This is a genomic window from uncultured Chitinophaga sp. (assembly GCF_937898475.1).
GTDB lineage: Bacteria > Bacteroidota > Bacteroidia > Chitinophagales > Chitinophagaceae > Chitinophaga.
This window is the reverse complement of the sequence record NZ_CALEJS010000015.1, coordinates 230,685-288,355: the sequence shown is the minus strand read 5'-3', so window position 1 is coordinate 288,355 and position 57,671 is coordinate 230,685. Positions and strand designations below refer to the sequence as shown.

Below are 57,671 nucleotides of genomic sequence, written 5' to 3'. Positions count from 1 at the left end.
CCGGCGCACACAAAGTGACGCTGGAAGCCTGGAACGAAGATATCCGCGAAACAAAGACCATCACCATACAACTGGACAGCGCCGTACAGGTATCCTTCGATGCTGAGATCCAGGTAAATGATTTTTCACCGGTACAGGTGAAGTTTATTAACCATACCCAAGGCGCCAGCAGCTATCAATGGACCTTCGAAGGCGGCGATCCCGCCACGGCGGATGTACAAACTCCGCCCATCATCACCTTCACCACACCCGGTGATCACCAGGTTACCCTGCAGGTAAGCAATGGCGGCGAAAGCTTCACTACCACCAAAACCATCACGGTGAAACCGGCGCTGCAAACAGACTTCGAGCTGACGCCCGGTGCTTTTGATGATGATTACGAAGCACCGCTCACCGCTATCCTGAAAGGAAAAAGCATCAGCTATCTTACCCAGCAGTGGCAAACATCCGGCGGCACACTGCTCAGTGATACGGCATCAGACAATACCCTGTTCTTCAATGACCCCGGCACCTATACCGTTACGCTGACCAACGGCAATGGCAAAGACACCCGTACCGTTACCAAAACCATTACGGTAAAGCCTAACTCCCGCCTGCGCTCTATCACAGATGTAAAACTGGGCATCAGCACTGCTCATGGAGAGATAGGCTGCTTTTATTCCACCCGCCTGCGAAAGGTGTTCCGCAGGAATGATGATCTGTCTGCCGAAGGGAAAGAAATCGATCTTGTATTCTTCGGGTTGAACAGAAACTTCACTTATAACAAATTCGTATCGCCTGATTCTGCTGCCAGCTACACTTTCGGCGCTATACCAGGTGCAACTGTTACACGCTTTATCAACAAACAGGAACAGTGTAACTGCAGCCTGCAGTTCACCGCAGCAGACTTTGACAACATGACCAACGATGCGCCCCTGCAAAGCCTGCAGTTCCCCGCCAACGCCACCGGCGGTATACAATTCGATTATAACCTGCTGCCGCGTATTGTGCTGTTCCAGACACAGGACGGACGCAAAGGCGCTGTGAAGATAAAGGACTACGTGCTGGAAGGCAGCACCGCGTACATTTTGGCAGACATTAAAGTTCAGAAGTATGAGTAAACCCCGTATCCTGTACCTGTGTGCTGCATTGCTGCTACCAGCGCTCTCCAGGGCGCAGCAGGTAGACCTCGGCCACCTGGGCGACCTGTTTGGTAAAGGCAAAGCCATTAAAGTGAATGGCGGTATCAATGCCAATACCGTTTTTAACAGCGGCGGCGGATATGGCCGTCAGCCCTTTACCTGGTTCATTAACGGCAGCCTCAATGCCAACCTGTTTGGCCAGCTGAACCTCCCGTTTTCTTTTAACCTGACCAACGCGGGAGCGGGCTACTCTTATCCCAATATGCCCAACCGCCTTAGCCTGCACCCTACCTATAAAGGTGTTACGGCGCATATTGGCGATGTGGCCATGTCTTTTTCTCCCTATACCCTGAACGGACATCAGTTCACCGGTGTGGGACTTGACATTGCCCCGGAAAAGGACTGGAGCATCAGCGTGATGTACGGCAGGCTGCTGCGTGCAGTAGATTACGACAGCACCAACCGCAGTATATTACCCTCTTACCGCCGTATGGGCTATGGCGCCAAACTGGGCCTCACAAAAGAAACTTATGCTTTAGGCGTCAGCTTCCTGCGCGCAAAAGATCATAAAGATCCGATGCTGTATATACCAGACACCCTGCGCGTGTTCCCTAAAGAGAACCTGGCAGTGAGCATTACCGGTATGGTAAGGCCCTTCAAAGGACTGGAGCTGACAGCAGAATATGCCAACAGCGCCATGAAGCTGGACAGGCGCGATAACAACCACGCCTACAAATCTACCGGTGGTAATGTACTGGAAAGTATCTTTATGTACGAGGCCAGGAACACTTCCTTTTTCAAGGCCATCAGGGCGGGAATGAATTACGCTTTCTATAAAAGCACCATCGGTATTGGCTATGAGCGTATTGACCCGGGCTATCAAACGCTGGGCGCTTACTATATGAACAATGACCTGGAAAACATTACGGTGAACTTCTCACAACCTTTCCTGAAAGACAAGGCCAATATAGCCGCCAGCGTTGGTTACCAGCGCGATGATCTGAACCACACCAAAGCGGGCGCCACTTCACGCATGGTAAGCTCAGTGAACGCCAACTATATGCCGGATGAGAAGTGGAACGTCAACTTCACCTACTCCAATTTCCAGACCTATACCAACATAAAGCCGCAGTTTGATTATATTAACCAGACAGGTCCCTATGACAATATGGACACGCTTAATTTCAAGCAGGTATCACAAAGTGCGGGCCTCAACGTGAATCATGTAATCAGGAGCGACAAAAAGAAAAGCCATAACATGAACCTGAACCTGAATGTGCAGGATGCCGCCGATATCCAGAATGGTGTGCTTTGGAAAGGAAATGGTTCCCGGTTTTACAATGGCAATGCCGCCTATACGTTGTTGCTGATACCACAGCAGATCAGCTTTACCAGCGCTTTCAACCTGAGCTACAACTCTATTGGCCGAAATGATTTCATGACCCTGGGACCTACTATCGGTATCAACTCAAAACTGTTCAATAAAAAGGCGACGGCGGGTTTCACCACTTCCTACAATACCAGCAGCGCCGACGGGCAGCAACAGGGAAAAGTGCTGAACCTCCGCACGAATGCGGCTTATATTTTTATGAAGAAACACAACCTGAATATGAATGCCGTACACCAGACCCGGTGGACACCCAAGGGTAAGACCAGCAACTTAACGGCAACGCTGGGGTATAACTATAGCTTTTAAACGCCCTGTTCAAAGCCCTCATCCACCAGCCACGGACCATTATCCGCGGCCTGGGTGGCCAGCTCGTCACAACGGTTGTTGTAAGGGTTGCTGGCATGGCCTTTTACCCATACCATCTTTACCCGCTGCCTTTTATAGGCAGGGATAAAACGCATCCAGAGGTCTTTGTTCTTTTTATCTTTAAAGCCGATCTTCACCCAGTTCCACAACCATCCCTTTTCAATACTGTTCACCAGGTATTCGCTATCGGTAAAGATGGTCACATCCAGTCCGTCTTTTTTCAAAGCCTCCAGACCGGTGATCACGCCCATCAGCTCCATACGGTTGTTGGTGGTGCGGCGATAACCCTGTGAAAGCTCCTTACGCAGCTTGCCCCACATTAATATGACCCCGTAACCTCCCGGTCCGGGATTTCCCCTCGATGCTCCGTCTGTATAAATGGTGATTTCCGACATACGTAATTGAAAAAGTGGCAATAATAATTAATAATTAAGAATTAAAAATTAATAATTAAGAATAGCACGGCTGGTGGCCTGATCGGTACCTGTCTAATTGCAGGAAAATGTTACAACACCTGCCTTTCATCTGGGCACTTGTCCGCTGATTCTTATTATTAACTCTTAATTATTAATTGCCCCTAGACTTGTATGACGCCTGTAGAAAAAGCGTCCCGGAGGGGCGCGTGATTGGCGGCGGCGATGCCTTCTGAGATAATCTTTCGGGTGTCTGCGGGATCAATGATGTCATCCACCCACAGGCGGGCGGCAGCGTAGTAAGGAGTGGTCTGGATGTTATAGCGATCGGTGATAGTGGCCAGCAGTTTGTTTTCTTCTTCGGGGGTGATCTCCTGCCCTTTTGCCTTAAGGGAGGCTACCTGTATCTGCAGCAGGGTTTTGGCGGCCTGTTCTCCGCCCATTACGGCGATTTTGGCGGTGGGCCAGGCATAGATGAAACGGGGGCCATAGGCCTTGCCGCACATGGCATAGTTGCCTGCCCCGTAAGAGTTGCCTATGATGATGGTGATCTTGGGTACTACGGAATTGGCTACGGCGTTCACCAGTTTGGCGCCGTCTTTAATAATGCCGGCATGCTCGCTGCGGCTGCCTACCATAAATCCGGTCACGTCCTGGAGGAATACGAGGGGTATTTTTTTCTGATTGCAGTTCATGATGAAGCGGGCTGCCTTATCGGCGCTATCGTTATAGATCACGCCGCCCATCTGCATTTCTCCCTTTTTGCTTTTGACGATTTTGCGCTGGTTGGCTACAATACCTACGGCCCAGCCATCTATACGGGCATAGCCGCATAAGATGCTTTTGCCGTAATCCTGTTTATACTGGTCAAATTCGGAGTTATCTACCAGGTGGGCGATGAGCGCTTCCATATCGTAAGGCCGGGTATTGTCTGCGGGGAGTATACTGTAGAGGCCCTGCGGATCCCTGGCGGGCGCCACGGGGGTAGTGCGGTCAAAGCCCGCTTTTTCCGGGCTGCCCAGCTTGTCCATGATACGGCGTACCTGGTCCAGGCATTCTTCGTCTGTCTTGAACTTGTAGTCTGCAATACCGGATATCTCCGTATGGGTAACCGCGCCGCCTAACGTTTCTGCATCTACGCTTTCGCCGATGGCGGCCTTTACCAGGTAGGGCCCTGCCAGGAAGATAGAGCCGTTGCCTTCTACCATCAGTACTTCATCGCTCATGATAGGCAGGTAAGCGCCACCCGCCACGCAGCTGCCCATGACAGCGGCAACCTGTGTAATACCCATGGCGCTCATACGTGCATTGTTGTAGAAGATCCTGCCGAAATGCTCTTTATCGGGGAAGATCTCATCCTGCATGGGCAGATATACCCCTGCGCTGTCAACCAGGTAGATGATGGGCAGGCGGTTCTCCATGGCTATTTCCTGCAGGCGGAGGTTCTTTTTACCCGTGAGTGGGAACCAGGCGCCTGCCTTCACCGTCATATCATTGGCCACGATCACGCATTGCCGTCCGCTTACATACCCTATACCGGCTACTGTACCGGCAGCCGGACAGCCACCGTGTTCTGCATACATATCGTAAGCGGCAAATGCGCCTATTTCAGTAAAAGGAGTGTCTTTATCTACCAGGTAGGCAATACGTTCCCTGGGGGTTAACTTACCTTTCTGCCTGACCTTCTCCATATTCTTCTTACCGCCCCCCTGCTCTATCACCGCCAGGCGTTGTTTTAGCGTACTTACCGCCATCCGCATGGCATCTTCATTCCGGTTGATCTCCAGTTCCTGTTGATCCATAGCTGTAGTATTTATTGCTAAAAATAACGAAGAATGAAGACATGGTGAAAAAGGGTTTTCGTAAATTTAGATGAACAGTAACCATAAACCTGCAATTACCATGTCTCATCTGCAATACATTGCGCAATCTTTGCAAGACCTGTATGATGGCAAGCCCTGGATAGAGGTCACCTTCACAGAGCACCTGAAACGGATCAATGCGCAGCAGGCGGCAAAGCGGATCAATGGCTCCAACTGCATCTGGCAGATTGTGAACCATATTATCTTCTGGCATCAGCGTGCATTACGGTATATGAGCAATGAACCGCCCGAACAGGATGGCGACCTGCCCGACTTTTACCTGCCTGAAAATCACGGGGAGGAAAACTGGCAGGCCACCCGGCACCGCCTGGAACATTCTGTACAACTTTTAACAAACGGGATCCGCTCCTTCCCCGAAGACCAACTCTACGAAGTATTTCCCGGCACTGAGCACCAGGCCGTCTACTATTTTCATGGCCTGGTAGAGCACGCCGCGTATCACTTAGGGCAGGTGGTGTTGTTGCACAAGTATGCTAATTAAGAATTGCGGGATGCAATACAAGTGTTTTTCCGGCCAACCGTCATGTTGAGCATTATTAATTCTTAATTATCAATTAAAAGGTCGTAGCGCTCCTCCCTTAGTTGATGCCCCCACATCTGCTGGGGCTCCGTACCGGTCTTTTTGAAGCCGGCCTTTATGTAAATGTCCGCAGCGGTGGTTTGCTGGTGGGTGGTCAGGAGGTATACCTGTTTGTATTGCTTTTCACGGCAGAAGGCGAGCGCGTCTGCTACCAGCTTTTTACCCAGGCCAATGCCGCGCATGTCGGGGTGTACGAGCAGCCAGCGCAGCTGTGCCAGCTCGCTGGAATGGCCAAGGATCGCTACTGCCCCAACAATGCGCTGCTGCCAGCTGGCAATGAATACGCGGTCTTTGGCGGGATCATACTGTTGCAGAAAATCATAGAAGGTTTTACATACATAGGCTTCAAACTCCAGGTTGTAACCGGTTTCCCGGGCGTAGATGTCGCCATGCAGGTAGATAAGATAACCTGCATCACCGGGCAGCAGCTCGTTGCGAAAGCTGAGATCTTCCAGGCTGATCTTCCTGTTGGCTGATAAGAGGTGTTCTATGGTTTCCATGGAGCGGGTCACCTCCTGCTGCTGATGTGCCGGCAGTGGGTCTAATACCTGCCGTATCTGTTCATTGGAGCGCTGATCCAGTGTGTTCATTAAACGCTTCCCTTTGGCGGTCAGCTGCAGGAACCAGGTACGGCCATCTGCGGCAGATTGTTTACGGTTTACAATATGCTGCTGTTCAAAGGTCTTCAGCATGCGGCTCAGGTAGCCGCCATCCAGCTGCAGGCGCTCCGCCAGCTTACCTGCCGTGCACTGTTCCGTATGCCATATCTCGTATAATACGCGTACTTCTGACAGGGAAAAATCACTATCGAGTATATGCTGGTCCAATAATCCTATTACGCCGGTGTAAAAGCGGTTGAATTTCCTCATGGCACTGATCGTTGCTGCTGTAGTTGACATATCTCCTGAATGTATGAGGACACTAAGGTATGATATATATTTGACCAAGTCAAGTATATTATTTGCCTGTGGCAAGTATTATAAAAAAAGGCCGCACGGATGTGCAGCCCCTTTCATGTGCTTGTTATAATTAACTGTTATGACTTCTTGTACACGATGCGGTAGATGGAGCCCCTGGCGTCGTCAGACACGTACAGGGAACCGTCAGGACCCTGTGCCAGTCCGCAGGGGCGGTGGCGGGCATCGCCTGGAGATACGATATTATCCGTACCTGCAAAACCGTCTGCAAACACTTCCCATTTACCGGAAGGTTTGCCATCCTGGAAGGGTACAAATACCACGAAATAACCTTGCTGTTTTTCAGGCGCCCTGTTCCAGGAGCCATGGAAGGCGATGAATGCACCGTTCTTATACCGCTCAGGGAACATATTGCCGGTGTAGAACAGCAGGGCGTTAGGCGCCATGTGTGCGGGGAAAGCAGCGATTGGATCTTCTGCATTTTCGCCGCCGGTCTTCTTGCCGTCGCCGCCATACTCAGGATTCAGTATTTTCTTCTGCTGCTCATGATCGTAGTAGATATACGGCCAGCCGCAGTCGGAACCTTGTTTCAGACGGTACATGCATTCTGCGGGCAGGTTTACGGATTGTTCCTGTGTGAACAGTTTAGGGAACATGTCATGCAGCTGGTCACGTCCGTGCTGCATTACATACAGGGCATTTACCTGCTGGTTCCAATCCAGCCCAACCACGTTGCGCAAACCCGTAGCATAGCGAACGCCGGTTCCATAGGTCTGGTTCTGCTGATCAGCTTTAAACTGCCAGATACCTCCTGCAGAGTCCAGCACCGGGCATGGCTTCATGCCAAGGGAGCCCGCGGTACGGTCTTTCTCCTGGCAGGCATTGGAATAGGCGCCTATATTTACATAGATATTCCCATCATTATCGAGTGCCAGTGATTTGCTTTCGTGCTGGTTGCGGTCTATCAGTCCGGTCACAATTTTCTCGGGCTGGTCAGGATTGCTTACCTGGTCTTTATCATCCAGTTTGTAGCGGAACACTTCCGTATTGGAGGAAGCATACAGGTAGCCGTTCTTAATCGCAATACCGGTGCCGCCGTAATCACCAAAGCCGGTGTTCTCGTCTGCTTTGCCATCGCCATTGGCGTCGTGCAGCCGGATGATGCCTTTCCCATCTTTCGGGCTGGCCAGTTTCACATAGATGTCGCCTTCTTTTGTTACCACCAGGTGGCGGGCTTTACCCACACTGTCGGCCACTTTGATAGCGCCAAAGCCATCGGGCAGTTTCAGCCCTGCAGTGTCAGCATCGGGGGCAGGGGTCGCGGACTGAGCGGTAGCATCTGTTCCGGTGCCGGTGTTACCTCCTTGCCCACACGAAGCAAGCATAGCGGCGCCGCTGATTGCCAGCAGCCACCTAAAGCGTGTTCTCTTCATAGCTTATGAATAATTGAGGTGTTAAATTAAGCTGATTTTTTGATTATTGTACCGGCTATTTTACAGGTGGTATTACTCATAAAAAAGATAGCAGGCGCTGTGCAGCCCAATGAAAAATGCCGGCTTTGCGCCGGCATTTAATGAGTATAACAACTGATGGATGGACGATAAGATAATTGTCCACTTAGTAACCGGGGTTCTGCACCAGCTTATTGTTACGGTTTATTTCGTCGCGTTGCAGCGGCATAAAATACATCTTGTCCAGCCATAGCCGCTTTTCAGCTTCGAGCGTGATTGGAATGTATGTATAGTTGTAGCTGGCGGTATCGTAACGGTAAATGGGCACCGTCTTGCCATCTTTTAATGTTGCAGTGATATTAATGCCGCGTAATGGCCGTCCTACGGTATTCTGCGGTATCATCCATCGCCTTACATCATAGAAGCGTTGTTCTTCCAGTGCCATTTCAATCTCACGCTCATGACGGTAACGGTCTCTCAGTTCCGGGCCGGATGCCGTGATCTCGGGCATAAAGGCACGCCTGCGGATCTGGTTCAGCCAGTTGCGCGCTTCCTGTTCTTCTCCCAGTTCAATGCAGGCCTCTATATAGTTCAGCACAACCTCGGTGTAACGTAAGAACGGGTAAGGCACCTGTTGGTTATAGAACTGCGCATCTACCGTAGTATCGATGAACTTCTTAAAGTAGTAGCCGGTAAAAGAACCGTTCCAGTTCTCTATCGGGCTTTGCCTTGTGTCCAAACCTACCACTGCAGCTTTACCACCGCCTGCAGACACTTCATACTTACCGGTCTGCACCTGGTTGAATGGATCCTTTGCCTGCACATCTGCCGGGCGTTTACGCCATCCGGCGCCATCGTACAGGATAGTGGCATAAAACCTGGGATCACGGTTCAGGTATGGATGTGCCTTATGAGCAGGGTTGTTCCAGTCAAACGGCGTACCGTCGGCCATTTCATAATCGTCTACAAATTGTTGTGTTGGCGTATTACCGGCCCAGTTATGGTAACCATTGGGACCATTGTACAGGCCTATGTTGCCGCCCGGCTCGTCTTTATCATTGAGGAAGTAACGTGAAAAGATCGTTTCACTGTTATCTATCAGGAACATGCCCTGGATGTTGGCGGTTGCTTCTTTGGCGCTGGCCGGATTGGGGCTCTGCAGCGAAAGGCCGCCCATATCTATTACGGCTTTTGCCGCTGCCTTGGCTTTCTGCCAGCGTTCTGTACGGTTGCCGCTGGTGTAGCCCAGCAGTTCCGGGTTGCTGAAGCCTGCTATCACGGCCGATTTGCTTTTGGCGGTAGGCACATCATGCAGGTCGCTGGCGGCGTAGACCAATATACGGGATTTCAGCGCCAGGGCAGCAATGTCTGTGGCACGGCCCTTAACACTGAGACCGGTTTTACCCTGCAGGTAGTAAAATGCAGAATCGCAGTCCTTCACGATAAAGTTTACGCACTCTTCAAAAGTGCCGCGGGCAATGGTATAGTCAGTTTCGCCAAGGGCATATACCTTGTCTACCAATGGTACGCCTCCATAACCACGCACCAGCTGGTGGTAGAAATAGGCGCGTAAAAAGAACGTTTCCCCCTTCAGTCTGTCCCGTACATTATTATCGTCAAAAGGTACGCCGTCAATTTTGGTGAAGAGCTTATTACAGGCCCTGATCCTGGTATACAGCTCATTCCAGCGCATGGTACTGCGGTTGGTCACATATTCTGCATCCGTAGGATTGATGGTAGCTTCTACCATGTTTTTCATACCATAGCCATGCGTGAACATGGTTTCATCTGTGGCGGAAGCCAGCATGGTTTCCAGGAAACCGCCGCTGCTAAGACCGTTATAGATATCGTTCACAAAAGCTTCTGTGAGGCCGGGGTCGGAGAACACCTGGTCTTCCGCTGCTTCGTCCCTGGGCACTGTGTTCAGGAAATCCTTGTTACACGCTGTTGTCAGCACGCCTGCCAGCAGGGCCACCCCAATGTATATACGTTTCATTTTGTTCTGCATACGTTAATCTTTAAAATGTTAATGAAAAGCCGGCGTTGATCACCCTTGCCTGCGGATAGTACTGCCCGTTGCCGCTAACAGATTCGGGGTCCAGTATTCCCAGTTTGTCAAAAGTGATCAGGTTAAGGCCGTTCACATACACTCTCAGTGAACTGATGCCTGCCCTCTTTTTCAGCAGATCGGAAAGATTATAACCGATCTCCACGTTCTTTAACCGGATATAGTTGGTGCTGCGGAACCAGTAAGTATTACCGGTAGCCCAGTAGGTATCGTTACGGTCGCTGGTACGGGGATCCACGCTGCTGGGATTATCCGGGCTCCAGCGGTGATCATAGTAATCTTTTGTGAAGTTGCCGATCTCACCGGATTCCGTATTGATATGCAGCGCACCGCCGGTAGCGCCCTGTACCAGGATGGAGGCATCAAAGCCTTTGTACTGCAGATTGATGTTCATACCGCCGGTAAAGGTGGGTTGATTGTTCTTTGACATACGGATCTTGTCGTCACCGTCGATCTTGCCGTCACCATTAATGTCTTTGAACTTCATATCGCCGGGGCGGAGGTCATTGGTCAGCGCGCTGTAGTCGATCGTGTTGTTCTTGATATCGTCAAAGTCGCGGAATACGCCATCATACTCATAGTAGATCTGCGTATTCATGGTTTTGCCGGTTGATTTCTGCCATGCGGGTGCGCCCGGCGGTTCGTCCCAGAATTTGATGCTGTTCTTGGCATAGCCGCCGTTCACGCTTACATCGTAGTGCAGCTCTCCTATCTTATTGGTGTATCCTACACGGAACTCCCATCCTTTGTTATCCACCTTACCCAGGTTTTCCGCGGGCAGTATCATACCGGTGGTTTGGGGGATAGATGCGTTCCTGCGCACCAGGATACCGGAGCGTTTGTTCATAAACGCGTCCAGTTCGAAGTAGATCTTGCCATCCAGCAGCTGACCATCCAGGCCGATGTTGTAGTTGTTGGCCACTTCCCAGGTGATGTTGGGGTTAGCCAGGCGGGCTTCGAAGATGGATTTGGCCAGTACGCCGCCCAGTACATAGTTATTAAACCCGTAGGTACCGTAGTACTGGTATTCCTGCAGGTCCAAAGTACCGTCGTTGTCATCATCGAAATAGATCTGGTCATTACCCAGGCGGCCCCAGGATCCGCGCAGCTTCAGGTAGTTCATGAAGCGCACATTGTCTTTCCAGAAATTCTCTTCGGATATACGCCAGCCGGCGAGTATACCGGGAAAGAAGCCGAAGCGTTTGTTGGCAGGGAACATATAGGAGCCATCAACACGCCATACAAATTCTGCCAGGTATTTCTCCTTGTAGTTGTAAGCGGCGCGGCCAAAGTAGTTCAGACGGGCGCGGTCCCATGCGCCGCCGTCGTTGTTCTTCTCCCTGTCGCCACCGGCTATCAGCTGATCGATGGAGCTGGAGATAAAATATTTACGGGAAGCAGAGAAGTGGTCCTGGTTCACGGTTTCCCTTTCCACACCAAATACCAGGTTAACGGTATGGCCGCCTTTGAAAGAGCGGTCATAGCTCAGCAAACCGCGCAGCAGCTGGTTGGTCTGGTCTTCATCACCCTGGTCAAGGGTAGACTGGTCAGTACCGCGTTTGCTGCGTGTAAGCCTGGGCGTTGTACCGTCTGCTTCATAGCTGCTGCCATCCCAGGTATACAGGTACCAGGGGGTCTGCCATTTCTTGGTACGTTTCAGGTATTTATCAAAAGCGATGTTGCCGCTCAGTTTCAGGCCTTCTACCCAGGGGATGGTGATATCCAGGCGGGCGTTGGTCTGTACATAATAGCGTTTATCGCGATCATAACCGGTTTGGCTGGTGGTGATCACCACCGGGTTGTTACCATATTCGATATCAGGACCAGGCAGCCCGTTGGGCCAGAAAGCCGGTTCATTGGGCTTACCGCGCATCAGCATGCGGAAAATGTCGCCGGCGCTGCGGGTGGGGAAGTTCCTGTCTTCCTGGCGGCCCAACATGTCTACGCTTACACTCATGTATTTGTTGATCTTACCATCCAGGTTGATGCGCAGGCTGTACTGATCGAATTTGGTAGCAGATTTTTTATAGTAGCCTGCCTGGCTTTGATAGCCGAAGGAGGTCATATAGCGCAGGTTCTCTGATCCGCCGGAAAGCTGCAGGGTATGATTGGAGGTAGGCGCCCAGGTTCTCAGGGTAGCTTTGTACCAGTCTGTGTTAGGGTGTCCCCAGGGATCAGAACCATCGCTGAATTTCTGCAGATCATCTGCGCTGAAGGGCGGCGTCCAGGTATTGCCTGTAACCGGGGATACGTAGCTGCCATTTTGCTTATAGGCACTCCAGGCATCGTTCCATTCAGCAGCGGCCACGTTCTTGTAGAGGCTCAGCTCATTCCTGATCTGTGCGTACTCGGTAGCGTTGGACATTTCGGGTGTGCGTGTAGGTTGCGACCATCCCTGGTTGAAGTTATAGGTAAGTACCGGTTTGCCGGATTTACCACGTTTAGTAGTTACCAGTATAACGCCGTTAGCCGCCCTGGCGCCATAGATGGCTGCAGAAGCGTCTTTCAGTACAGACATATTTTCAATATCTGCAGGGTTAAGGCGTTCCAGGCCACCTGCCCTTGCTGCCACCCCGTCTATTACCACCAGGGGATCGTTGTTACCCAATGTATTGGAACCGCGTATGCGGATGGTGGAACCATCATAACCCGGCTCACCGGTGTTCTGCATGGCTACCACACCGGGCATACGGCCGGCGATGGAGTTACTGAGGTTAGTGGCGGGCGACTTCACCAGGTCGGCCCCTTTGATGGTGGCCACAGATCCTGTTACAGATTCACGTTTCTGGGAGCCGTAACCAACCACTACTACTTCGCTTAAGCCTTTGGTGTCTTCCAGCAGGGTAATGTTCAGCGGTCCGCTGCCGTTCACCGTAATGGTTTGCGGCGTGAAGCCGATGGCGCTGATGGTGATCCTGGCAGATTCGGGTACTGACAGGGAGAAGTTGCCATCGGCATCTGTAGTGGTGCCTTTACTGGTGCCTTCTATCTTGATGGTAGCCCCGGGTACCGGCTGTTTATTCTTATCGGTGATCCGGCCTTTCAGTACAATATCCTGTGTGATGCTGCCTTTGGGCGAGATCACGATCAGGTCATCATTCATCATCCGGAAGCTGAAGCCGGTGTTATTAAGCGCCATTTCCAGCACTTCTGATACAGGCTTCTGCTGTACGTCAACAGTAACCAGTTTATCCAGCGAAGCGGCATCCTCCTGGTAAATGAACCGGTAGTTGGTTTGCTGGGTGATCTTCCTGAAAAGCTGCTTGATGCTTTTGTTTTCCTGTTTGAGTGTTACCCTCGCTTCCTGCGAGTAGCCTGCATTAGCTGAGGCCTGCAATACGGTAACGAGTAGTAAGGCGACTGTTAACTTCATACACAAGATTGACTTACAGACATAGCGATGCCTGTCCTCCAACAAGTCAAAAATTTTCATACTTTTGGTTTGAAAGGTTAATAAAATGGCATGCCTGGCAACTCCCAATTACCGGCATGAGATTTTTACTTTTGCGGGAAATGCGATCACATTTCCCGTTTTTTATGCGCTATTATTTCGGTTGATCCTCATAACGTGGTTTTAATCAGTTAGTGAAATTTATTTGTCGGCTATATCAGTTCGCATCATACAATACGGCGGTATGATCTTTTATACGGTATTTACAGCCGGTGATGATGCTGATGGCTTTCAGCGCTTCTTCCGGCGAATCGTCTTTAAATGCCCCTGTCATACGGAACGACTGCAGGCGTGTTCCCGTTACCGTTATCCGCAGGCCAAACCATCTTTCCATGCGTACGGCCAGTTCAGATAAGGGTTCCCCTTTGAATACCAGCTCATTGTCTACCCAGGCGGTTTCAGCGATCACGCTGTCTTTACCGGAGGGCGCTACGCTGGAGATACTCAGTTCTTTATGGGGATGGATATCCGGACTGGCTGCAATGCTTAGTTTTTCGTAGGAGCTAAGCAGGTAACGTTCCTGCGGGCGGCGTTTTACCTGTACTTCTATCTTTCCCCTGATCAGCACTGCTTCTGCCTTTTTCTCTCCCGGGTAGGACTTTACATTGAGTGAGGTACCCAGTACCCTTACGTCCATAACGGCGGTGTTGATAATAAAGGGTTTGCCTTCATTTTTCACCACTTCAAAAAAAGCTTCCCCATCCAGCTGTACGCGGCGTTCCTTTTGCAGGAAATCGTCGCCATAGGTAAGTTTACTGCTGGCGTTGAGCCAGACGGTAGTGCCATCCGGCAGGATCAGCTTAGTGCGGGAGCCGGGCCGGGTGATCACCATATTGGGAAACCGCTTTTCCATGGTTTCCTTTACGTCGGGCTGCTGCGGGAACAGCAGCGCCACACAGGCAATGACCAGGAATAATATGCCTGCACCCATGAAAAAGTAGCGCCGCGCCTTACTTTTCCCGGCAGCGGTATTAACGGAGATCTCCGGTTGTTCTGGTAGCAGTCCTTGCTGTTCCAGCTGCTGCATGTTACGCTCCAGCAGGCGTTTGGATCTTTCGGCAGGCCTGGATGGAGAGCTTACTGCAGATTCGTTCCAAAGCCACTGCACCGTTTCATATGCTTCGGAGAATTCCGGATATGCTTTCAGCAGATCTGCCAACAGCAGTTTTTCTTCTTCTGTTAGCGCGCCGCTGATCTTTTTCAACAACAATTTGTAAAAGATAGATTCCGGTCCGTTCATTTAGTTTATAACATCAATTAGTTATATAGACGACAAAAAGGAAGGGTTACCATTAAGGAGGAGAAAAGTTTTTTTTTGAAGGGGGCTTTATCGGCCTCGTAGCCGTAAATATTACGCCAATGTCCTGAATTTCACCGATGCCGCTACTTTCTTCAACGCTATCGCCATCTGTACTTCTACTGTATTAACAGATATCCCCAGCAGCTCAGCTACTTCACGGTACTTAAAGCCATCTTCCTTGACCATTTTAAAGATCAGGCGGCAACGGGCGGGCAGTAAATTGATGGCCCCTTCTATTTTGCGTACCATCTCCTTGGAGATCACCTGCTCTTCAGGGGTGGGCGCCAGGTCCTGCACCTCCAGGGGATCGATCTCATTGAATTCAATACTGTGTAAATAACGTTCCTTTTTCAGGAAGTCCAGCGCCAGGTTGCGCGCCATGGTATATATGTAGTTCCTTGGATGGGCCGTATCCGGCAGTGAGCTCCGCCGCGCCCATATCTTTACGAACAGGTCAGAGTATAATTCTTCTGCTACCTCCTCCACTCCTACCAGGGCTTTGATAAAAGCGATCAAAGGGTTTTCGAGGGCCAGGAACAGCTGCTGATAGGCAGTCATATCATCCTGTCGGCACACCCGGTCATACAATTCCTTTATACCTTGCAGGTTATACATAGATAGCACCTGATTAAGCAGTTTCCAATATTGATACAGTATAATGCATAATAGGGGATCATTTCACACGTGGCCAATAAATATCTTTTTCCATAACGTTCTCCCTGTCAATGCTACACTTAACGGTTTCTCTAATCCAAAGTAAAAGGAAAAATTCTAAAATCCAAATCCCCAGGATGTAAATTCCAAATCCCGAATTCCAAATTCCAAATTTTCGCGGAGATCGGAAATTAGCAATTTAATACTTGGAACCTCAAGCATGGTTTTGGAATTTGGTATTTGGAATTTGGTATTTGGATTCCCTATATTGGGTTATGAAACACCTTATATTGCTGTACTGGCTCATGGGGCTTGCAATACCTGTATTTGCCCAGGATACCCTGTTCCGTTTTGCCCTTATCTCTGATACACATATTGGCAGTAGTACTGCGCTGGAAGACCTGGAAAGGACCGTGCAGGATATTAATGCACAAACAGATATAGCATTTGTGATCATTTCGGGCGACATTACCGAATTTGGATCAGACGAGGAATTACAATTGGCCAAACAGGTGCTGGACCGACTGCAGCTTCCCTGGCATATTATTCCCGGCAACCACGATACCAAATGGTCTGAGAGCGGCTGTAATACCTTCCGTACTGTGTTTGGCGGGGAAACTTTCAGCTTTCAGCACAAAGGATACTGGTTCCTGGGCACCAATTGCGGACCCAATATGCGCATGGGCCCCGGACAAATTCCCCGGGAAAACATCGTATGGCTGGAACAACAGCTGGCGCAGCAACAGGATAAAAATCTGCGCATTATTTATGTGAACCACTACCCGCAGGACAGTGGACTAAACAACTGGTTTGAAGTGCTGGACCGCTTCAGGAACCGCAACCTGAAAGCCATTCTCTGCGGTCACGGACATACGAACCGCGCACTTGATTTTGAAGGCATACCAGGTATTATGTGCCGCTCCAACCTGCGGTCAAAGCAGTCACTTGGCGGGTATAACATTGTATCACTGGTGCACGACTCCCTGGTATTCAATGAACGCCGCCCCGCCCAAACCACCCTCCCCGCCTGGCATGCAGTAGCGCTGCATACAAACGAGGCCCCGCAATGGATGCCCCATCCCCCACGCCCAAGCTATGCCGGCAATCTTTCCTTCCCGCAGGTACGCATCAAATGGACCAAACAGGAACAGGGCGATATCGGCAGCGGCGCAGCCATCAGCGGCAAACAGGTGATCTATACCAATACCAATGGCGAAATAAAAGCGGTTGACGTACTATCCGGCAAACCGCGCTGGCAATTCAAAGCCAAAGGGAAAATATATGCTACCCCGTTAGTAGCCGGCCAGCGGGTGATCGTTCCCTGTACAGATGGCCAGGTATATTGCCTGGACGCCCGTAAGGGCCGTGTACGCTGGCAACAGCCTACCGGCAAAGCAATTGTAAGCTCCGCCGCATTATACCGTAATATCGCGATCGTAGCAGGATCAGACGGTCATTGCCGCGCATGGGATATCGCTACCGGTAAACAGCAGTGGGATTTTGACAGTGTACGAAATTTCGTGGAAACCAAGCCGCTTGTATACCAGGACAAAGTATATTTCGGCTCCTGGGGCAATGATTTCTATGCACTGGATGCTGCTACCGGTAAACGCATCTGGACCTGGAACAGCGGCGCCACCAACCGCATGTTCTCTCCTGCCGCCTGCTGGCCGGTAGCCAGCCACAATAAGGTTTTCATCGTAGCGCCCGATCAATACATGACGGCATTGAACGCCACCAGCGGACAAGCACTGTGGCGGCACCGCGATACCGCCAACCGTGTACGTGAATCTATGGGACTATCCGCCGACAGCGGGAAAGTATACGTCAAAACCATGCAGGGCCATGTGCTCGCCTTCGATGCCAGCGCCCACACACAACAACTGCGCTGGAAATCACCCGTAGCACTGGGTTATGAGATCTGCCCCTCTCCCATCGTGGAATATGGGAATACCGTATACGTACCTACGCAATCCGGCACGATATACGCCTTGTCTGCTACAGACGGCGCCCTGCAATGGCGGCATAAATTCTCCAATTGCCTCATCAACAATATCCTGGCGGTAGATGATCACACGGTAATTGCCTCCGCCGCTGACGGACGATTAATATGTGTGGAGATAAGCCGTTAGCGTTGGCTGTTAGCTGCTAGCTATCTCCGGCCCTTCTTACCAGGCACTGCGTGGTCAACACTGATAATACCGGCCCCCATAATGAAGAGGGTAAACAACATGATCAGGTAATACAGGGGTATTTCAAAACCGTTATTGCCTGCTTCGTAGCCGTTGGGCCAGTGTACCGCAAATATGGCCACCAGCATAATAATCATCAGTGGAATGGTAATAAGCCGGGTAAACAGTCCGAGGAGGAGTAACAGCGCACCCAGGGCCTCAAAGATCGCTACCAGGTAGGCGCTTACCAGGGGCAGGGGAAACTTTGCCTGCTGAAACCATCCGATAATGGCATTGATATCTGCCCACTTCATACTGGCTGCGTGGTAAAATCCATAAGCCAGCACCAGTCTCATAATGAGCAGGGGAAGCGACCATCCTTTCTCCATAGAAGCGCCCCACCCGCTGAGGGATCGTATCATAGAATATGCGATTTGGTGTCGTAGCCTAGTATCAGCCGGTTCTCCAGCGCCTGCGCAAAGAAGGCGCCGGCAGCTTCCCTGATCGCGTCATTCAGCGGCAGCTGCCAGGTGGCACAAGCTTGCTCTACCAGGGGATGCATAGCCTGCGGACGTTCCTCCAGCAATTCCAGTAGGGTCACCAGCACGGGCGACAGCTGCATGAAAGCCACTTCACCATTATCCGGTTTGCGGAACAGCACCAGGAAATAATCCCCTTTATCCTCCGCACTGATCTGTTTCGCCTGTTTAAGATGCACCGGGTAATGAAAATGCTGCAAATGATGCTCAGGGTTCAGCACGAATGCATCTGCCTGTATATCGCCAAAGGCGGTGAAAGCCGCCGGCTTGTCTTCCATCATGAACAGCTCTACTTCCAGCCACTCCAGCCACAGCAGTTCAGACAGGAAGGGATATTTTTCCAGCAAAGGATGCTGTGTTTTTACAAGATATTCGTGCAATTCGCGGGGCATGTACCACACCTGGGGCGACTGGCACGCATGACTGGAGAAGAAATCCTGCACCATCTGCTTCCACTCTTTAGCTGTGAGCAGGTGATACGTGAGTGGGTAGGCAGATTGCAGCATGTCATCCACCACGTTGTACACCAGCCGCCGGTAGTGGGTAACGTGTCCCTTATGCACACCCGGAATGGCGGTATAACGGCCTGAACGGCAGTAGGCCGCCAGTGCGGATTGATAACCGGTGGTGGTGGTAGCTTCAGGCGGTTGCATACTGATGATTTTTCAGGTGAAGGTTTTTGATGGCCTGCAAACGGTCTATCTCCTGCTGCAGCGCTTCCAGCTCAGGTATATTGAAATCCCTTTCCAATAGCACGGGCACATCCCTGTCAAGCCGCTGCACGGTATATGCAAACAGATCGTACACCGGGTCGATGATCGCTTCACCGTGTGTGTCAATGATGAGGTCTTCCGCCACCTTTTCATGACCGGCCATATGGATATAACGTACCCGTTCCATCGGCAGCTGGTCAATAAATGCCTTTGCATTATACTGGTGGTTAAACCCGTTCACATATACGTTGTTTACATCCAGCAGGAGGTCGCAATCCGCCTCCTGCAGGACGGCATTGATAAACGCTATTTCCGTCATCTCTGGCGCAACAGGCGTGTAGTAGCTGACTATTTCTATGGCGATCCGTCTTTCCAGGAAATCCTGCACCTGCCTGATGCGGCGGCTTACATGCTTCACCGCTTCCTGTGTGAAAGGAATGGGCAGCAGGTCGTACAGGTGGGCATTATCGCATTTGGAATAACTGAGGTGCTCTGAGTAGATCTGCGCATTTGTTTCCCGCAGGAAATCTTTCACTTTACCCAAAAATACCAGGTCCAGCTCGTCCGGACTGCCTACTGAAAGCGATAATCCGTGGGTGAATAAGGGATATTGCTCCAGGGCCTGGCGGAATAACTTTTTCCAGTATCCCCCTACGCCTATCCAGTTCTCCGGTGCCACTTCAATGAACGCCGGATGAAAGAAAGGACTTTCCAGCAAGGCAGCGGCAAAGTCTTTTCTGAAACCTATTCCAACCATGATCTTACATTTAAATGTTAGCAGCTAATTTGAAAGTTTGAAGTTTGAGATTTGAAGCTGGTGAAAGGTTGAAAGTTTAGGATAAACATCTGCTACACTTCACACCTCAAACGAACTTCAAACCTCAAACCTCAAACCCGTAGTCAACTCAGGCCTTCGGTTTAGTCCCCGTGCTGTCTTTCTTGTGTTTCTTTTTCTTGTCTCCGCATTTGCCTTCACCGCACTTTCCTTCACCGCATTTACCGTCTTTACCCTTTTTTACGCCGGCGGAATCTTTCTTGGCGCCACAGTTCAGCTCCAGGCTGCGGGCGTCCAAGTTGCCGTCCATCAGGCGGGCCCTTACGGCTTCCCCGGTACCCAGGTCTTTAAAACGGAAAAGGTCTGCTGCATTTGTGTTGAGGTTGGCAGTGGCAAATAAGGCGCCGGCCAGCAATGAGCCGGTAAGCAGTACTTTTTTCTTGTTCTCCATTGTCGTCAGATTTTATAGGTGAAAAATTATCTTGTTCTGTTTCGACGTAGATTCATCCTCGGCTGACCAGGTATAGGGGGAATTACACGTAGATTATCTGTTACAACATCATTGCCTGGCTCATAAGCGTGTAAAGCAAAAATAGGGATAATTTGTTCTCATCCTGCACAGGATGGTATAATTCCTGTACTATCCCTGCACATGAGATATCGCGTACTGGCCACCGATTATGATGGCACCATTGCCCACCACGGCGCTGTGCCGCAGCAGGTGGTTGAATCACTGAAGGCATTAAAAGCCAGCGGCCGCGTGCTGCTGCTGGTAACCGGGCGTGAGCTGGATGAGCTGAAAACCGTTTTCCCGGATCATGGCATATTTGACCTGATCGTGGCAGAGAATGGCGCTTTGCTCTATAACCCTGCCACGCTGGAAGAAACCAAACTGGGAGATCCGCCGCCGCCCGCTTTCGTGCAGGCATTAGAAGCAAAAGGCGTACAGCCATTGTCTGCCGGAAGGGTAATTGTAGCTACCTGGGAACCGCACCAGGCCACCGTACTGGAAGTGATCAAGGAATTTGGCCTGGAACGGCAGATCATTTTTAACAAAGGAGCCGTGATGATATTGCCGCCGGGCATCAATAAAGCAAGGGGACTGGAAGCAGCGCTGGAGCGTATGGGGTATTCATTGCATAATGTTGTGGGTGTAGGCGATGCGGAAAATGATACCGCCATGCTGCAGGCGGCTGAATGCGCGGTAAGCGTAGCCAACGCCCTGCCTGCATTACAAAAGATCAGCGACTGGATCACCCCGGCCGATCACGGTGCAGGCGTAATGCAGCTGGCAGACCGCATGCGGGAAGAAGACCTGCAGACGCTTGATCCGTTATTGCAAAGGCATTACCTGCCGCTGGGAGAACGTTATGACAATACGCCTTTCGAACTGAGCCCTTTCGGTAGCAGTATCCTGATAGCGGGCAGCAGTGGTGGCGGAAAGACCACATTGACCGCCGCTTTTATGGAATTGTTGCTACAACGCGGTTACCAGTTCTGCATGGTAGACCCCGAAGGTGATTACCTGGAACTGCAGGGCGCCGTTGTTATCGGCGATGTAAACCATCCACCGGCGATAGACGCCATCATGCAATTATTGGAACAGCCGCAGCAAAGCGTTATTGCCTGCACCCTGGCATTGTCCATGGACGAAAAGCCCGCCTTCCTGCAGCAATTGCTGGTGGCCATACAGGAACTGCAACAGCATAAAAGCCGCCCGCATTGGCTGCTGCTGGATGAAGCGCACCACCTGGCGCCTGAAGTGGCAGACCCCAGTTCCTTCAATACATTAACCGCTATGCGCAATTTCATGGCGATCACCACCAAACCGGAGCTGGTGCACAAACCACTGGTAGAACGTGCCACTACCATTATTGCCGTAGGCGAAGAACCGCATAAAACCCTTCACAGCTTTGCAAACATAACAGGCGAAGCGTTACCCGACGTGCCGGATACGCCGCTGCAGAAAGGAGAAGCGCTGGTATGGCACAGGCCCTCAGGAGAACCGCCCTTCCTGGTGCGGACAAGGGTACCGGAGCAGGTCTTACAGCGTCACAAAAGAAAATACTCTACCGGCGATATGGGGCCCGACAGCTTCATCTTCACCGGTCCTGAAAACAAGCTGAAGCTGCGCGCCAATAACCTGCAGACCTTTGTTGATCTTGCACAGGGCGTTGACGATGACACCTGGATGTACCACCTGAAACAACATGACTATTCGCAATGGATCAGGCATGCCGTGAATGATTATACACTGGGCGAACAGGTAGAAAGAGTGGAAACCGCAGAAGAAGATCCTGCCAGTTCCCGCTCTTCCATTGCAATGCTGATACAGCTGCACTACACCGGGCCCGCCTGATCACCGGCTGCGCCACTTCATGTAAAGTACCAGCCCTACTATCACCATCACTACCTGCGTCAGCGCCCATAACATGGTGCTGAAGTCACGCAGCATCTTACCGCCCCACTCCATAAAATGATGCTTATGGAACAGGGCAAAGGAATATCCTTCCATGAAATCCCAGTCGTCTATCCGGACAGACAAACTGCCTGATCGCGTTTCTACATAATATCTTTCATGCTGCCGCCTGTCATACGCCACTCGCCACACCGGTAGCAGCTTATCCCGGAAATTATACTCGTTCGTAAATTGTGTTACAGGCGTAACGGCGCGAATAGCCCGCTCCGGGTGGCCGCTGAACTGCCCTGCCAGGAATACGGCATATTTTGCATCGCCTTCCCGCAACAACGAACCGTCTGCTGTATGCACGTATTGTATACCGGCGTTTTTCGTATATATCTGCCAGTAAGTGTCCGTATCCATCCGTACAATACTGATATTCGTGATGGGTGCTTTTACCGTCTGCTGCAGGCTGTCAAACGGCCAATGCAGGTTGGTGGCCGCAAAGCGTTTCCCTTCAAAATGAAGGCCCCTGGTATCTTCCCTGAATTTAGACAACGCATGCCAGGCGCCGCTGAAGGTCCACATCAACGTAAACAGGGCGGCTACAATGGCGGTATAACGATGCCAGTAACGCGCTTTTACCAACCCATTGCCATTTGCCATTTTACTTTTGGTAGCAAAGAACAGGTAGACGCCCATCACGCTGGTGAGGAAAGCGGTTCCGGTGAGCAGGAACAGCACCACCAGTCTTCCATTGCCTAACACATCCAGCCAGTCCCAGTTATGGAGCAGGCGGAATACCGTATCAAAAGCGGCGCGTTTGTTATCCATCGCAAAAGCAAAACGGTCCTGCGTGGTTTCCACGTAAATGCGGATGCCATCAGGCCTTTCAAAGCTCACCTTATACACAGGCAGGAGGCGGTTAATGCTTTTGTATTCCTTATCAAAAGCCGTGATCATGGAAGCATCGGCTACCCTGGCGCCCCTGCTGCCGTTGAGCACACAGCTGGTAGCAGCATCGCAGCAATCGTGCGATGCTGCGGCATCGGGCGCTGCAGGGGGTGGCGCTTCGCTGCTGCCGGGTGATAGCGGCCCTTCCAGGAACTGCCTGGCCAGGTGTTGTGCATATAGCCAGTTGCCGGCGGTAAGCTCTTTCCCGTTAACTGTGCTGAGGTATACCGGCTCGCGTTTCTGCGGCACCACCACCTGGTAAAACCAGGTGGTGTCTATATGCACCAGGCGAAAACTGCTGATGCTGTCGATACGGTTCTTCTGTAATGCGGTGGCCAGGTCTGTTTGAATATGCGCTGGGTCTATCGCCAGCTGCGGCAGTGTTTGCGTTACTACCTCCGGACGGATATTCGTCATCAGCGGATGCATAAAGCCGCTCAATGCCCAGAGCAGAACTGGTATGGCAATGATCACCGATAAGGTGCGGTGCACCTTGTATAATTTCTTTCGCATGTTGTTGTTCTTATTGTCCAAAACGGCAGGCAATGCCTATATTCCATTCTCTCGGATCGCCAAGGTTGTAGCTGTACCCGTAGGCAGAGCGGCTTGCAAAAGTGGCGTAATATTTATTCAGCGCATTGAGCGCGTTCACCCATACTTCAAAGCGGCCGTAGCGGTAACCGCTGCGTACATTCACCACATCAAACCCGCCATAGCGCCGGGTATTGGCGTTATCCAGCCAGTATCTGTCCAGGTGCTGCCACTCCACACCAATGCGGAAGCCCTTGAAAAAAGCAGGCTTGTACATTACTTCGGCATTGGCAATAAAGCGCGGCGCGCCGCTCATTTCATTATTGCTTACATCGCTGCCTTTCTCTACATAATCCACAAAACTGTGTCTGGCATTGGTAGCGCTCAAGCGCATCATCCACTGGCGGTTGGGCCGCCAGGTAATACCATATTCAACACCGCGATGCCTGGTCTTACCTGCATTCTGGTTAATGGATGTACCATCATCCTGGCGCACAGAGATGATCTCATTGCTGCCGTTCATAAGGTACACGCTCCAGTCTGCATATACCTTATGCTGCAGTAGTGAAAACCATCCGCCTGCTTCGTAGTTGAAAAAAGTTTGTGGTTGCAGGTAGGGCACCTTCACGCTGTTAAACAGCTCTGAAACCTGCGGCGGCACATACCCCTGGCTGTAGTTGGCATATACGCCGATACCTTTGTAATTATAGGTAAAACCAGCCTTGGGCGTCAGCCTGTTGAAATTGGTTTTGGTAGATGGCGCCCCTGTACTCGCGGAAGCCGGGAGATGATTATCGAAATCGAAGTGGTAAAAATCATAGCGCAGGGCAGCTACCACTTTCAGCCCTTTTAGCGGACTCATTTCATAATGCACATAGGAAGCCAGGTTACTGATAGCGGTGGCATAATCACTCAGGGTAGAGTCTGTAGGCGTATAGCTTACATAGTTACCTTCCACATCGCGGGTAATGCGGATATAACGGGCGTTATACCTGCTCGGACTGATATCTGCGCTGATGCCGCCAATCACTTTACTGCTCAGCCATTTCAGCTGCTGCTGGTGCTGGGCAACCAGCAGGTAGCTGTTGAAAGAACTGTTGTTCAGCTGGCCATTAGCCAGCAGCGGGTTGTTCCGGTTGTTGGTGATATAGTAAGAAGGATTCTGTTTTACGGAATTATCGCGGAAGAGCACCGACAACTGCGACTGGCTCTGCGCATTCCATTGCTGCGTAAGCTGCGAACGGATACGCAGGGCATTTGTTTTACGATAGGTAAATGAATACGGCGTGGTATAATCCTTCCTTGCAAACTGGGCGCTGTCTAGCGATCCCGTCATATCACTGTAGTAGTCGATATAGCTGATGCTGTTGCTCCAGGTGGTACGCCCGCCGGCTTTATAGTCGGCACGGAAGGTGAGCGCCGTTTTATGGAAATCGCTGTAATCAATAGGACCATCATGGCGGTTGGCATAGTAGCCGCTTAGTATAAAGCCCCATTTACCGCTGGTGGCGCCTGCCTGGAAATCAGCGCGCTTATAGCCGTTGTTATTGGCCTGCAGGCTGATCATACCACGGCTGGTTGACGGCGGCGCCAGGGTAATAATATTGACAGCGCCGCCAATGGCTTCTGCACCATATAAAGATGATGCAGGCCCGCGGATGATCTCGATCTGCTGCGCGGCAGCCATGTTCATTTCCAGCAGGGCATTGTGGTTATACAGGCCGGTGGTGCGGATGGGAATACCATCTTCCAGGTAAAGAAAAAGGCTTTTAGTGGTCATGGGTTGCCGTATGCTCATTTCATGCTGCTCATTGGCAAGACTTACCATGAACACACCGCTTACTTTATTTAATACCTGGTCTAAACGGTTGGGTTTTGCATCCCGCAGTGTTTGTGCGGTAATGGTGCTGATGGCAATAGGCGCTTCACTGCGTTTCTGTGCAGAACGGCTGGCGCTCACGATCACCTGCTGCAGTTCTGTGATGGTATCCCGCACAGGCGCAGGCTTTTTCTGTTGGGCATACGCAGTCAGCAGCAGCACCGAACAGGTCACTGACAGTACAATATGTAGTTTCATATTTGGCAAATAGAGGGTACTGCGGCTCCGGTGCTTAGCAGCATGGGAGACGCTTATAAGATGCTGATCGTAAAGCGCTGCATGCAAAACGCTGATAACGGATGGCAGATAACGCAACGCAGTACGCGGATCAAATAACATAAAATGCCAAATGGAAAATGCTGCAAGCAGCATACTGTATGCTCAAGGCCTTAAAACAGCACCAGCCGCTGAAAACGCAGGTAGCGTTCAGCGTTACGCATTTAGCGGTCAGCCAACTTGCGGCGGATGGAAGAAAGAGGGAGTATAATCAGTGCAGATGTTTTCCTGTAATACAGGATATTGAACGGCGGAAACAGAGAGCAACGGTGTGATGATCTCAGTATGAAAAGCGCCGCAGATGATCTCAAACTTGTTCTCCGCGCGGCGTTCAGGGTTTTCCTGATCCTGCTTTTCTTCCTGCTTCATCTTTTTTACCATGTGACAGCGGCCGTTACAATGCATTTTGGGGCGGCTTTTGTTCACACAAAGATTGGCGGCAATATACTCCTTGTTCAGCTGGTATTCAGCCACGATCAAGGCTTTGCTGAAAGTTTGCATCAGCACGCCCAGGAGTAATAATATAGCGGCAACCTGTTTCAAGCTGCCGCAAAGATAGGAGTGAATGTTGACTTTTCAAGGCAGGTGAGCAATATTATTCAGTAAGATTATTAACGGTGAAGTTCTCAAGCATCTTTTATTATCCCCGGCTACAATAAAATATTTTTATCTTCATAAAACACAGGAGAATGATACTATATTCACAAAAACGCCCGGCACAAGGATAAAGCATAGAGAAGCCTGTGTGAAACCCTGGTGATGCCTGGATGAAAAGAGGGAAAATAGTATAGGTGCAATAAACAAACGAAATCACAAATCAATACATATATTAAAGACAACCATTATGTTCCGCTATGCCTTTTTACTGACCATGCTGATGGCCGGCTTTTTTAACGCCCGGGCCCAATCCCTGTATATGCCGCGCGATATTTCGCAGGCTTTTAAGAAAGGTACCCGTTCCCCTGATGGCCGCCCGGGAAAAAACTACTGGCAGAACCGTGCCCGGTACGATATTACGGTGACCGCCCTGCCGCCCGACAGGACCATCAAAGGCAGCGAAGAGATCACCTACGTGAACAACAGTCCGGACACCCTGGAGCAACTGGTGATCAAACTGTTCCTGAACATTCATAAACCGGGCGCTCCCCGCCTGGTGCCCGTACTGCAGGATTATCTTAACGACGGCGTACAGGTGACGGCTTTCAAGGTGAACGGACAACCCCAGCGCTGGCGGAAGATCAACTTCACCAACCAGCCGGTAGCCTTACCCATGCCTTTACTGCCCCATGACTCCGTAAAGCTGTCCTTTGAATGGCAGTATGAGATCTCCCTGCAAAGCAACCGCGAAGGGATGATAGACTCCACCACTTACTTCCTCGCTTACTTCTACCCGCGTGTGGCCGTGTACGATGATTACAACGGCTGGGACATGATGACCTTTACCGATGTACATGAGTTTTACAGCGATTTCAATGATTATACCGTTACCGTTAATGTGCCCGCCAACTACATCGTGGTAGGCACCGGTACCCTGCAGCAACCGGAAAAGCTGCTGCAACCCGCTTTTGCAAAGCGCTACAAAGCATCCCAAACTACCGACCAGGTAATCCGTATTGTAACGGCGGAAGACCTGGCGGCTAAAAATGTCACTACGCAGCAAACCGTAAACAGCTGGCAGTTCAAAGCCAGCAATATACCCGACATGGCCTTTGGCCTCAGCGATCATTATGTCTGGGACGCTTCCAGCGTGATCGTAGACGATGCCACAAAACGCCGCGCCGGTGTACAGGCTTTCTATAATGATACGGCCCGCGACTTTCACAGCATGGTGAACTTTGGCCGTCATTCACTGAACTGGTTCTCGCGCCACTGGCCTGGCATCCCCTACCCTTATGAAAAGACCACCATCGTTCAAGGCTATGCTGATATGGAATACCCGATGATGGTCAACGACGGCACTACACCCGATACTGCTTTCAGCCGCTTTGTTGCCGAGCATGAAATTGCACATACCTACATGCCGTTTTATATGGGCATTAATGAAACGCGCTACGGCTTTATGGATGAAGGCTGGGCTACCGCCTTTGAACTGCTGATAGGCCGCGAAGACCTGGGCACGGCAAAAGCGGAAGCGCTGTTTAAACAATTCCGCGTAGACGGCTGGATCAATGATGGCAGTCCGGATGAAGACATTCCCATTATCACCCCCGGAGATGCGCAGGCCACCAAAGGTCTGGGTAATAATCAATATGGTAAACCCGCACTGGGTTACCTGGCGGTAAAAGACCTGCTGGGCGATGCCATGTTTAAGCAATGCCTGCATGCCTACATGCAAACGTGGAATGGTAAGCATCCGCTTCCATGGGACTTCTTCCACATCTTCAACACCACCTCCGGCAAAAACCTGAACTGGTTCTGGAGCAACTGGTTCTTCTCCAGCTACTATATAGACCTCGCCGTGAAAGCGCTGAAGCCCGGTACGGGTGCCTACACCCTGCAGGTGGAAAACAAGGGCGGTATGGCGGCGCCTTTTGATGTGCTGATCACCTACACGGATGGCAGCAGCGACACCCTGCACCAGACACCACAGGTATGGCAGGCCAATCAAAAGCTGGCCAGCGTGAAGATCGCTACCAAAAAGAAGATACAGTCAGTGTTGCTGGACGGCGGCATCTTTATGGATGCGGAGCCGGAAGACAATAAATTAGCGGTTGGCCAATAGCCGTTGGCGGTTAGCGGCTACAGGGAGGTGATGACGTATTGTTTGTAGAGTAACGTTTTACCGTCTCGTGTGCGGCCTTCTTCATAAATCTTCTCTCCGAGTGAGTGAGGGTCCAGCTGAAGGGAGGGCCGGTTGGTGATCTGGTATTCATTCATCAGGAACACCCTGCCCTGGCAACGTTTGATCAGTTCTTTCAGCAGGAGTTTGTTGGGCATGGTGCCTTTCCACTTCTCTGCAATGTTCTTACGGTCAAGTGTTGCCATGGCTGCGAGATCATCGCTTTCCATCATCAGGATGCCTTTTTCAAGGGCAGTACCATTGTAGCTGAGGTGATGTCCCACCTTATAGAAAATGGTACGGTTCAGCAGGTCTTCAGTCAGATGCTTGCCGTTCCTTCCTTTCTTCTCCCACTTCCGGATCTGGTGCCAGCTTTCCCAGCTGCCATATTCCGCATCTCCGGGAAACAATAGTACATTACCGGTAGCCACTGATTCAATGGCAAGGGCTAAACTGGTATTATTGATATGGCTGTTCAGGCGCAGCGCCAATGAACCGGCGGCAGACAGCCAGTCATCATCTATCTTACGCCAGCGGTTTACCGGGGCTTTGTATACGGCTTCCAGGTCATCTCCTTCCACCACAAAATCGGCTGCAAAAGGCACATCGTTACGTACTTCCTCTTTCAGTGAAATGAAAGCATTCATGGCAAGGGAGCATTGATTCAATGCAATGTTCCTTTCATATACATCCCGGCCCTCCTTACCGTTCTTGAACATCAGGTCCCTGCGCTGCGGCGGACCCAGTACATAGAATTTGATACCGGCGGCCTGGCTGATGGTGACGATGTCGCCGGGGCAGAGATAGCGTATCTTCACTTTCTTTTGTTCCAGTATCTCTTTAATGATGCGCATACCCGGCAGGGCTTTGGCTTCCGTTTCATCTTCACCGGCCAGGTTGATACTGGCCAGGGTATTGAGACCGTTGATGAAGGCGCTGCTGTTATCAAGCATAATACCGTCATAGGCCGTTTTGCCTGCTTTACCGTCTGCATCTATGCGCATAAGTTCATGCCTTTTTTTATAGGCATGGATAGCGTTCTGTAAGGCCATGCGCATACTGCTTCTCTTCTTCAGCAGTTCCTGTGCGGCGCCATCGGGATCTTCGGGGTTCTCTGTCCAGGCAAACCACGCTTCTTTGATCTCCATTGCCCTGAAGATGTCGGGATGTTTGGCAAAGCCGTTCACATGGTCATTGTGCTCATGTGTGATCACCAGCAGGTCAACGGAGTTGTTCACATACTGCACCAGGTCCTGCAGAAAAGGCTTGAATTCCGCCGGGCCGCCTTTGCAGCTGCCGCAGTCTATCATCATGGTGTATTTCCTTGTTTTGCCGCTGAAGAACTTCAGCACAAAACAATCACCGGTGCCCAGGCAATACATGCGGATGGCCACACGGTCTATCTTTCCGGCAACGCGCACCGTATGGTTAATGGGGCGGGCCACTATTTTTTTAGGCGCTTTTTTTACTTGTGGAGACATAGCTGTTCATTAATGCTGGTGAAGAAAAGCAAAGGGCTCTGTCATATGATGGAAGCCGTTGCCGAAATACTGGAAGTACTCGTTCACGCCACACTCGCTCTCGCCATGCTGGTAATTGTACTGCGCCCTGATCCTTTTCAGGTTGAGCGAAGGCGTACGGCCGGTATTGAGACTGTCAATATCCAGTATCGGTTTGGAGATCACATATTTCAGTACCTGTAAGTCGAGGTCAAAGATGAGGGTGCAGGCGCCCCTGAATTCAAAGCCGCCTTCGGGAATGGGGTCTCCGCTATCTGTTAACCGTGACAGCGAACTTTTATTGGGCGTGTAATAGTCAACAATCTTCCCATCCCTGAAAACAACGCCGGCGCGCTGTGTGATGGAGAACACCACGTTGTTGACCTGTGTGCCGTTGGGGCCTACACGTGATACATGCCGCAGCTTCAGTATCTGGAAGGAAGCGCCGTTATAGCGGCTGGACTTACGCATGCCCAGGTCCCTGAAATTCTCTACAAAGGCCAGTCCGGTGAGCTGTGCAAATTCTGCCGACTGTGCAATCCTGGAATTAAGACGGGTATGCAGGCCGGGTATGCGGGGCTGTCCTTTTTCATAAAGGCCGGTGATGTATTCCCGTGTTTTATAGTAGATCTTCTGACGGTCGTTCACGTACTTGATCTCATCGCCGTAATCCCGCAGAAAGCCATTTATAACGGCCAGCAGTTCCTGGGTAGGATCAGCGTTGGCTGTATCATTATCCTCCTGCGAATAGCCAATGTTACGGTTGGGAAAGCGCAGGCTTTCCACGCTCAGGGTCTTTACACCCTCGGGGTAGATACCTCTTCTTCTGAAAGCATCGATGAAGGCCAGGCGGTAATCGCGGTTATCATCCGCCACGATATCCGCATCGGCGGTGATGATGGCGCGGAGATAATCGCCGAAGGTGAGATCTATGGGTGGACAATAATCCAGTGCGCGGATGCACATATTGAGCACGTGGCCCGCCGCTTTCGCCGCTTCATTTGCCAGGCGGTCTACCAGGTCGCGCTGAATATCGCCCTGGTTCAGGATACCGGTACCATTGGAGGCAATGCGCAGCAGGTCTTCCACGCGGCTTTTATAGATGTTCAGGAAAGCTTCGAACACGGCGGCAACCAGGATGCTGCCGCGCGCATGCGGTTCCATTTCTGTGCGGTAATCTTCGGGATCGGGATCATGTGGTTTCCACTGACGGGTAGTTTCGTCTATCTCGCCGATAGCGTCGCGCAGGCTGCCGTAATCGCCTACTGCGCTGCCAAATTCCTGTGCCAGTTGTCCCAGCAGGTTCTGCGCACCGAGGTCGCCCCGGGTTTTGCTGATCTGGTGCTTCAATACTTCGGGGAAGGTGAAGTGCTGGAACAGGGCCACAATATCTGCAAAGGCCTCGTGAAAGGCCAGTACATCGGGATTGGTAGGCTCGTTATAGTAATTATGCACCCCGTCAAGAATAGCGTGCGTGATCTCATGGGCGATGATGTCATGGCTCAGGCAGGTGAACACAATGGAATTAGGCATGTGCAGCGTTTCATCTGCCGGGGTGGATGCAAAATAGCCGAAGAGCAGCGCTTTCTTCACGGGGCTGTAATAAGCATTGGGCTCGCGCATGGCGTGGGGATAAATGCGGAGGCGCTGGATGTATTCATCCTGCACATCCACGCCTTCGCCCCTGCGGGATTCCCAGAGCACCTTACGGCCCAGTGCGCGTTCAAAGTTCTTGATGGTGGTCATGGCCACGGCATATACGAACTGCTGGTGAAACTGGGGATCGCTTTCGCTGGGGTCCATCCCATCCTGTGCAAGGATGTAGTCATCGTCCAGGTTCACGGCCCTGTAGAATTTGCCAACGGTAGGGTCAAAGTCTACCACTTCTATGTACTCGCCTACCGGGCCGGGACTGAGGTTTTCCCATACCACCTTGTATACAATATCGTTGATGTCGGCGGTGTCCATCTTCAGGGACAGGCTGGGGTCAAAAGCATACCCGCGCAATTTACGGAACGGGGGCTTTTTCCCGTAATAGTTGGGAGGATTGTTAATAACTGCCATGATCACTTTTTTAGTGAAACAGGATCCGGGGCTGTAGGATATATCCTGGCTGGTGCTTTTGGGGTGTTAAAAGATCTGCAACCGAAGTCCATTCATATGGGGTCAATGTCCACCTGCAAGGTGACACTTTTTCCCGAATAAAAGACCCGTATAAATACCCTTTTTTGGAACAGGACCCGTTTCTTTGCGTTATGATCCGGAACAAGGTGTCCCTTATCATTACTCACATTACCTGCTGGCTGATCTTTCTGAGCCTGCCGCTGCTCTTTGTGAGCGGCTTTCCCGGCAACCGGCATCCCTGGTGGGAACTGCTGCTGATGGCCCACTACTGGCTGTTTGCACTGCTGTACATGGTGCTGTTCTATGGCAACAGTTACCTGCTGATACCCCGGCTCTTCTTCAGGAAACAACTGGTGGCCTACTTCGGCATCCTGCTCCTGCTGCTGTTGATGGTGTATTATCTGCGCCCGTTTGACCGGCTGCTGGTGCACAGCATACAGGCAGAGTTGCCGCCTGCACAACGCAGGCCGCCCATCAAAACAGATATTGTAAGCCTCTTCCTCTTTGTGATGATGGTGGCCCTGAGCATGGCCATTGAGATCAGTAAACGATGGCGGTTCACCGAGCAGCGCGCCGCCCGGGCAGAAGCGGGCAAGGCCAGGGCAGAGCTCTCCTTTCTGAAGGCACAGATCAACCCGCATTTCCTGTTCAATACCCTGAACAATATCTATACACTGGCCCTTACAAAGAACGAAAATACGGCAGACAGCATCATGAAACTGTCCAACATCATGCGCTATGTGACAGACGATGCCTCCGAACACTTTGTACCACTGGAAAGCGAAGTGAACTGCATACGCGACTATATAGACCTGCAGCGCCTCCGCCTGGGCAAAAAAGTGCAGCTGGCATTCAGCGCTGAGGGGCAGCTGGAACATAAACATATTGCGCCGCTGCTGTTCATGACCTTTGTGGAAAATGTTTTTAAATACGGGATCAGCAACCATGAGGATTCTTCGCTGCAGATCCGCATCTTTGCGGAAGAAAAGACCATTACCTTCTACAGCAGCAACCCGGTGTTTACAGGAAGGAAAGAAATGGAGCGCAGGGGCGGTGTTGGTGTCTCTAATGCACGCCGGCGGCTTGAACATCTTTATCCAAACAGGCATCGGTTGCATATTGCAGCAGATAAAGGCCTTTACACCGTGACGCTGACCTTGGAAGTATAAAAATACAACGACATGCAATTGAAATGCATTGCCATAGACGATGAACCGCTGTCGCTGGCGCTGATACAGGAATATGTGGGCAGGTTCCCGGCACTGCGCCTGGTACATACTTTTGACGACGCGATCTCCGCAGCGGAGTACCTGCGGCAGACGCCCGTAGACCTGATCTTTGTGGACATTAACATGCCTGACATCAGTGGCATCGACCTGGTACGCTCCCTGTCCGTTAAACCTATCATCATCTTCATTACCGCTCACCGCAAATTTGCCGTGGAAGGTTTTGAGCTGGAGGCGCTGGACTACCTGCTCAAGCCTTTGAATTTTGAACGCTTTTCAAGAACCATACAACGGGCGCTGGAATACCACCAGTTCCGCCAGCAACCGGCCACACAGCCGGAGGCCGCCATCTTTGTACGCTCAGAATACAAACTGGTAAAGATAGACCTGCAGGACATCCTCTATATTGAAGGACTGCAGGATTACATCCGCATACACCTGCAGCAGGGCAAATACATCATGACCCTCATGACGCTGAAAGCCATGCTGGAAAAACTGCCTCCTGCCCTCTTTCGCCGTATTCACCGCAGCTATATCGTATCCATTAACAAGGTTAGCGCCATTGTGAACAAAAAGGTCAGGATAGGCAATGCCATTGAGCTGCCTATCGGTGATAGCTACGCAGCTTTCATCGAAGAATGGACCAGGCGCTGACAGCCTGCCTTGCTACCGTTATGGACACAGGTATCCCGCTAATACACGGGAATAAAGGAAAACGATGAAATAATGAACTGGCCGCTTCCTTTGGCTACCAGGTAAAGGTCGTGGGTACCGATATTTTTCCCCATCCTGGCCGGGACCTTTAACGCATAGGTAGTATCACCTGTGTAAGGAATTTTGAGGGTGCCTATTACTTTGCCTTTGGGTTTATCTATTCTGAATTCTAATACTGGCTCGCTTTTCTGTGAATTGGTCACTTCTACCTGGAAGCCTATCTCCCCCATGCCCAGGTATACCTGTCCGAAGCCCAGGTAACTGCCTGCTTTCATCTGGAACTCTGTCTCATGCTTTACTTTGGGAGCTGCCGGGGTAGCGGGGGTGGTGGCTGGCGGGGTTGACGGCGCAGCTTCCTGACCCTGTACCAGCAATGGTATCAGGAAGATCAGTAAACATTGCAACAACATCAGCGTCAACCTCATAGGCATCATAGGATAGGCTTCAATTCGCTTAGGAATCGGACTGCCAGGGGCCAGTACCCGGCAATTATCCAGCCGGAAAAATAATAATAATTTTTATAATATTTTGACTTAACGTAAAAATAATTAAGTCGTTAGTCATTCGTTGTTAGTGATTAGTGATCAAACCAGGGGGTATAAACCCGGGCCACTTACGACTAACAACGAATGACTAACGACTAACGGTTAAAAGAAAAAATTATTATCTGATGAGGTTGACGGCGCCTTTTTTGAGCACCTCGGAACCATCTGCGAGTTTCAGCCGGATCACATAAATGTACACCCCAACTGGCTGGGCCTTACCCTTATGGGTACCATCCCATCCTGCACCGGAGGCGCTGGTTTCGAAGATCAGCTCTCCCCACTGGTTGAATATTTTCATGGACTGCCCGCTGATGATATTGCCTTCTGCCCTGAACTGGTCGTTCAGGCCGTCGTTATTGGGGGTGAAAGCATTGGGAATGAACAGGTCCTGGTTCAGCAGCTTTGCGTTGGCCTCTCCGGGTTCGCTATGCTGACAGGCCTGGCCGCCCAAAGCAATGACCCGTATGTTCACCCCTTGGGATAAGGGCAGGCCGGTTACCTGGTGACTGGTACCCAGGGCGCCTGAGCTGGGGGTGATGAAAGCGCCGCCGTTTACAGACACCTGGTAACCGGTGGCATCCGGTACGGCCTGCCAACTAAAGTTGACGCTGTTAGGCGTTACCTGGGTGGCGCTCACCACGGGTTGTGCCACCTGTTCCAGGCGGCTTACGGTTACGGGCACACGGTCGCTGCTGCAGGCGCCTGTGGAAGCCTCCAGGTAATAGGTGGCCCCGGTAGCAGCAGCAGGCACCGTATAGGTAACGCCGTTAGCGAGGGGATCTCCGCCGGTGGCGGCGGCGTACCAGCGATAGGTTTCCAGCAGGGAGGGCCGTTGTACCCGAAGGGTGGCGCTGCTGTCAACACAGGCGGTCACCGCATCTGCCACGGGTACGGGCGGAATAGCCGTAACCGTTACCTGCACCGTATCTGTTACCTGGCATCCCAGGGTGTCGGTAGCGCTGACGATGTAACTGGTGGTAGCGGCGGGTGTTACGGTAAAGCTGCTGCCGCTGCCATTGCCCGGCTGCCAGCTGTAATTGCTGACGGGGCCATTGGCGCTCACGTTCAGCGTGGCGGCACTACCGGTGCAAACAGCATCCTTATCTGCCGTGGCGGTAAGTACGGCGGCTGTTTTCCTCGGTACCACGCCATTGTATGTAGTGGCGCAGCCGTTAGCATCCAGGATGGTGCAGGCATAAGGGCCGGCCTTCAGGTTGGCGGCAGAATCCTGCAGCTGTACCGGTGAGCTGGTCCAGGTATAGTTTAACGGCGGCGTACCACCGGTGGCGGTAATGGCAATGCTGCCGTCGGCATTGTCGCAGGTAGCGGCAGTAACGCTGGCGGTTACGGTCACCGGTGCATAAACAATGCCCGAGAGGGCCAGTATCACCGCTCTTGAACTGACGCCGCTGCCGGATATATAACGGATGGAAACAGCATCCAGTGATTTGGGCTGATCACGGCAGGCAACAGAAATATCGTAGCGGTAAAAGCGCGGATTGTTACCGGAGAGACCATCTACCAGGTATGGCGGGGCCGCCTGACGAGCAATACGGCCTACACCGCCGTACACCGCATTGGCGCCGTTGAACCAATCCAGCACGGTTACCGAACCACCGGGCGCTGAAGTGCCGTCTGCAAAATGCAGGGTAAGGCCGATGGTGCTGTTACCTTCCGTAGAGAACAGCAGCAGGCTTAATTTGCTGTAGGCGGCAGGCGTAGTGAGCGCCAGCGTACCTGTTGCGGCGGTGTTGACAATAGTCCCGCCACTGGACAAATACAGGCCGTTGTTAACGTCATAGGGCGCCAGCTGGTAGGTACGGTTGCCGTTCACTATTGTGCCGTTATCCACTATACCGCCGGACAGGCCATTGGTAATGGCAAATGCCTGGGAGTACAGGAGGTAGAAGCTCAGGTCCAGCTCCGTACTGGTAACCGCAGTGGCGCTGGTACCGCTTTCCGCCACTACATCATTATTAAATCCTGTTACGGGAATTGGCGAATAGGTTTGTGCCAATAACTGCAGACGCCCCGCACAAAGGGCCAGTAAAAAAACGAGCGTAAAAACGTGTTTCATCCGTTTGTTTTATTATGGTTGATGATAAATGGTGATCAGCGGAGTAATACTACCCAGCCTGTGTATGGTTTATCTTTAGGCTTTGCCCTGACAACATAATAGTAGGTACCGCTGGGCGACAACTTACCGCGCCAGGTACCATCCCAGGGCCGTTCATAGCCAATACTCTCATAAACAGGCTGTCCCCAGCGGTTGAAGATCGTTACCTGGCAGCCCGGTATGCCGCGCAGGCCGTCTATCTCCCAGCGGTCGTTAATTCCATCCCCGTTAGGACTAAAGGCATTGGGTATACGCAGTACCTTGTCTGGCGCCACCATAAGCCAGGCCAGACTCGTGCTGTCGGCACAACCGATCTCATTCATCACCGTCAGTGTAACACGATAGCTGCCCGGCAGTGCATAGCGATGCTGCGGATCACGGGAAGCGTCTGTAAGGCCATCGCCAAAATCCCAGGCATAATGCAGGGCGTTCTGTGATTGGTTACTGAAACTGAAAAGCGCTTCGCTGTATTCCAGCGGCAGGTTAACGCCCGGCTGAACGGTGAAGACAGCCCGCGGCGAGGCCTGTACATTGATCAGCGCTGTTTGCTGCAGGGTATCAAAACATTGTTGCTGAGCGCCGGCTATCAGGGTAACCGTATAGCTGCCCGCTGTGGTGTAAGTATGAGCCGGATGCGCTTCGGATGACAGATCGCCATCGCCGAAGCGCCATAACCAGGTATCCGCCTGCTGCGACAGGTTGGTGAAGGCCACTGGAAAATCGGGGCAACCGGTCGTGCTGTCAACACTGAAGGCCGCTACAGGTAATGGAATGACATTTACCTGCTGTGGCGGAACATTCACCGTACATACACCATCCGTTACAGTTAGAGATACAGTGCCGCTCTGCCGGTATTGCACGCTGAAAGGACCAAAGCCATTGCCGCCCTGCGCGGCTCCCCCGCCCCAGTTCCAGGCGGTGGTTGCGTTATTACCTGCATTACCGGTGGCGGTGATGGTGATAAGGTCTCCGGCACAGGGTGTTGGATCACTGAGGTGGATGCTTATCACGGGCGGCTCGCTGACATTAACGGATTGGCTAACAAGTGCAGATACACAGGCGCTGTCTGTGATCTGCAACTGCAAAGTATAATCGCCTGCGGCATTGAATAAAATATTGTAAGGCCCGGAACCGCTGCCGCTTTGTACTGCTGCACCGGAGAAATTGTGCCAGTTAAATACAGCATTATCACCCGCACTGCCGGTGAAGGCGACCGTTTGCGGGGTACCCAGGCATACCTCCGCAGGCGTAACGGTAAAGGTGGCCAGGGGCAATGGCTTTACGGCAATGTCTACACTGTCTTTCAGTATGCAGCCAAAGACATCCTGTGTGCTGACTATATAGCGGGTGCTGAGCGCCGGTGTAACTGGTACGCTGGCGCCCGTGTCATTCGTTGGCTGCCAGGTATAGCCGTTAACGGTAGTACCGCTGGCGCTGACGCTCAGCGTGGCCGACTGGCCTTCACACAGCAGCGTATCACTGGCGCTGAGCGATAGCGTAACCGGTGATTGCTGCAGCACGGTTCCCTGGTAAGTGGTGCTGCATCCGTTGGCGTCTGTAATAGTACAGGTGTAATTACCGCCAGACAGGTTGGTGGCAACCGGTTGTGTTTGCACCGGTAAGGTGTTCCAGCTGTAAAACAAAGGCGCTGTACCTCCGCTGACGGTTAAGGCAATACTGCCGCTGCCACCGCCGCATACAGCATTGGTAATAACCGGCACTACGCTCAGCGGCGTATAGGCAACACCGGAGAGCGCCAGTATACATGCCCTGGTAGGGAACAAGGTACCGCTGCCAGAGAGGTAAGTGATGGTTACGGACTGCAGCAGCTTTGACTGGTTGGCACAGGCAATGGGTATATCAAAACGGTAAAACCGGGGATTATTGGTAGCCGCTCCATCTACGATATAAGGCGGAAAAGCTTTGCGTGTAATACGGCCAAAACCTGACACCACAGCGTTGCCGCCATCAAACCAGTCCTGTACATTCATATTACCGCCGGCTACGCTGGTGCCGTCCGTAAAATTCAGTGTAGCGCTTACCGTAGTAGCGCCTTCTGTAGAGAACAACAACAGGCTGATACGGCTGAAAGTGGCCGGGGTGGCCAGTGTAAGCGTACCTGCTGCAGCGGTATTGGCTACGGCACCGTTGGCGGAAAGGAACAAGCCATTGTCTGCATCGTAATCAGCCAGCTGGTAGCTGCGTGCGCCATTAACGATAAGGCCATTGTCTGGTAGTCCGCCGGCAATGCCATTAGTAGCTGCAAAAGCAGCTGTATACAGGATGTTGAAGCTGAGATCCAGGTCGGTAGAGGTCGCTGCAATTGTGCTGGTGCCTGACTCCGCAACAACATCATTGTTAAACCCTGTGACGGCAACAGGGGTGTACGTTTGTGCGCATAGCTCATGCAGGCCGGTGTATAACACCAGCAACAGGGCAATAAAAATGGTCTTCATCGGTTTACATCATCGTTTTCTTTCTGTGGGCGCCATGAAACACAAAGCAACGGGCATAGGGCACCGCATACTTTAATGGATCTATTTTGAATGCAGGGTCCAGTTTTTTTAAATACACCGGCAGCGTTTATTCGGGGGGGTAAGGAAAAATTTTTTTTATTACAGTACGAATTGGATCAGAAATTCCGTTCTACCCGGGGCAACAGTGGTAAGGGAAAGTTCAAAGCCATGATGGTGCAGTATTTCCCTGATCAGGGTAAGGCCAATTCCCTGGCCGTTCTTTTTAGTACTGAAAAAGGGGCTGAAAAGCTGGGCGGCGGCTTTGCTGCTGATGCCTTTTCCTGAATCAGCAATGACCAGCTGCTTTTCGCGTATACGGGTAATGAATTCAATGTGGCCTTTGTACTCAATGGCTTCCATGGCATTCTTCACAATGTTGATGAGCACCTGCTCCATCTGCTCCTGGTCTGCATGGATATGGAAGGGCCCTTCTTCCAGCTGGTATTCAAAGCTGATCTCTTTTTCCCCCGCTTTCATTTCCATCAGGCGGGCTACATTGTTCACCAGCTGATGCAGATCAATTTCTTTCCGCAGCGGTTCCGGCAACCGTACCACATCGGCAAAGTTGCGCATGAAATGATTCAGGTTGTGATTACGCTCAACGGCTACACGCAGTGCATGCTGCAGCATGTTTCCATTTTGCCCGTTCTGCAGGCTTTCAGCGCTCAGCGCAGATTGCAGGATGGAGTTCACCGGGCCAATGGTATTATTTACTTCATGCGCCATCATACGGATCACTTTACCGTAGGCTTTCTTTTCTGCCGCCAGTATTTCGGCGGTGAGTTCTTCTATCAATATAAATTCGCGGGGAAAACCGCGGTCAATAAACTGCGATTTCTGCAGGCGGTAAGTGAGGGCATTGTTGTAAGTGACCGTGAGGGAACCGCCCCGGGGCAACTGCCTGGCGTTTGTAAGCATATCGGTTCCTTTCATTTCCATGAGCTGGCTGGCTTTGGGGTTTACCTGCGCCACGTTGCCGTCATGATCCAGGATGATGATGCCTGTGGGCGAGGTATTCACCAGTTTTTCCAGGAAGAGGTGCTGTTCCTGCTGCCGGGTGCGTTCCTGCCGCAGCTCATCGATCATCCGGTTGTATACATCTATCAGGGCATCCATTTCGTATTTGCCGGTGTGCACCAGCTTCACGTTAAAGTCGCGGTCTTTGATGGCCTCCGTGCCCATTACCAGCAATTTCAAGGGGCCTACCAGCTGCTGATACAGGCGCCAGGATATGAACACCGACAGGAGGATGATCAGCTCTGCCACAATGAACAGTATCTTATTTTCCTTGAACACAAACCACGAAAGCACCAGCGCAAGCAGGTGCAGTACTGAAAGGAAGAGGATGTACTTAGTCCGAAGTTTCATCGTAGGGGATATTATACTTCTCCAGGCGGCGGTACAGTGAGCTGCGGGTTAAACCCAGCGCGCTGGCCGCTTTCGAGATCCTGTTCTTATGAAAGTCCATGGCTTTGCGGATCATCATTACCTCAATCTCATCCAGGGTAATGGCCCCTACATCCGGCAGCTGGATACTGCCTTTCCTGGCGGTAGACAGCTCCAGCTGGGAGCGGAAATCATCTACATCGAGGCTGTCTTTCCGGGTGATCAGTACCGCGCGTTCTACCAGGTTCTTTAACTGGCGGATGTTGCCGGGCCACGGCAGTTCCTGCAGCCAGCGCAACGCTTTTGGTGTTACGGTCAGCGCGGGGCGGTTATAGATCTCTTTCAGGTTGCCGATAAAGAAGTTGACCAGCAAAGGAATATCGCCGGGCCTTTCTCTTAACGCCGGTAGATGAATGCTGATCAGGTTGATCCGGTAGAACAGGTCTTCCCGGAAAGCGCCCTCTCCTACCATCCTGCCCAGGTCTTTGTTGGTACCGCAGATCACCCGGGTGTCTACCACGCGGGTACGGCTGCTGCCCAGCACTTCGTAGGTGCGGTCCTGTAATACGCGCAGCAGTTTTACCTGGCTGCTCAGATCCAGGTCGCCAATTTCGTCCAGGAAGATGGTGCCTTTATGCGCCAGTTCAAAACGCCCTACGCGGTCGGTACGCGCATCGGTGAAGGCGCCGCGCACATGGCCAAACATTTCGCTTTCAAACAGCGTGGTGGAAATACCGCCCAGGTTCACCTTGACGAATGTTTTGCTGCGGCGCACGCTGTTCTGGTGAATGGCTTCGGCCACCAGCTCTTTACCGGTGCCGCTTTCGCCGGTGATCAGTACGGGCGCATCTGTTGGCGCTACCCGGCCAATGGTTTCCAGCAGCTGCAGCATATGCGGATCTGCCGTAATAATGGAACGGAAATCATAGCGGCTGTCCAGCTCTTTGCGGGTATGGTGCTGCGCTGTTTTTTCGCGCAGCTGCAGCAGGGTTTGTACGGATTGCAGGAGATAACTGTTATCCCAGGGTTTGTTGATAAAATCACTGGCGCCCAGTTTCATCCCCTGTACGGCCAGGGCAATGGTGCCCCAGCCGGTGATGAGGATAACCGGCACTTCGCTATCCAGGGCCCTGATCTGTTTGAGCAATGCTATTCCTTCTTCCCCGCTTGTTTCAATGGAGAAATTAAGGTCCAGTATGATCAGGGATATCTGCTGTGTGCGGATAATGTCCAGCGCTTCCTGCTGGCTGGCCGCAGCCAGGGTTTTATAGCCCGCATCGTTAAACAACAGCATCAGCGAAGTCCTGACGGCAATATCATCATCAATTACCAAAATCATAAGTAAAAGCAAGTTACATTTTTTCCGCTACAGCGTACCTAGTCTTCATGCAGCGCTACTGCAGGGTACACCGCCGCTGCCTGCCGCCCGGGATAGAAAGCGCAGATCAGCACCAGGAGGTATATAAATAACACAGACAATACGATGGCCGCCACATACACCATTGCAGGCAAATCAAATACATTCAGCAAAGGAAATTGAACGGCAAAGAAAACGCCCGCGATCACAGAGAAGGTAGACAGGATCAGCGCTTCCGTTATCAGCTGCAGGGACACCGAACGGCCGGTTGCCCCTACTGCCCTTCTCAGGCCAATCTCAGCACGGCGCTTATTGATGTTGTACCACAGCACGCCAAAGAGGCCCAGCGCCACGTTAATGATCAGGAAACCCGCCACGATGGAAAGTATGATCATCGGCATCAGCGACATATTATTCATACTCCCGCGTTTGTCTGTAAGATGTTCTATCTCCACATTGGCGGTTTTCAAGGCAGTGGAAATGGTTTTATACAGCCGGCCTTCAAAAGCAAGGTTGGCATCCGGCGTAACACGTACCAGCATTTTCTCCATGCCGCCCAGGCTCGCTGTATCGGTGCGGTTGTAAACAGCTCTCCCCGCTACGGTATAGTCACCTTTCATTTTGACATCCTGCACCACACCAATGACCCTTGATTGCTTATCGTCTCCATATTGCCTGCCTGTTGCAGGCTCATTACCAAACAGCTCTTCCCGCAGGGTAGCATTAATGACCACCGGCTTTACCGGGGCCACTGCATCCTGTTTGTTAAACCAGCGTCCTTCCAGCAGTTTCAGATCCAACACGCGCTGATAGTTATCGTCCACATTATACCAGTTGATATTGCTGATCATTCTGCCTTTATGACCCACGCCGTTCATAATTGTAGCAGAAGCAAAAGGTACATTGCTGGTGGTAAAACTGACCTCCCTTACCTGCGGTAATGCCTTTACGGTTCGCTGCAGCGCCTCGTAGAACAGCCAGATAGAATCTTTGTTGTCTGTCTTAAGCGGATTGCTGTAATTGACTACCCATACATTTTCATAGTCCATACCAACAGGCTTCCGGTAGTTCCCGTAGTAGTAAACGGAGATCGTCATTACGGCAAAAACTACCAGGAAGGAAACAAACATCTCCGTCATCAGCAGGAAGTTCTGCTTCTTTTTATTCCACATCAGTTTAAATAAATGCCTGAACATAGTTTTCTTGGATTAATTGATGAATGATCATGAAGCCTTCAACGCGTTTATTACCTGCATGCGGGACATGCGCCAGGCAGGGTATGCACCGGATAATAGTCCGAATACCAGGCAGGCCAGCAGGGTAACCAGCAGTACATTGAAGTTAAGCGACAAATGCAGGTCATTGAGCAGGTTGGCCCGGTTGATCAGCTGCAGGGCGATCAATGAGAGCACTACACTGACCAAACCACTTATCAGGGTAAGGATCAGGTTCTCAATAATGAACTGCCCCGCCAGCACTTTTGAAGAGGCGCCAAAGGCTTTACGCACCCCAATTTCGGAAGAGCGTTCCATAATGCGGGTGACGTTGATATTCACCAGGTTCATAGCCGGCAGCAGCATCACCAGCAGCACAAAGATGGTGACGACCGTAGACACGATCCTCATACCTGATTTTTTCTCATTTCCCGAGCGTAAGTATGCATTCAGATAACTATCAGCATGCGTATAAATATGTGTGTACTGGTTGTTGGTCATCGGCAGCCGGGCAGCCATTTGTTCATACTCTGCTTTCATGGCAGGCACATCTGCGCGGGTGGGAGCTTCCAGTACGCAGATAAAATTGCCGCGGTAATCCTTGCTGGACGCAATATCTGTTTTGGCTACCGTATAGGGCAGGAACAGATCGCCGGAGAACAGGTAGTTGGAAGGCGGTACAGACTTCATAATACCACATACCCGGTAGCGTACCGCATCTGCTTCAATGTACTGCCCCACAACGGAGGGCGCATTCCCAAAGTACTCCTTCCTCAGGCGCTCTGATATTACGGCTACCCGTTCGCCGTTTGCCAGCTGTTGCGCCGTAAAAGGCTTCCCTTCCAGGAAATCGTGATCCAGCACCTCCCAGTAGGCCGCGTCCGTATACTTGTAATTGATGCTGATCTTCTTATTGTTAACATAGGTATTGGTACCCTGCGGCCTGGAAGAAATAGCGATCCTGGCAGGCCTTTTCAGGGTTTTGACATAGCGGTTCAGGTAGTAAAAAGACAAAGCGCCGCTGTTCATCGATTGGGGGCCGCTCTCTTCGAACTTGGTGATGTACAGCAGGCGGCTCCTGTTCCTGTCGGGATAGGTGTCGTTCACCACCTTATCTATAAAAGCAGCGAGCACTACCAGGATGGTGATGGTAAAGCTGATAATGAAGATGCTGATAAAGGTGAAGAACTTTCTTCTTTTCAGCACGGCAATAGCGATCTTAAAATAATTGACGAGCATAATCTGTATATGTTGAAACGGATGAAAGGGTCTTATTGTACCTGGCTGCCATCGAACAGGCGCACCAGGCGGTGTGTTTTCCTGGCCATCTGCTCATCATGCGTTACCATTACAATGGTAGTGCCTTCTGTTCTGTTCAGGTGCAGCAGGATGTCCATTACTTCATTGCCCATGACGCTGTCCAGGTTACCGGTGGGCTCATCTGCCAGGATGATTTCCGGGCGGCCGGCGATAGCGCGCGCGATGGCCACCCTTTGTTTTTGTCCGCCGGAGAGCTGCTTAGGAAAATGTTTCAGGCGGTTGCTCAGTCCAACCTTCTGCAAAGCTTCGGTGGCCAGCTGCTTTCTTTCCTTTGCAGCGCCTTTGCGGTAGATCAGCGGCAGCTCTACATTGTCTACCACTCTCAGGTCATTGATCAGGTGATAGCTCTGGAAAATGAAGCCGATCTTCCTGTTCCTGAATTCCGCCAGCTTTGCATCCGGCAGATGCTCCAGCTTTGTGCCGGCTATCTTTACCGCTCCCCTGGTAGGCGCATCCAGCAGGCCCATAAGATTGAGCATGGTGCTTTTGCCGCATCCGGAAGGCCCCATGATGGAAAGGAACTCTCCTTTTTCTACCTGCAGGGAGATATTATGCAGCGCCAGTGTTTCTACCGTATCCGTACGGTATACTTTTTCTATGTTCTGTAGATGGATCATATAACGGGTTTAATTGTTAAAGGATGTATATGCCTGCTGATAACTGATCTTTTCATTCTTTTCGAAATCGTACAGCGATAAATAACGCAGCTGGTACCAGGCGCTCCAGGAATCACGCAGCGCGGCAATGTAATCGCGCTTGGCCTGGTCTTTCTCCTGGAAGGCGATGCTCAGGTCTGTGATACCGAAATTACCCAAGATATATCTTTCCTCGGCGATGCGGTATTTCTCGGTGGCGATGCTGTCTGCATTCGCCGTGAGCTGCAGCTGGTCTTTCATCATATCAAACAGCGTGACCTGCGTTACGATCTCCTGGGCAAACACCTGTTTGTCCTGCTCCACGGCATACTCCGTAAACTCCAGGTTTGCCTGCGCGGTTTTGGTGCGGGATCTTGATCTTCCCCAATCCAGGATAGGAATGGCAAAAGTGATCTGTACTTCCTGCTGATCTTGTGGCGACTGGTAAGATTTGGCTATTGTAGTAGCGCTTTTGGAGAAGCCCAGCTGTGCTGTTAAGGTAGCATTGAGCCCGTTATCTCCTTTGGCTTTGGCAACATCCCGCCTGGCTTCTGCCATGCGCCGTGCAAAAGCAATGGCATCACTGCGGTTCTGGTACGCTTCCGTCAGCACCTTTTCAGCGGGCGCGTGTACATTGGTCTTTAAGCCCGGCAGCAGGAGCGTGATGGGCGCTTGCTGCTGCAGCCCGATGTAGGAACGCAGGTTCAGCCCGGCTATTTCCATGTCGCGCCTTGCAATGCCGGCGGCCTTTTCAGACTTCAGCTGTTCCAGCTGCAGCTGCAGTATCTCGTTGCGGGAGATCTTGCCCAGCGCATATTTTTCATTCGCAATGCGGAGGATGTTCTTCGTATTGCGCAAATTGGTTTCTGCTATCTGCAGGTTCACCTGCGCCAGCAGCAGGTCAAAGAAATAGCCGCAGGCGGTAATGGCCACACTTTCCATGGCTTCAATATAAGCCTGAGTGCTTTCCTTGTATTTCAGGGGCTCGATCCGCCGGTCCCATTTCAGCTGGTTGAACTGGAACAGGGGCTGCGTATAGCCAATACCAAAAGGCACGTTGTTATACAAGGTGTTCTTACGGTCAAAATCATCAAAGCGCTGCAGCTGGGTGGTGCCGAATACGGTGCCTCCTGTTCCTGCTATGCTTTGGCTGAAAGACAAATTAAGGGAGGAATTGTTATTGTGAATGGATTGAAAGAGAATAGTGCCATCCGGCTGCTGCACTTCGGTAAATGTTTTATTGTAGCCGGGCAGTATACCGTTCAGCGCCAGCTGCGGTTGATAATTGGAACGATAGGTACGGTACTCCCAGTATTTTGTTTTACGGGTGGTTAATGCCTGTTTGGCGGCGATGGAAAAAGCTTTCGCCATGTCTACCACCTGCTCCAGGCCAAGCCTGATCGTATCTGCGGCAGGTTGTGCCTGTACCGCGCAACAGGCTCCAATATAAAAAATGGTCAATAGCAATATGCGGTTCATAGCGTTTAGTTGTTGATGGTGAGGCCACGGGCATGCTTGAAGGCGCTCATGTCGGAAATGATCACCTGCTCTCCCGGCTGTACATTATCCATGAGCTCCACATAATCGAAATTGCTGAGGCCTATACGAACTTTCCGCCGCTCAGCCTTCCCGTTGCGCACCACGAAGATATCCTGCTGATCAGCGCCTTTAAAGGCAGCGCCGTTGGTAACCCTGAGTGCGTTCTTCTTAGCGGCGGTTACCAGGAAAACATCCACTTTCATGTTGGGGCGCAGCCGTTTGTTATCGCCTTCATTCAGCTGTATGGCAAAGGTGATGATGCCATTTTGTACGGCGGGCTGTATGTTCACCACCGTTCCCCTTATCGCGGCATCATTGATCTTTACAATAGCCGGCATGCCGTTACGCAGCTGGTCCAGGTACTGGTCTGCAATACTGCCCTGCACTTTGAAGCTGCGCAGGTCTGCTATCCTGGCCAGGGGGTCGCCTTCGTGTATGCTTTCGCCGATGTTCCGGTTCACCCAGGTGATCACGCCTTCGCGGCTGGCGGCGATATTGGCCAGCTGCAGCTTGCGGCCCAGTTCGCGCAGGTTGCTTTCTTCAATGGAGGCGGCTATCGCTGCTTCCTTCATTTCGATCTGCATGGTTTGCTGCTTGCTCCTGATCTCGTTCTCCAGCTGTTGTTTTTCCAGGCGCGCCACTTCCAGTTCCAGCGCTGCCTGTTCAATATCTTCGCGGGTACCGCCACCGGCGCGGAATAAACGCTTGGCATTTTCCACTTCTGCTTCCATGCTGTTAATGCGGAGTTGTTTTACGTCGTTGCTGGACTTGATATCGTAGAAACTCTTTTCCAGTTCGAGGCGCAGCTTTTTGATGTAGTTACGTTTAGATTCCAGCTGGAACTGCAGTTTCTCATATTCGTTGGCGGATGCGGTCTTATCCAGCAGGAGGATGGGCTGGCCTGCTTTGATGCTGCTGCCCGCTTCCATCATCACCTCCCGGATAGAGGCATTGATCGGGCTGGTGATCACCTCTTCAAATTCGGGCTGTACTTCGCCGGAGGCATTGATCGTGTTCTCAATATCTCCTCTTTCCACTACGGCGGTGATGATCTCTGATTGGCTGAGCGAAGGCGATAGTACGGCGCGCAGCCAGATCACTACCGCGATGATCAGCAACAGGGATAGGGATAAGGTCCAGACCAGTTTTTTCTTTCTTTGCAGCCGAACCTCTGTTTCAATTACTTTGTCCATGAAAACATTTTAGCTCCCTACTCTTTCCAAGCCGGATGCCAAACATAATTTATTCAGAATGAGGGTTTTATAAAAATTGCGTTGCGGAAAAATGTCCGGTTCCGGACAGTTTGTCTGGAAACGGGCGGGTTCGTGAAAGTGATGATATCTTTAACTTTTAATGATGCATTTGTTAAAGCAGGCGGGCGCTCCTATATTTGTCCGCACCGGTAATACACAAGGGACTATGTACGGGAATAAAATAACCACGATAGTACTGCTGGCGGCCATCGGCGCTTTTTTATTCATTCCTTTCCTGGGCCGTGTACACCTGTTTGACTGGGATGAGATCAATTTTGCCGAATGCGCCCGGGAGATGATCCTGCTCGACGACTATTCCCGCATCTATATAAATTTCAAGCCTTTCCTGGAAAAGCCGCCCATGTTCTTTTGGATGCAGGTAGTGACCATGCAGCTGTTTGGCTTTACGGAGTTTGCCGCCCGCTTTCCCAATGCCATCTGCGGCATCTTTACTTTGGTGGCTTTATACCTTTGCGGCAGGCGGGTATATGATCACAGATTCGGTTTACTTTGGGCCCTGGCCTATGCGGGATCCCTGTTCCCGAATATGTATTTCAAATCGGGACTGATAGATCCCTGGTTTAACCTGTTCACCTTTCTTTCGCTGTATTTTTTCATCCTCTACCACTGGAAACGGAATGGCTATGATAAAGAGGGCCTGCAGCATAAGCCTTTGTATTATGCAGTGTGGGCGGGTGTTTTTATGGGGCTGGCCATACTGACCAAAGGGCCGGTGGCGCTGATGATCTTCCTGCTGGTGCTGGGCGTATACCTGGTGTACAACCGGTTCAGGATCTGTTTTGGCTGGGGACATGCGCTGCTGTTCCTGCTGGTGGCCGTTCTCCTCACCTTCTCCTGGTATGGTTATGAAACGATTAAGAACGGTCCCTGGTTCATTAACGGGTTCCTGGCATACCAGTACCGCCTCTTCACCACGCATGATGCGGGTCAGCAAGGGTTTCCCGGTTATCATTTTATAGTGATACTGATCGGATGTTTTCCCGCATCTGTGTTTGCGATACCGGCCTTCTCCAGGTTACGGTCCGGCAGCCGGTATGACCGCGACTTTAAGCGCTGGATGGTGATTCTGTGCTGGGTGGTCATCATCCTGTTCACCATCGTGCAATCAAGGATCATTCACTATTCTTCTATGGCCTGGTTCCCGGTTACCTTCCTGGCTGCCTACACGTTTTACAAGTGGGAGCGCAGGGAAATGCCCTATAAAAAATACGTGGCCGTTCTTGCTGCAGTGCTGGGGATCATCATAGGCACAGTGTTGTTGTCCGTAACCATTATTGCCATGAACATTAAAAAGCTGGCGCCTTATGTAGCAGATCCCTTTGCACAGGGTAATATGATGGCAGATGTACACTGGAGCGGTTTTGAAGGCGTGCCGGGCATACTGATGCTGACAGCCGTAGCAGCTGTACTGGTACTGCTGAAGCGACAGGCTTATAACAAAGCCTTTTGGACCATCTTTGGCAGTACGGCCATTGTAATATTCCTGGCAGCTATACTGATCGTGCCCAAAGTGGAACGTTACTCACAGGGTGCGGCCATTGATTTCCTGAAAGAAAGACAGGGGGAGGATTGTTATGTTAATACACTGGGCTACTGGAGCTATGCGCCCTTCTTCTATGCGCGGAAACAAAAACCTGTTAATGCCAGATCTTATGATGAGCAATGGCTGTTAAGCGGCAATATAGATAAACCGGCTTATTTTATTACGAAAGTGGATCGTGTGGACCATTATACAAAGCAGCATCCTGAGCTGAAAGAGCTTTACCGGAAGAATGGGTTTGTCTTTCTGCTCAGAAATCCCCGCTAACAGGTAAGGTCTGTTTGCTTACACGGCCGTTCTGTCAGGTGGAGGCGCCGTTCTGTTATCTTACATCGATGTTCTTCGATCTGTCAGGTTCGTTCTGTTAGCTGACAACGCCGTTCCGTTATCTTACATCAATGTTCTTCGATCTGTCAGCTCCGTTCTGTTAGCTGACAACGCCGTTCTGTCAGGTGGAGCGTCCATTCTGTTGTCTTACATCGCTGTTCTGTTGTCTGCAAGGCCCGTTCTGTTATCTTACATCGCCGTGCTGTTATCTGCATCAAAGTAACTCCTTATTTATCCAGCAGCCAGAACAATAAGATGGTCAGTTCATTACCCAATGATGACCGGAGGATGCGGAGGGCTTTACGCATGTGTTGTTCCACGGTATTTACGGAGATGTTGAGACGTTCCGCCACTTCTTTATTGGAGAGCTGGTTTTCGCGGCTTAGCAGGAAGACGGCGCGGCATTGGGTAGGCAGTTCCCGGATCTTGTTCTGCAGGAAAGTTTCCAGCTCTTTTACTTCCAGCAGGCCGTAATTTTCACGGGGGCCGGCAGGCAATACCTGCATAAAGGCCTGCTCTCTTTTCAGCTGGGCCAGCTGCTGCCGGTGGAAGTTATACACGCGGTTGCGCAGCGCAATGAACAGGTAGTTGTCCAGCTGCGTATCTTCTTTCAACGCAGGCAATTGCCTGTACAGGGAAATGAAGATATCCTGTACCAGCTCCTGTGACGCTTCCAGCTGACCTGTCTTCTTATGAGCAAGGTTCACCAGGCGGATAAAATAGCGCTCATAGATAGTATCAAACGCTTTTTCATCACCTTGCCTGAATAATGCTATTAGCGCAGTATCGGTATATTGAGCGTAGTGTTTGATATCAAAGCAGTTTGTCCAAATTTAATAATTAAATTCTTCAGGTTATAGCGTATATTTTTTTGGAGAGCGTAACGGTAAACGGCAGAAATGGTGTTTATATAATTAGTTTGAGGTTTGAACGAACCTCATACCTCCAACTTTAAATGTCAAACTTTAATAATGGACCCTCAACACCTGTTAACACTTTTAGAGAAATATAACGCAGGGCAATGCACGCAGGAAGAGCTTGCATTGCTGGACAGCTGGTACGAAAGCCTGGGCAGGGAACGGCCCGACCATATCATTGCACCCGACAGCGAGGCTGCTGCCCTTCTCACCCACCAGCAACTGCAGGCGTTGAGGGCGCAGCTGCAGAGCGCCACACACCAGATACCTGTACGGAGTACCAGGAGCGGCCTTTTGCAGAAAGCCATCCGTACTGCGGCAGTGCTTACAGGTATGGCCTTGCTCTGCGGCGCCGTGTATTACGGCTTACAGTGGCGCGACAGGAAGAAGGTGCATCCGGCAGCGGTGCAAACCCTCGCCGGACTGGATTACAGCCGTTATATTACATTGCCCGATGGCAGTAAGGTGGTGCTCCATGCAGGCAGTCACCTGGAATATCCCCGTACATTCAGTGGAAACGTAAGAGAAGTAACACTATCCGGCGAAGCCTATTTTGATATCCGGCAAAACAGCAGCAGCCGTTTTGTGATCAATACGGGCCGCGTGAAAACCACGGTACTGGGTACGGCCTTTAACATAAAGGCCTATCCCGGTTCCAACGAGATCGTAGTATCCGTTACCAAAGGCAAGGTGAAAGTGGAAGATGGTCCCAACATGCTGGCGGTGCTGAACCCCGATCAGCAGATCGTTTATAACACGGAGGCCGCTACCCTTGCACAGCGCCAGGTGCATGCCCTCGAAGAGATCAGCTGGACCAGGAACGACATGGTATTTGAGTCCGTTCCCTTTGAAACCATTGCCGCCACTATCAGCAAAAGATACCACGTAAACATACACTTTAACAATGAAGCGCTGAAACAGTGCCTGGTGCGCGCCTCCTTCAGCGGTACCGAATCACTGGAAGAAGTGCTCAACGTACTATGCACCGTCAGGAACGCCACCTATACCATTGAAGATGAAGCGCGCGTCATCATTGATGGAAAGGGCTGTTCCACAGCTGAACCATGAAAACCATATTACTCATCAAACCTTAACGACGACGCCTATGGCCTAGCTGATCCGTCAACCAGATCGTAGAATTACCTGAACCGCTTTTCCGCAACCTGTTATTTAAATGCCTCCACGGGGGCTATGGGAAAGCTTTTGCCAAAATCTGAAAAAACTACTCACGTTATGCGCATGTACTTAAACCGTAATGTTTTTACCATGATGAAAACCAGCACCCTCCTGTTGCTAGGCATGCTGTTACTGCCTCCCCTTTTATGGGCAAAGAACAGCGAAGCACAAAACATGTCTACCAAAAAGATCACCCTAATGCTCCGTAAAGAAAGCCTGCGTGGGGCATTAGACAAAGTAGAACAACTTTCCGGCTTCCGCATTGCTTTTCCGCCGGAGCAGGTACGCCGTTACCGCAACATCAGTCTTGAAAAAGGCACCCGCAGCGTAAAGGAAACACTGGAACTGCTGCTGCAGCATACACCGCTGCACTTTAAACAGCAGGATAATATCATCATTATTTACCAGCAGCAGGAAGAACAAAGCCAGGTGGCCGATACAACCGTTCCACGCGCCTTACCGGGCGCCTCCGTACCGGAACGCACCATTATCGGATCGGTTATCGAGCAGCGCACCAACGAACCTTTGCCCGGTGTAACCGTACAGGTGAAAGGCACCAGCCGCGGTACCACCACACAGGCAGACGGCACCTTCAGTATCGTGGTGCCCGGCGGTTCGCCCGTACTTACCTTCTCGTATGTAGGTTTTGAAACAAAGGAAGTGGAAACCGGCGTTACCAACTCCGTGAACGTAGAACTGAGTCCTGCCAACATCGGGCTGAAAGATGTGGTGATCGTTGCCTACGGCGAGCAGAAAAAAGCAACGGTAACGGGCGCCATCTCTTCTGTTACCACGAAAGAGCTGGTGCAAAGCCCGGTGTCTAATCTTACCAATGCCCTGGCCGGACGGCTGCCAGGGCTCATTACCACACAACGCAGCGGAGAGCCGGGCGTTGACGGCAGCACCCTCTACATCCGCGGTGTAGCCACGCTGAATAACGCCACGCCCATTGTAATGGTGGATGGTGTAGAAAGATCCATGGATTATGTAGACCCGAACGATGTGGAAAGCGTAACCATCCTGAAAGATGCCGCCGCTACCGCCGTACTGGGTATGCGCGGGGCCAACGGCGCTATCCTCGTCACCACCAAACGCGGAAAGGCGGGCACCCCGCAGGTGAGTTTCCGCGCCTCCACCGGTATACAGGAGCCTACCCGCATACCGCCTTACCTGGGCTCTTATGATTACGCCAGCCTGCTGAATGAGGCCATGCGCAACGATGGACAACAGGAACCTTTTACTCCCGAACAGCTGGAAGGCTATAAGAACGGTACGCTGCCCAATACAGATTATTACAAGTTCCTTATGCAGCCTTCGCATGTAGCCAACGCCAACCTGAACGTAAGCGGCGGTGGCAATGTGGCGCGGTACTTCATCTCTGCCGGCTACAATATTGCAGAAGGCAACTATAAACATACCGATGAAAACAAGGATGGCTATAATGCCAACAACGTGATGAAACGCTACAGCCTGCGCGCCAATGTGGATGTGGACATCTCTCCTACGCTCACTGCACGCCTGGATCTGGCAGGGATACTTACAGACCGTACCGATGGCAACAACAGCGCCTCCGGCGTAATGCAGCTGGCCAACCGTATGCCGCCTGTTTATCCTATCTTCAACCCGGATGGTTCCATGTGGGGCACCGGCACCTATACCAGCAACATCTTTGGCGAGCTGTCGCAGAAAGGCTACCGCCGCTGGTATAACAACACGGTACAGGGCACCTTTGCACTGACCCGCAAGCTGGACTTCATCACCAAAAACCTCAGTGCCAAAGCATCTTTCTCATACGATAACAGTAACCGCCCCAACGCCACCTATACACGCAGCTATGCCGTTTACCAGCAATTATTTGATGCCGACGGCAATCCGGCAGGTTATAAAACGATCGGACAGGATACCAAGATAGACCCTAACGGCGGCTTTGGCGGGGGCGACGCCATTCGCAATACCTATTTTGAGACCACCTTGAACTGGAACCGCCAGTTCCGTGATCATGAGGCCAGCGCCATCCTGCTCTGGAACCGCCGCCTGCAGGAGTTTAATTCACAGATACCCTATGCCTATCAATCCATCCTGTTAAGAGGCTCTTATAACTATAAGCTCAAATACCTGCTGGAGTTCAGCGCTTCCTACCAGGGATCGGAAAACTTCCCGAAAGAAAGCCGCTATGGTTTCTTTCCTTCCGTTTCTGCAGGCTGGGTATTATCTGAAGAACCCTTCTTCAGGAACAACGTAAAAGTGGTGAATTTCCTGAAGCTCCGCGGCTCTTATGGCGAAGTAGGCAACGACCGTTCCAGCTCCTCACAATTCCCGCCGGCGTCTGAACGCTTTCTCTGGTTCACTTCCTGGGCCGGGGCCACACAGTATTATTTCGGCACCAACCCTGCACAGGCCAATGGCTGGGCGCAGGGCGCCATCGGCAACCCCAACGTCACCTGGGAACGCGGCCGCCAGGTGAACATCGGCCTGGAAACACGTTTATGGAACGATAAACTGGGGCTTACCGTAGATGCATTCCAGCAACGGAGAAGCAAGATACTCATCCCACGCAGAACACTGTCTGATGTATTCGGGCAGGATATCAAAGCGCAGAACATCGGCATTGTAGATAATAAGGGCATCGAAATAGAACTGACCCATCAGCATACCATTGGCCAGGTTAGCTACAGCGTGAAGCCCAACATCACCTATGCACGCAACAAGATCGTGTACCAGGATGAAGTGCCGCAGCCCTATCCCTGGATGAAGCGTACCGGTCACCCGGTAGGCACCAAGTTCGGGCTGATCGCCGAAGGCTTCTTCCGCGACCAGGCCGATATTGATAATCATCCCTGGCAGAATTTTTCCAGCAGCTATAAACCGGGCGACATCCGTTACCGTAAACTAACCGGTAAGGAATATGACTATATACAACCGGTATACGATGAAACCGCCATCGGTTATTCACGTACGCCGGAGATCATGTACGGCGCGTCTTTCGGCGTTTCCTGGAAAGGCATTGACATCTCCGCATTGATACAGGGCGCCGCACATACCGATGTCGCCCTGAATGGCGAAGCCGCCTATGAGTTCTTCCAGGGCGGCAAAGTAAAGCCCATACACCTGGGCCGCTGGACGCCGGAAACCGCTTCCACCGCCACATACCCGCTGCTGCACGCCACCACCAATGCCAACAACCACCGCCTTTCCACCTTCTGGATCCGGAGCGCCGACTATACCCGTCTCAAAAATGCCGAAATAGGTTATCAGCTCCCCAAACGCTGGGTAAAAAGAATGGGCCTCACCTATTTTCGTGTATACGTGAACGGGCAGAACCTGTACACCTGGGATAAGCTGAGCGATTTTGGCCTGGATCCCGAAGTGAACGACGGCAGGGGTGATATGTATCCCATTCAACGTATCTGGAACTTCGGTATTGACGTAAGATTCTAACATTAAAAGACATTGCGAGATGAAAAGAACACTGATCATACATATCCTTGCTTTTACGCTGATAGCCGCGTTACCGGGCTGCAGAAAGGACTTCCTGGACAGGGCCGCTACCACCCAGCAACAGGACAGCGATATCTTTACCAACTTTACCATGACAGACCAGGTGGTGAATAACCTCTACTCCCGCATACGCGGACCATACACCTACCTGGGCGGTTACTCCATGAGTTCCGCCTGCGATGAAGCCAAAGACGCCTCCAGCTGGATGGCCTCCCAAACTTTCAACAACGGCTCCTGGAACGGTACCACCATCGGCAATACCTGGCGCGAGAATTACGTGGCCATCCGCCAGGCCAACACCATCCTGGAAAACATCGTGAAGTATAAAACACCCGATGATCCCAATAACCCCGGCACACTGGAGAACCGCATCGGCGAAGTATACTTCCTGCGTGCCTGGTACCTTTCAGAGCTCATCAAACAGTTTGGCGGTGTGATCATCGTTACACAGAGCATTGAGCAAACAGACCAGGCGGCGCTGAACCGCTCCCGTAACAGCTACGATTCCTGCGTAGCGCAGATTGTAGCTGATTGTGAAGAAGCGTTCAAACGCCTGCCTTACTCCTACCCCAACACGCAGGTGGGCCGTGTAACCAAAGGCGCCTGCCTGGCGCTGAAGGCACGGACATTGCTATACGCAGCAAGCCCCTTATGGGCCATCGCCGGTAAAACGGGTTTCCAGGGAGACATCAGCAGCAACGCCAGCGCCACCGATCCTGAAAAATGGCGCCAGGCTGCAGCGGCGGCCAAAGCAGTGATAGACCTGAACAATAACGGCGCACCGGTATACCGCCTGGAACCTAACCTGGCCGCCAGGAAACAGATGTTCATTGCCACCACCCTGCAAAGCACTGAAGTGATCTTTGAACGGATGCGCGAAACAGACCAGGCCATGGACCGTTACCTCTTTCCCTTTGGCAATAGCGGATGGTCGGGTTGTGCCCCTACCCAGAACCTGGTGGATGATTATGAAACGGACAGCGGCTATCCCATCGATGATCCCGCTTCCGGTTATGATGAGACCCGTCCTTATGAGCACCGCGACCCACGTTTTTACCAGGACATTCTTTACAACGACGCCAGCTTTAAAGGACGTAAAATTGAAACTTTTGCCGGCGGCAAAGATGCGCTCAGTACTGACGTGGATCATACCCGTACCGGTTACTTTGCCCGTAAACTGTTTGATGAGACCATTACACCGGGGCAGTCCTCCTCTGTAAGACAGGTGCATGGTATCATCTTCCGCCTGGCAGAATTTTACCTGAGCTATGCAGAAGCGCTGAATGAATATGACCCCGGTAATGCGGCCATTGCCGCAGCGGTGAATGCCATCCGTCAGCGGGCGGGCATGCCTGACCTGCCTGCAGGGCTTACACAGGAGCAGATGCGGCAGCGCATCCGGAATGAACGGCGCATAGAACTGGCGTTTGAAAACCATCGCTTCTGGGACGTACGGCGCTGGAAGATCGCGGAGCATACAGAGAAAGCGATCTGGGGCCTGCAGGCTATCAAGGATGATACCGCACCCGGGGGCTTCCGTTATGAGCGGTTTAAAGTGGAAGAACGGCCGTGGAGGAATGCGATGTATGTAATACCCATTACGGTAGATGAGACATTAAGGAACCCGAACCTGGTGCAGAACCAGGGTTGGTAAGAACGGCCTGGCATTCATTGTTTGTTGACCGGCACAAGGTGGTGGTTGGAGCGGGGGATTAGGGGTTGAAGCCCCTACCTCCCGCAACAACATAAATTGCACCAACTAATGCGCTGAAACCCGTATCGCCGTTCTCCCCGTATACAGTGCCAATCCCGTCAGCAAGCCGCCAATGATACCTGACAACAATATCACCACCGGGCCCGGAACAAACAACAATACACCTATCTTATCAAGAACATGACCGCCTAAGGTGTAATGAAAATAAAGACTGGCCCCTGCCCATACCACCAGGCCTGCCAGGAAGCCGGTAACAAATGCAGACACCTTCCATTTCCAGATGGCAGTGGCGGCGCCAAACAGGCCTACCCCTATCACAAAACTCCACCAGGGAATACGGTCCGTTATCCTGATCAATAAGATCAGGGGGATCAGGCAAAGGAATGCTTTTATATTATCGCGGGTGCTTATTTTCATACTAC

General features: G+C 51.5%; 42 protein-coding genes (2 of these 42 cut by a window edge). 12 read left to right on the top strand and 30 right to left on the bottom strand.

Annotated features, from left to right (window positions below; translation table 11 throughout):
• Both Q0577_RS08070 and Q0577_RS08065 read left to right on the top strand, forming a co-directional pair.
• Positions 1-1,100, top strand: partial view of a PKD domain-containing protein gene (locus Q0577_RS08070; RefSeq protein WP_298734615.1) — the 3' portion only. The gene continues 250 nt to the left of window position 1, outside the view; the window shows 1,100 of its 1,350 coding nt (coding positions 251-1,350); its start codon lies off the left edge, out of view; the stop codon is at positions 1,098-1,100.
• On the top strand, positions 1,093-2,817 hold the full coding sequence (locus Q0577_RS08065) for a hypothetical protein (RefSeq protein ID WP_298734612.1): 1,725 nt from the start codon (positions 1,093-1,095) through the stop codon (positions 2,815-2,817). The genes Q0577_RS08070 and Q0577_RS08065 overlap by 8 nt, the downstream gene beginning before the upstream one ends.
• On the opposite strand, the gene rnhA is transcribed toward Q0577_RS08065, so the two are convergent.
• Together rnhA and Q0577_RS08055 are read right to left on the bottom strand one after the other, a co-directional pair.
• Positions 2,814-3,272, bottom strand: coding sequence for a ribonuclease HI (gene rnhA, locus Q0577_RS08060; protein ID WP_298734610.1), 459 nt, complete (start codon positions 3,270-3,272; stop codon positions 2,814-2,816). The two genes, Q0577_RS08065 and rnhA, sit on opposite strands and share 4 nt — an antisense overlap.
• 182 nt (positions 3,273-3,454) lie before the next feature.
• Positions 3,455-5,092: a carboxyl transferase domain-containing protein gene (locus Q0577_RS08055; RefSeq protein ID WP_298734608.1), complete on the bottom strand. Its 1,638-nt coding sequence runs from the start codon at positions 5,090-5,092 to the stop codon at positions 3,455-3,457.
• Positions 5,093-5,192: 100 nt separating this feature from the next.
• Here Q0577_RS08055 and Q0577_RS08050 point away from each other — a divergent pair, with 100 nt between their 5' ends.
• Complete coding sequence (locus Q0577_RS08050; protein WP_298734607.1) at positions 5,193-5,654, top strand: DinB family protein; 462 nt, start codon at positions 5,193-5,195, stop codon at positions 5,652-5,654.
• Positions 5,655-5,716: 62 nt separating this feature from the next.
• Here Q0577_RS08050 and Q0577_RS08045 read toward each other — a convergent pair whose 3' ends face one another.
• The 6 genes from Q0577_RS08045 to Q0577_RS08020 all read right to left on the bottom strand — a co-directional run bounded on the left by Q0577_RS08045 (position 5,717) and on the right by Q0577_RS08020 (position 15,555).
• Positions 5,717-6,652, bottom strand: coding sequence for a bifunctional helix-turn-helix transcriptional regulator/GNAT family N-acetyltransferase (locus tag Q0577_RS08045; RefSeq protein WP_298734606.1), 936 nt, complete (start codon positions 6,650-6,652; stop codon positions 5,717-5,719).
• Positions 6,653-6,789: 137 nt separating this feature from the next.
• Positions 6,790-8,103, bottom strand: a complete 1,314-nt coding sequence (locus Q0577_RS08040; RefSeq protein WP_298734603.1) for a PQQ-dependent sugar dehydrogenase — start codon at positions 8,101-8,103, stop codon at positions 6,790-6,792.
• A 184-nt stretch (positions 8,104-8,287) separates the two neighbouring features.
• Entirely contained in the window at positions 8,288-10,129 is a 1,842-nt protein-coding gene (locus Q0577_RS08035; protein ID WP_298734601.1) for a RagB/SusD family nutrient uptake outer membrane protein, read from the bottom strand.
• Between the two features lie 10 nt (positions 10,130-10,139).
• Positions 10,140-13,562, bottom strand: coding sequence for a TonB-dependent receptor (locus Q0577_RS08030; RefSeq protein WP_298734599.1), 3,423 nt, complete (start codon positions 13,560-13,562; stop codon positions 10,140-10,142).
• Between the two features lie 235 nt (positions 13,563-13,797).
• Complete coding sequence (locus tag Q0577_RS08025) at positions 13,798-14,880, bottom strand: FecR domain-containing protein (protein ID WP_298734597.1); 1,083 nt, start codon at positions 14,878-14,880, stop codon at positions 13,798-13,800.
• A gap of 111 nt (positions 14,881-14,991) precedes the next feature.
• On the bottom strand, positions 14,992-15,555 hold the full coding sequence (locus Q0577_RS08020; RefSeq protein ID WP_298734595.1) for an RNA polymerase sigma-70 factor: 564 nt from the start codon (positions 15,553-15,555) through the stop codon (positions 14,992-14,994).
• A gap of 314 nt (positions 15,556-15,869) precedes the next feature.
• Here Q0577_RS08020 and Q0577_RS08015 point away from each other — a divergent pair, with 314 nt between their 5' ends.
• Positions 15,870-17,726 (top strand): PQQ-binding-like beta-propeller repeat protein, encoded by a 1,857-nt coding sequence (locus tag Q0577_RS08015; protein WP_298734594.1) that lies wholly within the window; start codon positions 15,870-15,872, stop codon positions 17,724-17,726.
• 20 nt (positions 17,727-17,746) lie between these two features.
• On the opposite strand, the gene Q0577_RS08010 is transcribed toward Q0577_RS08015, so the two are convergent.
• From Q0577_RS08010 to Q0577_RS07995, 4 genes are all read right to left on the bottom strand, one after another.
• Positions 17,747-18,187 carry a DoxX family protein gene (locus tag Q0577_RS08010; protein WP_298734592.1) on the bottom strand — a complete coding sequence of 147 codons (441 nt, stop codon included), beginning with the start codon at positions 18,185-18,187 and terminating at the stop codon, positions 17,747-17,749.
• Positions 18,184-18,957, bottom strand: coding sequence for a DUF2063 domain-containing protein (locus Q0577_RS08005; protein ID WP_298734590.1), 774 nt, complete (start codon positions 18,955-18,957; stop codon positions 18,184-18,186). The genes Q0577_RS08010 and Q0577_RS08005 overlap by 4 nt, the downstream gene beginning before the upstream one ends.
• On the bottom strand, positions 18,944-19,774 hold the full coding sequence (locus Q0577_RS08000; RefSeq protein ID WP_298734588.1) for a DUF692 domain-containing protein: 831 nt from the start codon (positions 19,772-19,774) through the stop codon (positions 18,944-18,946). Before Q0577_RS08000 ends, Q0577_RS08005 begins: the two co-directional genes overlap by 14 nt.
• Before the next feature lie 148 nt (positions 19,775-19,922).
• Positions 19,923-20,243 (bottom strand): hypothetical protein, encoded by a 321-nt coding sequence (locus tag Q0577_RS07995; RefSeq protein ID WP_298734586.1) that lies wholly within the window; start codon positions 20,241-20,243, stop codon positions 19,923-19,925.
• A gap of 201 nt (positions 20,244-20,444) precedes the next feature.
• On the opposite strand from Q0577_RS07995, the gene Q0577_RS07990 reads away from it, so the two are divergent.
• On the top strand, positions 20,445-22,151 hold the full coding sequence (locus Q0577_RS07990; RefSeq protein WP_298734584.1) for an HAD-IIB family hydrolase: 1,707 nt from the start codon (positions 20,445-20,447) through the stop codon (positions 22,149-22,151).
• On the opposite strand, the gene Q0577_RS07985 is transcribed toward Q0577_RS07990, so the two are convergent.
• From Q0577_RS07985 to Q0577_RS07975, 3 genes are all read right to left on the bottom strand, one after another.
• A complete protein-coding gene (locus Q0577_RS07985) occupies positions 22,152-23,660 on the bottom strand; it encodes a PepSY domain-containing protein (protein WP_298734580.1) in 1,509 nt (502 codons plus the stop codon).
• A gap of 10 nt (positions 23,661-23,670) precedes the next feature.
• Positions 23,671-25,755, bottom strand: coding sequence for a TonB-dependent receptor (locus Q0577_RS07980; protein ID WP_298734578.1), 2,085 nt, complete (start codon positions 25,753-25,755; stop codon positions 23,671-23,673).
• A 249-nt stretch (positions 25,756-26,004) separates the two neighbouring features.
• Positions 26,005-26,376, bottom strand: coding sequence for a hypothetical protein (locus Q0577_RS07975; protein ID WP_298734576.1), 372 nt, complete (start codon positions 26,374-26,376; stop codon positions 26,005-26,007).
• Between the two features lie 301 nt (positions 26,377-26,677).
• Between Q0577_RS07975 and Q0577_RS07970 the strand changes: the two genes are divergently transcribed.
• Entirely contained in the window at positions 26,678-28,555 is a 1,878-nt protein-coding gene (locus tag Q0577_RS07970; RefSeq protein WP_298734573.1) for a M1 family metallopeptidase, read from the top strand.
• Between the two features lie 17 nt (positions 28,556-28,572).
• Here Q0577_RS07970 and Q0577_RS07965 read toward each other — a convergent pair whose 3' ends face one another.
• A complete protein-coding gene (locus Q0577_RS07965) occupies positions 28,573-30,093 on the bottom strand; it encodes an MBL fold metallo-hydrolase (RefSeq protein WP_298734570.1) in 1,521 nt (506 codons plus the stop codon).
• Between the two features lie 9 nt (positions 30,094-30,102).
• Positions 30,103-32,175 (bottom strand): hypothetical protein, encoded by a 2,073-nt coding sequence (locus tag Q0577_RS07960; RefSeq protein ID WP_298734567.1) that lies wholly within the window; start codon positions 32,173-32,175, stop codon positions 30,103-30,105.
• Between the two features lie 191 nt (positions 32,176-32,366).
• Between Q0577_RS07960 and Q0577_RS07955 the strand changes: the two genes are divergently transcribed.
• Positions 32,367-33,404 (top strand): sensor histidine kinase, encoded by a 1,038-nt coding sequence (locus tag Q0577_RS07955; protein WP_298734564.1) that lies wholly within the window; start codon positions 32,367-32,369, stop codon positions 33,402-33,404.
• A gap of 12 nt (positions 33,405-33,416) precedes the next feature.
• Entirely contained in the window at positions 33,417-34,115 is a 699-nt protein-coding gene (locus Q0577_RS07950; RefSeq protein ID WP_298734562.1) for a LytTR family DNA-binding domain-containing protein, read from the top strand.
• A gap of 38 nt (positions 34,116-34,153) precedes the next feature.
• On the opposite strand, the gene Q0577_RS07945 is transcribed toward Q0577_RS07950, so the two are convergent.
• From Q0577_RS07945 to Q0577_RS07900, 10 genes are all read right to left on the bottom strand, one after another.
• Positions 34,154-34,600 carry a carbohydrate-binding protein gene (locus Q0577_RS07945; protein WP_298734560.1) on the bottom strand — a complete coding sequence of 149 codons (447 nt, stop codon included), beginning with the start codon at positions 34,598-34,600 and terminating at the stop codon, positions 34,154-34,156.
• A gap of 238 nt (positions 34,601-34,838) precedes the next feature.
• Positions 34,839-36,797 carry a gliding motility-associated C-terminal domain-containing protein gene (locus Q0577_RS07940; RefSeq protein ID WP_298734557.1) on the bottom strand — a complete coding sequence of 653 codons (1,959 nt, stop codon included), beginning with the start codon at positions 36,795-36,797 and terminating at the stop codon, positions 34,839-34,841.
• Positions 36,798-36,832: 35 nt separating this feature from the next.
• Positions 36,833-39,292 (bottom strand): PKD domain-containing protein, encoded by a 2,460-nt coding sequence (locus Q0577_RS07935; RefSeq protein WP_298734554.1) that lies wholly within the window; start codon positions 39,290-39,292, stop codon positions 36,833-36,835.
• Between the two features lie 159 nt (positions 39,293-39,451).
• Positions 39,452-40,720, bottom strand: coding sequence for an ATP-binding protein (locus Q0577_RS07930; RefSeq protein WP_298734551.1), 1,269 nt, complete (start codon positions 40,718-40,720; stop codon positions 39,452-39,454).
• On the bottom strand, positions 40,704-42,077 hold the full coding sequence (locus Q0577_RS07925) for a sigma-54 dependent transcriptional regulator (protein WP_298734548.1): 1,374 nt from the start codon (positions 42,075-42,077) through the stop codon (positions 40,704-40,706). Before Q0577_RS07925 ends, Q0577_RS07930 begins: the two co-directional genes overlap by 17 nt.
• 38 nt (positions 42,078-42,115) lie before the next feature.
• A complete protein-coding gene (locus Q0577_RS07920; RefSeq protein ID WP_298734546.1) occupies positions 42,116-43,291 on the bottom strand; it encodes an FtsX-like permease family protein in 1,176 nt (391 codons plus the stop codon).
• Positions 43,292-43,318: 27 nt separating this feature from the next.
• Positions 43,319-44,548 (bottom strand): ABC transporter permease, encoded by a 1,230-nt coding sequence (locus Q0577_RS07915; RefSeq protein ID WP_298734544.1) that lies wholly within the window; start codon positions 44,546-44,548, stop codon positions 43,319-43,321.
• 32 nt (positions 44,549-44,580) lie between these two features.
• Positions 44,581-45,246, bottom strand: coding sequence for an ABC transporter ATP-binding protein (locus Q0577_RS07910; RefSeq protein WP_298734542.1), 666 nt, complete (start codon positions 45,244-45,246; stop codon positions 44,581-44,583).
• A gap of 9 nt (positions 45,247-45,255) precedes the next feature.
• Complete coding sequence (locus Q0577_RS07905; protein WP_298734540.1) at positions 45,256-46,743, bottom strand: TolC family protein; 1,488 nt, start codon at positions 46,741-46,743, stop codon at positions 45,256-45,258.
• A 5-nt stretch (positions 46,744-46,748) separates the two neighbouring features.
• A complete protein-coding gene (locus Q0577_RS07900) occupies positions 46,749-47,996 on the bottom strand; it encodes an HlyD family efflux transporter periplasmic adaptor subunit (protein WP_298734538.1) in 1,248 nt (415 codons plus the stop codon).
• A gap of 160 nt (positions 47,997-48,156) precedes the next feature.
• On the opposite strand from Q0577_RS07900, the gene Q0577_RS07895 reads away from it, so the two are divergent.
• The gene (locus Q0577_RS07895; protein WP_298734535.1) at positions 48,157-49,884 is read left to right on the top strand and encodes a glycosyltransferase family 39 protein; all 1,728 of its coding nucleotides are present in this window, start codon (positions 48,157-48,159) and stop codon (positions 49,882-49,884) included.
• Positions 49,885-50,171: 287 nt separating this feature from the next.
• Here the strand turns inward: Q0577_RS07895 and Q0577_RS07890 are convergent, their stop codons facing one another.
• Positions 50,172-50,720, bottom strand: a complete 549-nt coding sequence (locus tag Q0577_RS07890; RefSeq protein ID WP_298735485.1) for an RNA polymerase sigma-70 factor — start codon at positions 50,718-50,720, stop codon at positions 50,172-50,174.
• A gap of 195 nt (positions 50,721-50,915) precedes the next feature.
• Between Q0577_RS07890 and Q0577_RS07885 the strand changes: the two genes are divergently transcribed.
• The 3 genes from Q0577_RS07885 to Q0577_RS07875 all read left to right on the top strand — a co-directional run bounded on the left by Q0577_RS07885 (position 50,916) and on the right by Q0577_RS07875 (position 57,189).
• Complete coding sequence (locus Q0577_RS07885; RefSeq protein WP_298734533.1) at positions 50,916-51,929, top strand: FecR family protein; 1,014 nt, start codon at positions 50,916-50,918, stop codon at positions 51,927-51,929.
• A 165-nt stretch (positions 51,930-52,094) separates the two neighbouring features.
• Positions 52,095-55,475 carry a TonB-dependent receptor gene (locus Q0577_RS07880; RefSeq protein WP_298734531.1) on the top strand — a complete coding sequence of 1,127 codons (3,381 nt, stop codon included), beginning with the start codon at positions 52,095-52,097 and terminating at the stop codon, positions 55,473-55,475.
• A gap of 19 nt (positions 55,476-55,494) precedes the next feature.
• A complete protein-coding gene (locus Q0577_RS07875; RefSeq protein WP_298734528.1) occupies positions 55,495-57,189 on the top strand; it encodes a RagB/SusD family nutrient uptake outer membrane protein in 1,695 nt (564 codons plus the stop codon).
• 105 nt (positions 57,190-57,294) lie between these two features.
• Here the strand turns inward: Q0577_RS07875 and Q0577_RS07870 are convergent, their stop codons facing one another.
• Both Q0577_RS07870 and Q0577_RS07865 read right to left on the bottom strand, forming a co-directional pair.
• Positions 57,295-57,666: a hypothetical protein gene (locus tag Q0577_RS07870; protein WP_298734525.1), complete on the bottom strand. Its 372-nt coding sequence runs from the start codon at positions 57,664-57,666 to the stop codon at positions 57,295-57,297.
• Position 57,667: 1 nt separating this feature from the next.
• A protein-coding gene (locus Q0577_RS07865; protein WP_298734523.1) for a penicillin acylase family protein crosses the window boundary here: on the bottom strand, positions 57,668-57,671 show its final stretch. The gene runs 2,429 nt beyond the window's last position; 4 of the gene's 2,433 nt are visible here — the last part of the coding sequence; its start codon lies off the right edge, out of view — the gene reads right to left on this strand; the stop codon is at positions 57,668-57,670.

Coding starts and splice junctions, on each gene's coding strand:
- Q0577_RS07955 (WP_298734564.1), top strand. CDS start 32,367: ATGATCCGGAACAAGGTGTCCCTTATCATTACTCACATTACCTGCTGG.
- Q0577_RS07985 (WP_298734580.1), bottom strand. CDS start 23,660: ATGCGAAAGAAATTATACAAGGTGCACCGCACCTTATCGGTGATCATT.
- Q0577_RS07905 (WP_298734540.1), bottom strand. CDS start 46,743: ATGAACCGCATATTGCTATTGACCATTTTTTATATTGGAGCCTGTTGC.
- Q0577_RS07970 (WP_298734573.1), top strand. CDS start 26,678: ATGTTCCGCTATGCCTTTTTACTGACCATGCTGATGGCCGGCTTTTTT.
- Q0577_RS07990 (WP_298734584.1), top strand. CDS start 20,445: ATGAGATATCGCGTACTGGCCACCGATTATGATGGCACCATTGCCCAC.
- Q0577_RS08020 (WP_298734595.1), bottom strand. CDS start 15,555: ATGTATAACCTGCAAGGTATAAAGGAATTGTATGACCGGGTGTGCCGA.
- Q0577_RS08040 (WP_298734603.1), bottom strand. CDS start 8,103: ATGAAGAGAACACGCTTTAGGTGGCTGCTGGCAATCAGCGGCGCCGCT.
- Q0577_RS07980 (WP_298734578.1), bottom strand. CDS start 25,755: ATGAAACTACATATTGTACTGTCAGTGACCTGTTCGGTGCTGCTGCTG.
- Q0577_RS08005 (WP_298734590.1), bottom strand. CDS start 18,957: ATGCAACCGCCTGAAGCTACCACCACCACCGGTTATCAATCCGCACTG.
- Q0577_RS07880 (WP_298734531.1), top strand. CDS start 52,095: ATGCGCATGTACTTAAACCGTAATGTTTTTACCATGATGAAAACCAGC.
- Q0577_RS07925 (WP_298734548.1), bottom strand. CDS start 42,077: ATGATTTTGGTAATTGATGATGATATTGCCGTCAGGACTTCGCTGATG.
- Q0577_RS07995 (WP_298734586.1), bottom strand. CDS start 20,243: ATGGAGAACAAGAAAAAAGTACTGCTTACCGGCTCATTGCTGGCCGGC.
- Q0577_RS08025 (WP_298734597.1), bottom strand. CDS start 14,880: ATGAACGGACCGGAATCTATCTTTTACAAATTGTTGTTGAAAAAGATC.
- Q0577_RS07945 (WP_298734560.1), bottom strand. CDS start 34,600: ATGAGGTTGACGCTGATGTTGTTGCAATGTTTACTGATCTTCCTGATA.
- Q0577_RS08000 (WP_298734588.1), bottom strand. CDS start 19,774: ATGGTTGGAATAGGTTTCAGAAAAGACTTTGCCGCTGCCTTGCTGGAA.
- Q0577_RS07915 (WP_298734544.1), bottom strand. CDS start 44,548: ATGCTCGTCAATTATTTTAAGATCGCTATTGCCGTGCTGAAAAGAAGA.
- Q0577_RS07960 (WP_298734567.1), bottom strand. CDS start 32,175: ATGGCAGTTATTAACAATCCTCCCAACTATTACGGGAAAAAGCCCCCG.
- Q0577_RS07900 (WP_298734538.1), bottom strand. CDS start 47,996: ATGGACAAAGTAATTGAAACAGAGGTTCGGCTGCAAAGAAAGAAAAAA.
- rnhA (WP_298734610.1), bottom strand. CDS start 3,272: ATGTCGGAAATCACCATTTATACAGACGGAGCATCGAGGGGAAATCCC.
- Q0577_RS07895 (WP_298734535.1), top strand. CDS start 48,157: ATGATGCATTTGTTAAAGCAGGCGGGCGCTCCTATATTTGTCCGCACC.
- Q0577_RS07935 (WP_298734554.1), bottom strand. CDS start 39,292: ATGAAGACCATTTTTATTGCCCTGTTGCTGGTGTTATACACCGGCCTG.
- Q0577_RS08055 (WP_298734608.1), bottom strand. CDS start 5,092: ATGGATCAACAGGAACTGGAGATCAACCGGAATGAAGATGCCATGCGG.
- Q0577_RS08035 (WP_298734601.1), bottom strand. CDS start 10,129: ATGCAGAACAAAATGAAACGTATATACATTGGGGTGGCCCTGCTGGCA.
- Q0577_RS08015 (WP_298734594.1), top strand. CDS start 15,870: ATGAAACACCTTATATTGCTGTACTGGCTCATGGGGCTTGCAATACCT.
- Q0577_RS08045 (WP_298734606.1), bottom strand. CDS start 6,652: ATGTCAACTACAGCAGCAACGATCAGTGCCATGAGGAAATTCAACCGC.
- Q0577_RS08010 (WP_298734592.1), bottom strand. CDS start 18,187: ATGATACGATCCCTCAGCGGGTGGGGCGCTTCTATGGAGAAAGGATGG.
- Q0577_RS07870 (WP_298734525.1), bottom strand. CDS start 57,666: ATGAAAATAAGCACCCGCGATAATATAAAAGCATTCCTTTGCCTGATC.
- Q0577_RS08050 (WP_298734607.1), top strand. CDS start 5,193: ATGTCTCATCTGCAATACATTGCGCAATCTTTGCAAGACCTGTATGAT.
- Q0577_RS08030 (WP_298734599.1), bottom strand. CDS start 13,562: ATGAAGTTAACAGTCGCCTTACTACTCGTTACCGTATTGCAGGCCTCA.
- Q0577_RS07930 (WP_298734551.1), bottom strand. CDS start 40,720: ATGAAACTTCGGACTAAGTACATCCTCTTCCTTTCAGTACTGCACCTG.
- Q0577_RS07875 (WP_298734528.1), top strand. CDS start 55,495: ATGAAAAGAACACTGATCATACATATCCTTGCTTTTACGCTGATAGCC.
- Q0577_RS07885 (WP_298734533.1), top strand. CDS start 50,916: ATGGACCCTCAACACCTGTTAACACTTTTAGAGAAATATAACGCAGGG.
- Q0577_RS08065 (WP_298734612.1), top strand. CDS start 1,093: ATGAGTAAACCCCGTATCCTGTACCTGTGTGCTGCATTGCTGCTACCA.
- Q0577_RS07940 (WP_298734557.1), bottom strand. CDS start 36,797: ATGAAACACGTTTTTACGCTCGTTTTTTTACTGGCCCTTTGTGCGGGG.
- Q0577_RS07950 (WP_298734562.1), top strand. CDS start 33,417: ATGCAATTGAAATGCATTGCCATAGACGATGAACCGCTGTCGCTGGCG.
- Q0577_RS07910 (WP_298734542.1), bottom strand. CDS start 45,246: ATGATCCATCTACAGAACATAGAAAAAGTATACCGTACGGATACGGTA.
- Q0577_RS07920 (WP_298734546.1), bottom strand. CDS start 43,291: ATGTTCAGGCATTTATTTAAACTGATGTGGAATAAAAAGAAGCAGAAC.
- Q0577_RS07965 (WP_298734570.1), bottom strand. CDS start 30,093: ATGTCTCCACAAGTAAAAAAAGCGCCTAAAAAAATAGTGGCCCGCCCC.